Source organism: Ectothiorhodospira shaposhnikovii (assembly GCF_016584105.1).
GTDB classification, from domain to species: domain Bacteria; phylum Pseudomonadota; class Gammaproteobacteria; order Ectothiorhodospirales; family Ectothiorhodospiraceae; genus Ectothiorhodospira; species Ectothiorhodospira shaposhnikovii.
The window spans coordinates 1-57,671 of the sequence record NZ_NRSM01000013.1; the positions used below are offsets into that span (position 1 = coordinate 1).

53 protein-coding genes, 3 tRNA genes and 1 pseudogene (1 of these 57 running past the window's edge) are annotated in these 57,671 nt (G+C 61.4%); 10 read left to right on the forward strand and 47 right to left on the reverse strand.

Annotation, left to right across the window (positions count from 1 at the left end; translation table 11 throughout):
* From CKO35_RS08875 to queA, 10 genes and pseudogenes are all read right to left on the reverse strand, one after another.
* A partial coding sequence (locus tag CKO35_RS08875) for a helix-turn-helix domain-containing protein (RefSeq protein WP_200174874.1) occupies positions 1-295 on the reverse strand: 295 nt, incomplete at its 3' end.
* A gap of 72 nt (positions 296-367) precedes the next feature.
* Positions 368-907 carry a DUF6988 family protein gene (locus CKO35_RS08880; protein ID WP_200174880.1) on the reverse strand — a complete coding sequence of 180 codons (540 nt, stop codon included), beginning with the start codon at positions 905-907 and terminating at the stop codon, positions 368-370.
* Between the two features lie 154 nt (positions 908-1,061).
* Positions 1,062-1,241 (reverse strand): hypothetical protein, encoded by a 180-nt coding sequence (locus CKO35_RS08885; protein WP_200174882.1) that lies wholly within the window; start codon positions 1,239-1,241, stop codon positions 1,062-1,064.
* A gap of 530 nt (positions 1,242-1,771) precedes the next feature.
* Positions 1,772-2,017 (reverse strand): DUF2442 domain-containing protein, encoded by a 246-nt coding sequence (locus CKO35_RS08890; protein WP_200174884.1) that lies wholly within the window; start codon positions 2,015-2,017, stop codon positions 1,772-1,774.
* Between the two features lie 309 nt (positions 2,018-2,326).
* Positions 2,327-2,524, reverse strand: a pseudogene (locus tag CKO35_RS08900) (Txe/YoeB family addiction module toxin); the annotation flags it as partial.
* A 67-nt stretch (positions 2,525-2,591) separates the two neighbouring features.
* Positions 2,592-3,530 carry a protein translocase subunit SecF gene (gene secF / locus CKO35_RS08905; protein ID WP_200174888.1) on the reverse strand — a complete coding sequence of 313 codons (939 nt, stop codon included), beginning with the start codon at positions 3,528-3,530 and terminating at the stop codon, positions 2,592-2,594.
* 13 nt (positions 3,531-3,543) lie between these two features.
* A complete protein-coding gene (gene secD, locus CKO35_RS08910) occupies positions 3,544-5,406 on the reverse strand; it encodes a protein translocase subunit SecD (RefSeq protein ID WP_200174890.1) in 1,863 nt (620 codons plus the stop codon).
* Positions 5,407-5,443: 37 nt separating this feature from the next.
* The gene (gene yajC, locus CKO35_RS08915; RefSeq protein ID WP_200174892.1) at positions 5,444-5,773 is read right to left on the reverse strand and encodes a preprotein translocase subunit YajC; all 330 of its coding nucleotides are present in this window, start codon (positions 5,771-5,773) and stop codon (positions 5,444-5,446) included.
* Positions 5,774-5,834: 61 nt separating this feature from the next.
* Positions 5,835-6,950: a tRNA guanosine(34) transglycosylase Tgt gene (gene tgt / locus CKO35_RS08920; protein WP_200174898.1), complete on the reverse strand. Its 1,116-nt coding sequence runs from the start codon at positions 6,948-6,950 to the stop codon at positions 5,835-5,837.
* 3 nt (positions 6,951-6,953) lie between these two features.
* The gene (gene queA, locus CKO35_RS08925; RefSeq protein WP_200174900.1) at positions 6,954-7,997 is read right to left on the reverse strand and encodes a tRNA preQ1(34) S-adenosylmethionine ribosyltransferase-isomerase QueA; all 1,044 of its coding nucleotides are present in this window, start codon (positions 7,995-7,997) and stop codon (positions 6,954-6,956) included.
* A 125-nt stretch (positions 7,998-8,122) separates the two neighbouring features.
* On the opposite strand from queA, the gene CKO35_RS08930 reads away from it, so the two are divergent.
* The 3 genes from CKO35_RS08930 to CKO35_RS08940 all read left to right on the forward strand — a co-directional run bounded on the left by CKO35_RS08930 (position 8,123) and on the right by CKO35_RS08940 (position 10,591).
* A tRNA-Leu gene (locus CKO35_RS08930) sits at positions 8,123-8,209 on the forward strand.
* A 150-nt stretch (positions 8,210-8,359) separates the two neighbouring features.
* Positions 8,360-10,216 carry a DEAD/DEAH box helicase gene (locus CKO35_RS08935; protein WP_200174904.1) on the forward strand — a complete coding sequence of 619 codons (1,857 nt, stop codon included), beginning with the start codon at positions 8,360-8,362 and terminating at the stop codon, positions 10,214-10,216.
* A 183-nt stretch (positions 10,217-10,399) separates the two neighbouring features.
* Positions 10,400-10,591 (forward strand): PA3496 family putative envelope integrity protein, encoded by a 192-nt coding sequence (locus CKO35_RS08940; protein ID WP_200174905.1) that lies wholly within the window; start codon positions 10,400-10,402, stop codon positions 10,589-10,591.
* A 69-nt stretch (positions 10,592-10,660) separates the two neighbouring features.
* Here the strand turns inward: CKO35_RS08940 and CKO35_RS08945 are convergent, their stop codons facing one another.
* Genes CKO35_RS08945 through smc form a run of 5 tightly spaced genes read right to left on the reverse strand, consistent with a single transcriptional unit; the run spans position 10,661 to position 18,884 of the window.
* Positions 10,661-11,515: an OmpA family protein gene (locus tag CKO35_RS08945; protein WP_200174906.1), complete on the reverse strand. Its 855-nt coding sequence runs from the start codon at positions 11,513-11,515 to the stop codon at positions 10,661-10,663.
* Complete coding sequence (locus CKO35_RS08950) at positions 11,472-12,296, reverse strand: motility protein A (RefSeq protein WP_200174913.1); 825 nt, start codon at positions 12,294-12,296, stop codon at positions 11,472-11,474. The genes CKO35_RS08945 and CKO35_RS08950 overlap by 44 nt, the downstream gene beginning before the upstream one ends.
* Before the next feature lie 43 nt (positions 12,297-12,339).
* The gene (gene ligA / locus CKO35_RS08955; RefSeq protein WP_200174924.1) at positions 12,340-14,376 is read right to left on the reverse strand and encodes an NAD-dependent DNA ligase LigA; all 2,037 of its coding nucleotides are present in this window, start codon (positions 14,374-14,376) and stop codon (positions 12,340-12,342) included.
* Positions 14,377-14,391: 15 nt separating this feature from the next.
* Entirely contained in the window at positions 14,392-15,348 is a 957-nt protein-coding gene (gene zipA / locus CKO35_RS08960; RefSeq protein ID WP_200174926.1) for a cell division protein ZipA, read from the reverse strand.
* 26 nt (positions 15,349-15,374) lie between these two features.
* Positions 15,375-18,884 (reverse strand): chromosome segregation protein SMC, encoded by a 3,510-nt coding sequence (gene smc, locus CKO35_RS08965; RefSeq protein ID WP_200174934.1) that lies wholly within the window; start codon positions 18,882-18,884, stop codon positions 15,375-15,377.
* Between the two features lie 104 nt (positions 18,885-18,988).
* On the opposite strand from smc, the gene queF reads away from it, so the two are divergent.
* Positions 18,989-19,378 (forward strand): preQ(1) synthase, encoded by a 390-nt coding sequence (gene queF / locus CKO35_RS08970; protein WP_200174936.1) that lies wholly within the window; start codon positions 18,989-18,991, stop codon positions 19,376-19,378.
* A 257-nt stretch (positions 19,379-19,635) separates the two neighbouring features.
* Here the strand turns inward: queF and CKO35_RS08975 are convergent, their stop codons facing one another.
* Together CKO35_RS08975 and CKO35_RS08980 are read right to left on the reverse strand one after the other, a co-directional pair.
* Positions 19,636-19,923, reverse strand: coding sequence for a sll1863 family stress response protein (locus CKO35_RS08975; RefSeq protein WP_200174938.1), 288 nt, complete (start codon positions 19,921-19,923; stop codon positions 19,636-19,638).
* Between the two features lie 90 nt (positions 19,924-20,013).
* Positions 20,014-21,801 (reverse strand): ABC transporter transmembrane domain-containing protein, encoded by a 1,788-nt coding sequence (locus CKO35_RS08980; protein WP_200174939.1) that lies wholly within the window; start codon positions 21,799-21,801, stop codon positions 20,014-20,016.
* Between the two features lie 153 nt (positions 21,802-21,954).
* On the opposite strand from CKO35_RS08980, the gene pckA reads away from it, so the two are divergent.
* Positions 21,955-23,538: a phosphoenolpyruvate carboxykinase (ATP) gene (gene pckA / locus CKO35_RS08985; protein ID WP_200174941.1), complete on the forward strand. Its 1,584-nt coding sequence runs from the start codon at positions 21,955-21,957 to the stop codon at positions 23,536-23,538.
* Positions 23,539-23,586: 48 nt separating this feature from the next.
* Here pckA and CKO35_RS08990 read toward each other — a convergent pair whose 3' ends face one another.
* The 16 genes from CKO35_RS08990 to CKO35_RS09065 all read right to left on the reverse strand — a co-directional run bounded on the left by CKO35_RS08990 (position 23,587) and on the right by CKO35_RS09065 (position 40,198).
* Positions 23,587-24,753 (reverse strand): pyridoxal phosphate-dependent aminotransferase, encoded by a 1,167-nt coding sequence (locus CKO35_RS08990; protein ID WP_200174943.1) that lies wholly within the window; start codon positions 24,751-24,753, stop codon positions 23,587-23,589.
* Positions 24,754-24,760: 7 nt separating this feature from the next.
* Positions 24,761-26,257 carry a lysine--tRNA ligase gene (lysS, locus tag CKO35_RS08995; RefSeq protein ID WP_200174945.1) on the reverse strand — a complete coding sequence of 499 codons (1,497 nt, stop codon included), beginning with the start codon at positions 26,255-26,257 and terminating at the stop codon, positions 24,761-24,763.
* Positions 26,258-26,304: 47 nt separating this feature from the next.
* Positions 26,305-27,403 (reverse strand): peptide chain release factor 2 gene (gene prfB / locus CKO35_RS09000; RefSeq protein WP_200174946.1). Its coding sequence is split into 2 segments (ribosomal slippage): positions 26,305-27,327 and positions 27,329-27,403, totalling 1,098 coding nucleotides; the frame shifts between segments, so codons are not numbered across the junction.
* 149 nt (positions 27,404-27,552) lie between these two features.
* A complete protein-coding gene (flgL, locus tag CKO35_RS09005) occupies positions 27,553-28,794 on the reverse strand; it encodes a flagellar hook-associated protein FlgL (RefSeq protein ID WP_200174948.1) in 1,242 nt (413 codons plus the stop codon).
* A gap of 2 nt (positions 28,795-28,796) precedes the next feature.
* On the reverse strand, positions 28,797-30,686 hold the full coding sequence (gene flgK / locus CKO35_RS09010; protein WP_200174949.1) for a flagellar hook-associated protein FlgK: 1,890 nt from the start codon (positions 30,684-30,686) through the stop codon (positions 28,797-28,799).
* A gap of 69 nt (positions 30,687-30,755) precedes the next feature.
* Complete coding sequence (gene flgJ / locus CKO35_RS09015; protein WP_200174950.1) at positions 30,756-31,745, reverse strand: flagellar assembly peptidoglycan hydrolase FlgJ; 990 nt, start codon at positions 31,743-31,745, stop codon at positions 30,756-30,758.
* Between the two features lie 63 nt (positions 31,746-31,808).
* Entirely contained in the window at positions 31,809-32,939 is a 1,131-nt protein-coding gene (locus tag CKO35_RS09020; protein WP_200174951.1) for a flagellar basal body P-ring protein FlgI, read from the reverse strand.
* A 12-nt stretch (positions 32,940-32,951) separates the two neighbouring features.
* Positions 32,952-33,674: a flagellar basal body L-ring protein FlgH gene (gene flgH, locus CKO35_RS09025; protein ID WP_200174952.1), complete on the reverse strand. Its 723-nt coding sequence runs from the start codon at positions 33,672-33,674 to the stop codon at positions 32,952-32,954.
* Positions 33,675-33,710: 36 nt separating this feature from the next.
* The gene (gene flgG / locus CKO35_RS09030; RefSeq protein WP_200174953.1) at positions 33,711-34,499 is read right to left on the reverse strand and encodes a flagellar basal-body rod protein FlgG; all 789 of its coding nucleotides are present in this window, start codon (positions 34,497-34,499) and stop codon (positions 33,711-33,713) included.
* A 30-nt stretch (positions 34,500-34,529) separates the two neighbouring features.
* On the reverse strand, positions 34,530-35,270 hold the full coding sequence (flgF, locus tag CKO35_RS09035; RefSeq protein WP_200174954.1) for a flagellar basal-body rod protein FlgF: 741 nt from the start codon (positions 35,268-35,270) through the stop codon (positions 34,530-34,532).
* 15 nt (positions 35,271-35,285) lie between these two features.
* Positions 35,286-36,506, reverse strand: a complete 1,221-nt coding sequence (gene flgE / locus CKO35_RS09040; RefSeq protein ID WP_200174955.1) for a flagellar hook protein FlgE — start codon at positions 36,504-36,506, stop codon at positions 35,286-35,288.
* A gap of 42 nt (positions 36,507-36,548) precedes the next feature.
* Positions 36,549-37,220, reverse strand: a complete 672-nt coding sequence (locus CKO35_RS09045; protein WP_200174956.1) for a flagellar hook capping FlgD N-terminal domain-containing protein — start codon at positions 37,218-37,220, stop codon at positions 36,549-36,551.
* Between the two features lie 11 nt (positions 37,221-37,231).
* Positions 37,232-37,651 carry a flagellar basal body rod protein FlgC gene (flgC, locus tag CKO35_RS09050; protein WP_200174957.1) on the reverse strand — a complete coding sequence of 140 codons (420 nt, stop codon included), beginning with the start codon at positions 37,649-37,651 and terminating at the stop codon, positions 37,232-37,234.
* A 16-nt stretch (positions 37,652-37,667) separates the two neighbouring features.
* A complete protein-coding gene (gene flgB, locus CKO35_RS09055; protein WP_200174958.1) occupies positions 37,668-38,066 on the reverse strand; it encodes a flagellar basal body rod protein FlgB in 399 nt (132 codons plus the stop codon).
* 184 nt (positions 38,067-38,250) lie between these two features.
* Positions 38,251-39,081 (reverse strand): CheR family methyltransferase, encoded by an 831-nt coding sequence (locus CKO35_RS09060; RefSeq protein WP_200174960.1) that lies wholly within the window; start codon positions 39,079-39,081, stop codon positions 38,251-38,253.
* A gap of 172 nt (positions 39,082-39,253) precedes the next feature.
* Positions 39,254-40,198 carry a chemotaxis protein gene (locus CKO35_RS09065; RefSeq protein WP_200174962.1) on the reverse strand — a complete coding sequence of 315 codons (945 nt, stop codon included), beginning with the start codon at positions 40,196-40,198 and terminating at the stop codon, positions 39,254-39,256.
* Positions 40,199-40,405: 207 nt separating this feature from the next.
* Here CKO35_RS09065 and flgA point away from each other — a divergent pair, with 207 nt between their 5' ends.
* The 4 genes from flgA (at position 40,406) to CKO35_RS09085 (ending at position 42,971) form a co-directional block, all read left to right on the forward strand.
* On the forward strand, positions 40,406-41,152 hold the full coding sequence (flgA, locus tag CKO35_RS09070) for a flagellar basal body P-ring formation chaperone FlgA (protein WP_242467112.1): 747 nt from the start codon (positions 40,406-40,408) through the stop codon (positions 41,150-41,152).
* The gene (gene flgM, locus CKO35_RS09075) at positions 41,149-41,559 is read left to right on the forward strand and encodes a flagellar biosynthesis anti-sigma factor FlgM (protein WP_338031777.1); all 411 of its coding nucleotides are present in this window, start codon (positions 41,149-41,151) and stop codon (positions 41,557-41,559) included. The genes flgA and flgM overlap by 4 nt, the downstream gene beginning before the upstream one ends.
* Positions 41,560-41,561: 2 nt before the next feature.
* A complete protein-coding gene (locus CKO35_RS09080; RefSeq protein WP_200174964.1) occupies positions 41,562-42,047 on the forward strand; it encodes a flagella synthesis protein FlgN in 486 nt (161 codons plus the stop codon).
* Positions 42,048-42,182: 135 nt separating this feature from the next.
* A complete protein-coding gene (locus tag CKO35_RS09085) occupies positions 42,183-42,971 on the forward strand; it encodes a flagellar brake protein (protein ID WP_200174970.1) in 789 nt (262 codons plus the stop codon).
* 300 nt (positions 42,972-43,271) lie between these two features.
* Here CKO35_RS09085 and pufB (CKO35_RS09090) read toward each other — a convergent pair whose 3' ends face one another.
* The 7 genes from pufB (CKO35_RS09090) to CKO35_RS09120 form a co-directional block, all read right to left on the reverse strand.
* Positions 43,272-43,409 (reverse strand): light-harvesting antenna LH1, beta subunit, encoded by a 138-nt coding sequence (gene pufB / locus CKO35_RS09090; protein ID WP_008931729.1) that lies wholly within the window; start codon positions 43,407-43,409, stop codon positions 43,272-43,274.
* Between the two features lie 14 nt (positions 43,410-43,423).
* Positions 43,424-43,624, reverse strand: a complete 201-nt coding sequence (gene pufA, locus CKO35_RS09095) for a light-harvesting antenna LH1, alpha subunit (RefSeq protein ID WP_200174972.1) — start codon at positions 43,622-43,624, stop codon at positions 43,424-43,426.
* A gap of 725 nt (positions 43,625-44,349) precedes the next feature.
* Positions 44,350-44,556, reverse strand: a complete 207-nt coding sequence (pufA, locus tag CKO35_RS09100) for a light-harvesting antenna LH1, alpha subunit (RefSeq protein WP_200174974.1) — start codon at positions 44,554-44,556, stop codon at positions 44,350-44,352.
* Between the two features lie 77 nt (positions 44,557-44,633).
* Positions 44,634-44,783 carry a light-harvesting antenna LH1, beta subunit gene (gene pufB, locus CKO35_RS09105; protein ID WP_008931732.1) on the reverse strand — a complete coding sequence of 50 codons (150 nt, stop codon included), beginning with the start codon at positions 44,781-44,783 and terminating at the stop codon, positions 44,634-44,636.
* Positions 44,784-45,035: 252 nt separating this feature from the next.
* Positions 45,036-46,478 carry a BCD family MFS transporter gene (locus CKO35_RS09110; RefSeq protein WP_200174976.1) on the reverse strand — a complete coding sequence of 481 codons (1,443 nt, stop codon included), beginning with the start codon at positions 46,476-46,478 and terminating at the stop codon, positions 45,036-45,038.
* A 46-nt stretch (positions 46,479-46,524) separates the two neighbouring features.
* On the reverse strand, positions 46,525-47,391 hold the full coding sequence (gene bchL, locus CKO35_RS09115) for a ferredoxin:protochlorophyllide reductase (ATP-dependent) iron-sulfur ATP-binding protein (RefSeq protein WP_200175065.1): 867 nt from the start codon (positions 47,389-47,391) through the stop codon (positions 46,525-46,527).
* A 571-nt stretch (positions 47,392-47,962) separates the two neighbouring features.
* Positions 47,963-48,403 carry a zinc-ribbon domain-containing protein gene (locus CKO35_RS09120; RefSeq protein ID WP_200174978.1) on the reverse strand — a complete coding sequence of 147 codons (441 nt, stop codon included), beginning with the start codon at positions 48,401-48,403 and terminating at the stop codon, positions 47,963-47,965.
* 244 nt (positions 48,404-48,647) lie between these two features.
* Between CKO35_RS09120 and CKO35_RS09125 the strand changes: the two genes are divergently transcribed.
* Entirely contained in the window at positions 48,648-51,245 is a 2,598-nt protein-coding gene (locus CKO35_RS09125; protein WP_200174980.1) for a PEP/pyruvate-binding domain-containing protein, read from the forward strand.
* Positions 51,246-51,321: 76 nt separating this feature from the next.
* Here CKO35_RS09125 and gdhA read toward each other — a convergent pair whose 3' ends face one another.
* The 7 genes from gdhA to gltX all read right to left on the reverse strand — a co-directional run.
* The gene (gene gdhA, locus CKO35_RS09130; protein WP_200174982.1) at positions 51,322-52,671 is read right to left on the reverse strand and encodes an NADP-specific glutamate dehydrogenase; all 1,350 of its coding nucleotides are present in this window, start codon (positions 52,669-52,671) and stop codon (positions 51,322-51,324) included.
* Between the two features lie 127 nt (positions 52,672-52,798).
* Positions 52,799-53,212: a nucleoside diphosphate kinase regulator gene (gene rnk, locus CKO35_RS09135; RefSeq protein WP_200174984.1), complete on the reverse strand. Its 414-nt coding sequence runs from the start codon at positions 53,210-53,212 to the stop codon at positions 52,799-52,801.
* Positions 53,213-53,291: 79 nt separating this feature from the next.
* The gene (locus CKO35_RS09140) at positions 53,292-56,432 is read right to left on the reverse strand and encodes a sensor domain-containing diguanylate cyclase (RefSeq protein ID WP_200174992.1); all 3,141 of its coding nucleotides are present in this window, start codon (positions 56,430-56,432) and stop codon (positions 53,292-53,294) included.
* A gap of 218 nt (positions 56,433-56,650) precedes the next feature.
* Positions 56,651-56,726: transfer RNA gene (locus CKO35_RS09145), tRNA-Glu, on the reverse strand.
* A gap of 78 nt (positions 56,727-56,804) precedes the next feature.
* Complete coding sequence (locus tag CKO35_RS09150) at positions 56,805-56,984, reverse strand: hypothetical protein (protein WP_242467113.1); 180 nt, start codon at positions 56,982-56,984, stop codon at positions 56,805-56,807.
* A 59-nt stretch (positions 56,985-57,043) separates the two neighbouring features.
* A tRNA-Ala gene (locus tag CKO35_RS09155) sits at positions 57,044-57,119 on the reverse strand.
* Positions 57,120-57,214: 95 nt separating this feature from the next.
* Positions 57,215-57,671, reverse strand: the 3' portion of a protein-coding gene (gltX, locus tag CKO35_RS09160) for a glutamate--tRNA ligase (RefSeq protein WP_200174996.1). 950 nt of this gene lie beyond the right edge of the window; only the last 457 of its 1,407 coding nucleotides appear in the window; the start codon falls outside the window, past its right edge; the stop codon is at positions 57,215-57,217.

The window sequence follows — 57,671 nt, forward strand, 5'->3', positions numbered from 1 at the left end:
AGGGCATTTCCAGTTGATCAGGCGTGTGCTGCCTTAGCAGTTCTTGCAGATCGGCTTCTTCATCCGGTGCCAGCTGTCTACCAGAACCCAGACGGCGACCTCGTTGTTGGCGAAGCAACGACTCCACACCTCCTGCGCGATACTTTGCCAACCAGCGGCCTACCGTCTGATAATGAACGCCCAGCTGTTCTGCAATCTCGCGCTGACTCAAGCCGCTCTCGGAAAGACGAACCGCCGTCTTGCGCTTCTCTTCCTGCGCCGCAGGGTGTAGGGTTCTGGCATCATCTTTTTTCATGCATCAAATCATAGCACAATGTGGATCTATTTGATTGCCGGGTTAATAATGGGCGTCGCGTGCCTGCATTTGTTATGAGATTGGCGATTTTGTCTCGGGTAGACAGTCCGCGAATTCTCTTTGAATTTTTGGGATTTTGCCACGCTGCTCACCACCCCCATGCAGAATAACCAACAACATGCCTACCATTACGGATACACCGTTGGATATTCTGACCATCTGCTCTACCAAAGGAAGTGGGTAGCCTTTGCTGTGGCGATGAATTGCATGAATGCCACCGTGTACAAAAGAACTAAGTGGCTTCCAAGAATACTCCCTGAACTCCAATAGCATGTTTACCGGTTCCTGTGGGGCTTTACCCTGCAATTTCTCGAGCATTTCGCTGAGCATTGGAAGCTTATTCGCTCTATCAGCCGCTTCCTGTGTCAATTCACTGGTTAATTTTGACACTGCGGCGTCAGACGCGGCATAAAGTAGCCACATGGCCCTGACCAGAGCTTCATACTGAAGACGGACAAGTCCTGTAGCAGACGTTAGATTGCCACCAGAAATCAGCATCTTTGCACTCTCGGCATGCTCGAAAGCAACACTACACATTACCCTGCTGGCCATGATTCTCTCCGAATCATCGAACGGAGTTAGCGACAAAAACTCCAAAAGCTTGCTTTCGAGTTCCGCTGATCGCGATAAAAGACTGTTTATCAATGGCTTCCCTTCTCATATTAACCCGGCAATCAAATTAATTACTTTACTTCGTTTTTAATCTTCAAAAAATCATCAACTTACAACGGGCGATACAGATATGAATGATTGCAAGGTTAATAAAATATAAGCGTTTATCCGCTGTGCGCAGCATGGCGGATAAACGCCTGTTTGACCAAGCCATGTACCGCACATCTTTATAATGGGAATTGTTGTATTTTTGGCGGCGGGCCAGGCGGGCCATGAGCGGCCCTTTGGCAGGTGTGGATTACCTGTGCGGGTTCCTTCAGCCACTGTGGAGCCATGCTGGGGGGTCCTTGGCAAGTGTGTTTTGAATAAACATAGCCTGATTGTTGGCCCGGTTTCAATGTTTTGCCCGCACTCAGGCCCGGCCTTTCCGGAGGCCGTTGTCAGCCTGCTCCGTCACCCGCTATTTTTCAATCACTTAACATCGTCGTGCCTTGAGCGTGAGACATGGGACAGGACGCGATATTTCGGCAATGACATGCAAACGACCTTTCCGGCATCGGGGACAAGAATACTCGGACGCTTCCTTGGGCGGCGCGGCGGTGGCTGCCGGTGGACGCGCCATCGACAATGCCCTCCTGACCTGATCAAGCTTTTGACGGCGGCACCGATTGGCCAAAAAGCCGGCCGCGAAACCGTCTTGACAGGGCCTTGACGGGAAACAGGTAATTGCCTGGCAGAATTGCCATAGTAAAAAACGCTGTGCTCACCGGCTTGTCCGGTGCAGCGTTTGGTTAGCTGCCGCCGTCAATGCGCTCCAGCCAATAAACCTGCAACACTCAGGTCTTCATCAATATCTGGCCAATGGATTCCTTCTCCATCTCCTAGAAGCTCCCAGTTTTTCAACTGTTCTTCCGAAGCACTGGATAAGCGAGGAAACCAAACCAGTGGCACAGTGATTGTGCGGCCATCCACAAGCTCGACGACAAGTGCCACATCGGTGCATCTAACATTATGAGCTTGAGGGTGAAGCTCAACTGCCAAAGTACCCATTCCAGACCTCCAAAATAGTATCTCTGTTTTCAATAACCAATTGCTCGAGTTTCCTCAATTCCTTGGGTGAAAATCGGGTTGAGCCTGCAAGGGCAACTGGCTGTGCGGGTTCCTTCAGCCACTGTGGAGCCATGCAGGGGGGGGCCTTGGCAAGTGTCTTCTGAATGAACATAGCCTGATTGTTGGCCCTGTTTCAATGCTTTGCCCGCACTCAGACCCGGCCTTTCCGGAGGCCGTTGTCAGCGTGGTCCGTCACCCGCTATTTTTCAATCACTCAACATCGTCGTGCCTTGAGCGACTGATTATGCATTATTCGTAGTGGCTCCAGAGGCGGAGGACCTTTACCGCTTTCTCGTCTTCGAGCACTTGGTACGCCAGGCGATGCTGGATATTGAGGAGGCGTGAATAGGCACCAGCAAGGTCACCAATGAGCTTCGCAAACGGAGGCGGCTTGCGGAAGGGATCTTCTGCCATCAGTTCCAACAACGCCCGGGCCTTTGGCTTCACGGCAATGGTTCCGTGGGGATATGCCGGCTTTCAGAGGCATCCCCCACGGCAAACCCCGGCTATCGGCTCACGGCCGTTCGTCCAGTTCCGCCCCTTCCTTCTTCACCGGCAGCATGACGCTGCGATCCACGCCCATCACCAGGGCAACGGCCGCCGCCACATAAATGGATGAGTAGGTGCCCACCACGATGCCGATGATCAGGGCCAGGGCAAAGTTCTGGATCACGGCGCCGCCCAGCAGGTACAGCGCCAGCAACACCAGCAGGGTGGTCACGCCGGTGATGATGGTACGGGCCAGGGTCTCGTTCACGGAGAGGTTCATCACCTGCTCCGCCCCCTGCTTGCGCAGCTTGCGGAAGTTCTCGCGGATGCGGTCATAAACCACGATGGTGTCGTTGAGGGAATAACCGATCACCGCCAGCACCGCCGCCAGCACCGAGAGATCGAATTCCAGCCAGAACAGGGAGAAAATCCCCAGGGTGATGATGACGTCGTGGACCAGGGCGGCTACCGCCCCCACCGAGAAACGCCATTCAAAGCGCAGGGCCACATAGATGAGAATCCCGATGAGGGCGTAGATCATCGCCAGACCGCCCTGCTCCCGCAGTTCCTCTCCCACCTGGGGTCCGACGAACTCCACCCGGCGCAGTTCCACGCCCGCGGGACCGCCGCTGCGCAGCACGTCAAGCACTTCCTCGGACAGTTCCGCGGTGTTCTCGCCCTCGCGGGGCGCGAGCCGGATCAGAACGTCACGGGAGGTGCCGAAGTACTGCACCGTGGCCCGGCCGAAACCGCCCGCCTCCAGTTGATTGCGGACTTCCTCCAGTTCCACCCCTTCCGGATAGCCCACCTCGATGAGGGTACCGCCGGTGAAGTCGATGCCGAAGTTCAGGCCGCGGAATCCCAGCAGCAGCAGGGAAGCGACGATGAGCACCAGCGAGACCCCCAGGGCGATACGGCGCTGCCCCAGAAAATCGATATTGGCCTTGGCAAAGTTGAGCTTCATGGTCGTCCCCGGGTCAGATGGCCAGCGTCTTGAGGCGACGCTGACGTCCGTAGGTCAGGTTGATGATGGCCCGTGTCACCACGATGGCCGTGAACATGGACACCAGGATGCCGATGGAGAGGGTGACCGCGAAGCCCTTGATGGGACCGGTACCGAACATGAACAGCACCAGGGCCGCGATCAGGGTGGTGATGTTGGCATCGGCAATGGTGGAGAAGGCCCGGTCATAACCGGACTTGATCGCCGCCTGGGGTGAATTGCCGTTGCGCAACTCCTCCCGGATGCGTTCGAAGATGAGCACGTTGGCGTCCACCGCCATGCCCACCGTGAGCACGATGCCGGCAATCCCCGGCAAGGTGAGGGTGGCCTGGAGCATGGACAGGATGGCCACGATCAGGACCAGATTCAGGGTCAGGGCCGCATTGGCCACCAGGCCGAACACCCGGTAGTACAGGGCCATGAAGATCAGCACCAGGACAAAGCCGATGGCCACCGAGGCAAAACCCCGCTCGATGTTGTCGCGTCCCAGGCTCGGGCCGACGGTGCGTTCCTCGACGATGCTCATGGGCGCGGCCAGGGCACCGGCACGTAGCAACAGGGCCAGGTTGCGGGCCTCGCGGGTGCTTTCAAGCCCGGTGATCTGGAAACGGCGGCCCAGCTGTTCCTGGATGCGGGCCACGTTGATGACCTCTTCCGTGCGGGTGGTGCGCCGGATCAGTTCACCGTCCTCTTCCACCGTCTCGGTGCTGGTCTCAATGAAGACCACGCCCATCAGACGGCCCACGTTCTCGCCGGTGACGCGGCTGAAGATGCGGGCCCCCTGGGCGTCCAGGTTGATGAACACCGCCGGGCTGCCGCTGTCCTGGGCGATACCGGAGGAGGCGTCATTGATAAAGTCGCCGGTGAGCATCACCTGGCGCTGCAACAGCACCGGGGTGCCGTCACGTTCGAAGTAGAGTCGGGAATTGGCCGGGGAGCGTCCGGTTTCAGCCGCGGTGAAGGGGTCGTTGCTTTCGTCCACCAGACGGAATTCCAGGGTGGCGGTGGCCCCCAGGATTTCCTTGGCCCGGGCGGTGTCCTGAACGCCGGGCAACTGGACCACGATGCGGTCCTCGCCCTGCTGCTGGATCACCGGTTCCGCCACGCCCAGTTCATCCACCCGGTTGCGCAGGGTGGTGATGTTCTGTTGCAGCGCCAGACGACGCTGGGCCGACAGATAGTCGGAGGTCACCGTGCCGCTGAGACGGAACACTTCGCCGGACTGGGTGGTACGGAAATCCAGGTCCCCCCGGTATTCCCGACGCAGCACCCGCAGGGCCTCGTCACGGCTGCCGGCATCGGCAAAACGCGCATGCACGCCGTCGGCGTCACGCTCCACGCTCAGATAACGAATGCTTGCATCCCGCAACTGGGTACGGAATTCACTGGTATAGCGCTCATAGATGTTGTCGGCCACGGCATCCATGTCCACTTCCATCAGGAAATGGACTCCACCCCGCAGGTCCAGGCCCAGGGACATGGGACGGGCATTGATGGCACGCAGCCAGCCGGGGGTGGCGGGGGCAAGGTTCAGCCCCACCACATGGTTCCCCGGCAGGGCCGTGCGCAGGATGTCCGCCGCCAGCAACTGGTCATCGGCGCTGTTGAAGCGCAGCATGAACTGGGCCCCGTCGAACTCCGCGGACTTCACCTCCACGCCCCGTCCTTCCAGTACGGCCTGGATCTGCAGGCGGGTGTCTGCATCCACCACGTCCGTGGCGGAGTTGGCCACCTGCACCACCGGATCCTCCGGATACAGGTTGGGGAGCGAGTAGATCACGCCCACCAGCATGACGACCACGATCAGGAGATACTTCCAGTAGGGGTATTGGTTCATGACGGGACCAGATGTGGACTAAAAGTGAAAGGCCGGATCAGATGTCCTTGATCGAACCCTTGGGCATTACGGTGGCCACGGCCTGGCGCTGGACGTTGACCACGACGCCTTCGGAGACTTCCACCTTGATGAAGTTTTCGGTCACCTGGGTGATCTTGCCCACCAGGCCGCCGTTGGTGACGATCTCGTCGCCCTTGTTCAGGCCGTCCACCATGGACTTGTGTTCCTTGGCGCGCTTGCTCTGGGGGCGGATGATGAGGAAGTACATGATCGCAAAGAAGATCACGATCATGATCAGGAATTCGATGAAACCACCGCCGGCGGGCTGCCCGGTCTGGGCGTAGGCATCGGAAATGAAGAAGTTCATGGCCGGGACTCCTTGAATTGAATGGATAATCAGTACGGTTCAGGATTCTTGAAGGGCGCCATTATGTCACAGACCGTGGGGTTTGCGCGCGCCGCTCATGGAAGGCACGGGCCCACGTCTCCAGGGTGCCGGCGGCGATGGCCTGGCGCATCTCCCGCATCAGGGTCTGGTAGTAGTGCAGGTTGTGGAGGGTAGCCAGACGACTGGCCAGGATCTCGTTGCACTTGTCCAGATGCTTCAGATAGGCCCGGGAATAGTGGCGACAGGTATAGCAGTCGCATTCCGGATCGATGGGCAGGGTATCATCCCGGAACCGGGCATTGCGAATCCGCATCACCCCGTCATGGGTATAGAGAAAACCATTGCGGGCATTGCGGGTGGGGATGACGCAGTCGAACATGTCCACCCCCCGGCGCACCGCCTCGACGATATCTTCCGGCTTGCCCACCCCCATCAGATAGCGGGGCCGATCCACCGGCATCAGCGGGGTGAGCCCGTCCAGCACCCGGTTGCGCTCCGCCTCCGGCTCACCCACCGACAGCCCGCCAATGGCGTAGCCGTCAAAGCCGATCTGCATCAATCCCTCCAGGGATCGGTGCCGCAGGTGGGCATACATGCCACCCTGGACGATGCCGAACAGGGCCGATGGATTGTCGCCGTGGGCCGTCCGGGAACGGGCCGCCCAGCGCAGGGACAGCTCCATGGAGTGACGGGCCTGATCCTCGGTGGCGGGATAGGGCGTGCACTCGTCGAAGATCATGACGATGTCCGAACCCAGCGCCCGCTGGACTTCCATGGAGCGCTCGGGGGTGAGCAGGATCTTCGAGCCGTCCACAGGCGAGGCAAAACGCACCCCCTCCTCCGTGATCTTGCGCAGCTGGGCCAGGGAAAATACCTGGAAGCCACCGGAATCCGTCAGGATCGGTCGCTCCCAGTGCATGAAATCATGCAGATCCCCATGGGCCCGGATCACTTCGGTGCCGGGCCGGAGCATGAGATGGAAGGTGTTGCCCAGGACGATCTGGGCACCCAGACCCTCCAGCTCCTCCGGGGTCATGGCCTTGACCGTGCCGTAGGTGCCCACGGGCATGAAGGCCGGTGTATCCACCACGCCACGGTCGAAGATCAGGCGCCCGCGGCGCGCGGCCCCGTCCCGGGCCATCAATTCAAACTGCATGTATCAGAGTTCCGTTGGTTCAAGGGGCCGGCGGGTCATGAACATGGCATCGCCGTAACTGAAAAACCGGTAACGCTCGCGCACCGCGTGCCGGTAGGCCGCAAGCACCTGATCCCGGCCGGCAAAGGCACTCACCAGCATCAGCAGGGTGGATTCGGGCAGATGGAAATTGGTCACCAGGGCGTCCACCACCCGATAATCGTAACCGGGCACGATGAACAAACGGGTATCACCCTCGAACGGCGCCAGCGCGCCGCCCCGGGCGGCGCTTTCCAGGCTGCGCACACTGGTGGTGCCCACCGCCACCACCCTGCCGCCCCGGGCCTTGCAGGCCGCCACCTGGTCACAGGTCCGTGCCGATACCTGTACCCATTCGGCGTGCATCACATGTTCCCGGATGTCCTGCACCCGTACCGGCTGGAAGGTGCCCGCCCCCACGTGCAGGGTCACGGAAGCGGTTTCGACCCCTCGGGCGCGAATCCGTTCCAGCAGGGCTTCATCGAAATGCAGACCGGCCGTGGGCGCGGCCACGGCCCCGGGGGCGCGGGCAAACACGGTCTGGTAGCGCCGGCGGTCGTCCCGGGTATCGGGACGATCAATATAAGGTGGCAAGGGCATGTGACCATGCCGCTCCAGCACCTCCAGCACCGGATCGGTGAAGCGTAGCCGGAACAGGTCACCCTCCCGGCCCAGCACCTGGGCCTCGGCCGCCTCTTCCAGCCACAGCCAGACCCCGGCACCGGGGGATTTGCTGGCGCGCAGATGGGCCAGCACCTGATGCCGGTCCTCCAGGCGTTCCACCAGCACTTCCACCCGACCGCCGGAGTCCCGCTTGCGGCCATGCAGGCGCGCGGGGATGACGCGGGTGTCATTGAACACCAGCAGGTCGCCCGGCTGCAGCAGGTCCGGCAGATCCCGGACCTGCCGGTCGACCAGCGCGCCGGAGGCGCCATCCAGATGCAGCAACCGGGAAGCGCTGCGCTCGGGCAATGGTGCCTGGGCGATCAGCTCGGGGGGGAGATCAAAGGTAAAGTCACTGACTTGCATGGCGCGCGATGGTAGCAGGAACCGTGGAGAGGGGCCATCGACACAACCGGGGATACCGGCAGTCCATGCCAAAATATGCTTGGCACAAGCCATGCAAGGCCGCTATAATCCGCAATCCCCACCTTGCCGGGATGGCGGAACTGGTAGACGCGCCGGACTCAAAATCCGGTTCTGGAAACAGAGTGCGAGTTCGATTCTCGCTCCCGGCACCATGAAAAACCCAAAAGGTCTGCGTGGCTGCACGGTGCCTTGAACAGGACACCCATGCCACCTCCGGCCTTTCAAGCGGCCACCGCCACGAGGAGCGCGGATGTCCGCTTCATCACGACATCCATCCCCATCCGCTTTTCGCAGGTACACTCTTGAACCAAGTACAGACCAATACGGCCGATTTCCGCGCCCTGGGCCTCATTGAGCCCGTCCTGACCGCCCTGAACGAGGCCGGTTACGAAGTCCCCACCCCCATTCAGGCCCAGAGCATTCCGCCGTTGCTCGCCGGGCAGGACCTGCTGGGTCAGGCCCAGACCGGTACCGGCAAGACCGCGGCATTTGCCCTGCCCCTGCTCTCGCGCCTGGACCTGAGCCGCAAGGACACGCAGATCCTGGTGCTGGCCCCCACCCGCGAGCTGGCCATCCAGGTGGCAGAAGCCTTCCAGACCTATGCCCGGCATCTGCCCGACTTCCACGTCATGCCCATCTATGGCGGCCAGTCCTACACTGTGCAGCTGCGCCAGTTGCGCCGGGGCGCCCAGGTGGTGGTGGGCACCCCCGGCCGGGTCATGGACCACATGCGCCGGGGCACCCTGAACCTGGAGGGCCTGACCGCCCTGGTGCTGGACGAAGCCGACGAGATGCTGCGCATGGGCTTCATCGACGATGTGGAATGGGTGCTGGAACAGACCCCCCAGAGCTGCCAGCTGGCCCTGTTCTCCGCCACCATGCCCGATGTGATCCGCCGCGTGGCGCGCAAGCACCTGAAATCGCCCCATGAAGTGCGCATCGCCGCCACCACCACCACCGCCAATACCATTCGCCAGCGCTACTGGCGGGTCAGCGGTCTGCACAAGCTGGATGCCCTCACCCGCCTGCTGGAGCATGAGGACTTCGAGGCCATGATGGTATTCGTGCGGACCAAGACCGAGACGGTGGAGATCGCTGAAAAGCTCACCGCCCGTGGTTACGCCGCCGAGGCCCTGAACGGTGACATCCCCCAGAAGCTGCGGGAGCGTACCGTGGACCGGCTCAAGCGGGCCCAGCTGGATATCGTGGTGGCCACCGACGTGGCCGCCCGCGGCCTGGATGTGGAACGCATCAGCCATGTGGTCAATTACGACATCCCCCACGATACCGAGTCCTATGTCCACCGCATCGGCCGAACCGGCCGCGCCGGTCGCAAGGGCGAGGCCATCCTGTTCGTGGCTCCCCGGGAGCAGCGCATGCTGCAGGCCATCGAACGGGCCACCCGCCAGCCCATCGAACCCATGCACATGCCCTCCGCCCGGGATGTGAACGAGCGCCGTATCGAGCGTTTCAAGCAGACCATCACCGACACCCTGGTGGGCGAGGATCTGTCCTTCTTCCAGAATCTGGTGGCGGAATACGTCCAGGAACATGACGCCGACCCCCAGGAAGTGGCCTCCGCCCTGGCCCACATGGCCCAGGGGGACTCCCCCCTCCTGCTGGATGAACGCTCAAACCCCGCCCCCCGCGCCATGGAGCAGGAGCGGGAGCGTGGCCCCATGACGCGGGAACGCGCCCCCCGGGAACGGGATGCCGGCCCGCGTCGCGCCCCCAGGGGCGCCGGACGCGGCGGGGAAGATACCGGCATGCAGAGCTACCGGGTCAACGTGGGCCATGTCCATGGCCTCAAGCCCGGCAACCTGGTGGGTGCCATCGCCAACGAGGCGGGACTGGACAACCAGCACATCGGCCGCATCAACATCGGCCCGGAGTCTTCCACCGTGGACCTGCCGGCCGACCTGCCCCGGGAGGTGCTGCAACACCTGAAGCAGGTCTGGGTGTGCGGACAGCGCCTGAACCTGGCACCGGCCGACGGCCACGAAGAGACCGGTGGTTTTGGCGGCGGTTTCCGTGACCGTCGCGGTCCCGGTGGTCCCGGCGGCAAGCCGCCCCGCGGCGCAGGCCCGAGAAAGCCGGGGGGCAAACCGGGCAAGCCCGGTATGGACCGGCCTGGAAAACCACGCCGTCGCGGCATGTAAGGACCGTGTCCGGCCCTCGCCGGACCGACCAAAGCCCGGTTCCGCCTGATCAGCGGGCCGGGCTTTTTTATTGCCCTGCCCCATCTATTGCCTCAGATCCCCTGATAAAAAAAATCTTGTTGCAGTTTTCTGCACAAGGTTTATAAGGCGTCGTAAATCACAACAATGTGGAGACACGACAGCATGGCAAGGGCCCCCGATTCCCTTCTGGCGGATGATGAAGACGACAGCGTTGACTGGAAGGAATCCGATAGCTCCGCGCGTCTTTCGGCGCGCCGTTCCCTGGAACTGCTCCTGGAGCGCAAGGCCCTGAAGCGTCAGCTGGAGGATGCCTTCGACGAAAACGATCCGGGTCTGAACGACCTGGACTGGTGATCGCGGTTCACGACAGGGCGCCTGGAGGGCGCTCCGGATCCGGCTGATCCGGCCGCCTCACCACGCCGGTCATTGCGGATCGGGAAGCCCGTCAGGCGCCATTTGCAGGACCAGGGACACGCGGCGGTTCTGCGCCCTGCCCTGGGGGGTGTCGTTGTCCGCCACCGGCTGCGTGTCGGCAAACCCCGCCGCCTGCAGGCGCTCGGGCGCCACCCCCTCACTGATCAGGTGGCGCACCACCACCGTGGCCCGGGCCACGGATAGCTCCCAGTTGGAGGGGAAACGCTCGGTGGCGATGGGTACATTGTCCGTATGTCCCTCCACGCTCACCCGCGCCACCTCGGGCCCGAAGATGGGGGCCAGACGACTGAGCAGCGCCACCCCCTCCCCCAGCAATTCCGCCCGGCCACTGGCAAACAGGATGCCTTCACGCATTCTCAGTTCCACCTGTCCCGGCGTGGTCAGCACATCCACGTCCTCCAGACCACCGCTCTCGGCCAGGGATTCGGTCAGATCCTGGGCCAGACGCTCCGCCTTGCCGGGGGAAGGGGCTGGAGGGATGGCCTCCACAATGGGGGGCACGATGGTTTCCTGACGGGGATATCCCAGTTCCACCGCCAGGGAATCCACCAGCTTGAGATGGCTTTCCGCATCCACGGTGGTATAGGCCAGGAGGATCACGAACAGCACCAGGACCAGGGTCAGCAGATCCACATAGATCAGCAGCCATGACTGATCATCATCCCGGGCAGAGGATGGTTCCGTGTCGGCATCCTGTGACCAGGGTGGGGGAAAGTGCGGGGCCGCCTCCAGTTCATCCTGAAGCAACTGCCTCTGCAGGTCCTGACCCTCGCTGCCGTCCTTATTATCCGTAACCGCATCAGCGGGGGCGGGCTGTGCCGGCCTTTGGAGAGGCTGGGTCACGACGTTCCTCCTTCATCCTCAGATCGTCCTGATGATGGGCCATGAAGGACTTGAGTGTTTCCCGGATATAGGCCGGTGAACGCCCCTTGCGCATCAGCGTGACCCCTTCCAGCACCATGTTCATCAGGATCATGCGCTCTTCCGTGCGCCGCTCCAGCTTGATGGCAATGGGCTTGAAGACCAGGTTGGCCAGGATCAGTCCGTAGAAGGTGGTGATGAGGGCCACCCCCAGGTTCACCGCGATCACCGCAAAGTCATTGGTGTCAGTGGCCAGCAACATGTTGATCAGGCCAATCAGGGTGCCCAGCATGCCGAAGGCGGGGGCATACATGGCCATGGTGCGGAAGATCTGGGCCTCGGCATGCTCCCGCCTGCGCAGCTGGCTCATGCGCCATTGCAGCAGGTCGTTGATGTCCTCCATGGGGGTGCCGTCGATGACCAGCTGCACTCCGGTACGCAGGAACGGGTTGCGAATCCCGTCGAGCCGGCTGTCCACCGCCGCCAGCTTGCCGCTGAACCAGAGCCTGGACACCTCGACGATCTCTTCCATGTCCTCCCGGAAGAAATAGCGCTCATTGCGCAGCACCAGCAGAAACACCCGGAATACCCGCACCACTTCATGGAGGGGATAGCTGAGCAGGGTGGCGGCGATGGTGCCACCCACCACGATGCCCAGACCGGGCAGATTGAGGAATACGCCCAGGTCCTGGGAGGTAAAGGCGATCACGCTGGCCAGCAGCACCACACCGCCGACCATGCCCAGCAAGGTGGAAGGGTTCATGGTGCCCAGTGTAATGCGAGGGGCCGGTGAAAGACCAGAAGCATCATGAGGCACGCTCCAGCAGCGCCACGAGTCCGGCCTCGTCCAGGACTTCAACCCCGAGTTCCCGCGCCTTTTCCAGCTTGGAGCCGGCGGCCTCGCCCGCAATCACGGCGGTGGTCTTGCGGGAGACACTGCCGGACACCCTGGCGCCCAGCGCCCGCAGGCGATCGGCCGCCTCCTCCCGGGTAAAGGCGCTCAGGGTGCCGGTCAGTACATAGGTGTGGCCCACCAGGGGCTGGTGGTCGGCATTGCGGGGGGTGTGTTCCTCCCAGCGTACTCCGGCCTCCCGCAATTGCCGGATCACTTCCCGGTTATGGGGCTGACGGAAGAAAGTGGCCACATGGGCCGCCACCTTGGGACCCACGTCCGGCACCACCATCAGGGCCGCCTCGTCCGCCTGCATCAGGGCATCCAGACCGCCGAAGTGGGCGGCCAGGGCCCGTGCCGTGGCTTCGCCGACCTCGCGGATACCCAGGGCGAAGATGAAGCGATCCAGACTGGTGTGCCGGCTGCGTTCCAGGGCCTGGACGAGATTGGCCGCGGACTTCTCCCCCATGCGTTCCAGGGCTGCCAGGGCGGGTGCCTGCAGGCGGTAAAGATCATCCACATGCTCCACCAGTTCCCGTTCCACCAGCTGCTCGATGAGCCTGTCACCCAGCCCCTCGATGTCCATGGCCCTGCGGGAAGCAAAATGGCGGATGGCTTCCCGTCGCTGGGCGGCGCAGTACAGCCCCCCGGAGCAGCGGGACACCGCCTCTCCCTCGGGACGCTCGATGGCCGAGCCGCAGACCGGGCATTGCTCGGGCATGACGATGGGGCAGGCATCCGCCGGCCGGTCCGCCGCCACCACGGCCACCACCTCGGGGATCACGTCACCGGCCCGGCGGACGATGACCCGGTCACCGATGTGTACATCCTTGCGCCGGATCTCGTCCATGTTGTGCAGGGTGGCATTGCTGACGGTGACGCCGCCCACGAACACCGGCTCCAGACGGGCCACCGGCGTGATGGCGCCGGTGCGCCCTACCTGGAATTCCACTTCCCGCAGCCAGGTCATCTGTTCCTGGGCGGGATACTTGTGGGCAATGGCCCAGCGCGGAGCGCGGGAGACAAACCCCAGGGCCCGCTGCAGGTAAAACCGGTTCACCTTGTACACCACGCCGTCGATCTCGTAGGGGAGATTGTCCCGCAACCCGCCGATGCGCCGGTAATAGGCCAGACAGCCCTCCCCGCCCGTGACCACATCCCGCTCGGGACAGACCCGCAACCCCCAGTCCGCCAGGCGATCCAGGGTGGCCCCGTGGTTGTCAGGCATCTCACCGCCCTCCACATGCCCGGCGCCGTAGGCAAAGAAACTCAGGGGACGCCGGGCGGTGATCTCGGGGTCCAGCTGGCGCAGGCTGCCGGCGGCGGCATTGCGGGGGTTGACGAAGACCTTTTCCCCCCGCTCCCGGGCCAGGGCGTTGAGGGCCTCGAAGCGGGCCTTTTCCATGTAGACCTCCCCGCGGACTTCCAGAAGCCGGGGATGACCGCCGCCCCGCAGGCGCAGGGGAATGGCGCGCAGGGTGCGGATATTGGAGGTGACATCCTCGCCGGTGGTGCCGTCGCCCCGGGTCGCGCCCCGCACCAGCAGGCCATCCTCATAGATCAGGCTGACCGCCAGACCGTCCAGTTTGGGTTCGACGGCATATTCCACCGGGGCCTCCCCTTCCAGTTCCAGCCGTTCCCGCACGCGGCGATCAAAGGCCAGCACATCGGCCTCCTCGAAGGCATTGTCCAGGGACAGCATGGGCAGCAGATGGACCGCTTCGGGAAAGGCCTCCAGGCGGCTCCCGCCCACCCGCTGGGTGGGCGAGTCGGGCGTGACAAGCGCCGGATACTCGGCCTCCAGGGCGCGCAGTTCCTGCATCAGCGCATCATAGGCCGCATCCGGGATCTCGGGAGCATCCAGGACGTAATAGTGGTGATCATGATGGGCAATCAGGGCACGCAGGCCCTGCGCCCTGTCGCGGACGGTATCGGGAATGGAAGCAGACATGGGCAGGAAAGTCCGTTATCGCCCCGCCGATCCCAGGCCCGCGCGCAGCTGCCAGCGGCGGATATCCTCGCGGATATGCTCGCTGCCCTGGCGGGTCAGGGCACTGCGGGAGGCGTCCAGCACCTGCCCCTTGAGACGCTCCGCCAGACCTTCGGCACAGTGGTACATGGCATCGAAGCTCTCCACCCCATCGCAGGGTCCCGGCAGCTGCAGGAACAGGGTCACCCCCGGAGTGGTGAATTCATCCATGAACTGGGGATCGAACGTGCCCGGATTGAGCATGTTGGCCAGACTGAAGACCGGCAACTGGCGCCGGCCGGCCGTCACCAGATAGTGATAGATGTTCATGTCGCCGAACTCCATCCCCTCCGCGGTCAGGGCGGTGGCCAGGTCCACGCCGAGGAAACGGTCGTCCTCGCCGGCCACCACGTGCAGCACCACCAGCTTTTCCTGCGGCACATCCGGTGTCCCGGGACGCTCGACCGGCTCCGGTGAAGCCGGCGCCGGAGGCTCCATTGCCTCGATGGATTCCGCGGGTTCGACCGAAACGGTCGCCGGCCCTGCCTTCGTGCGCTCCCTGGCCGGTGGATGGGCGTCCGTCACCCCGCCCAGCCCGGGGATCTTCGGCAGCCGCCCCAGCAGACCGGCGCCGGAGGTCTTGCCGGTGGACAGGGCCGTCTTTTCCTCCCGGGCCTGCATGGAGGGCGCGGCCTTCTTCACGGTCATGGCCACGGGCCGGTCACGGACCTCTTCCACCACCAGATCCCTCAGCTCTTCCAGTTCATCTCCACCGCGGGGCGGGTCCTGGAAGCCATCATCGGCGCGGATGTGCACATGCTCCAGCTCATCCGGCTCCAGCTTTTCCCGGGGCGGCTCCCGCCGTCGCCTGGGCGCCCGCATGCGGCCGGCCAGATAGATGCCGACAAGAATCATGATTCCCAGTATCAACAGAATCCAGCGCAACGTATCCATCTCCCGGGTCCTTCTTTGGTTGTGTCTCAGGCAGTGGCCATCTGGGCGGCTTCTTCCACGTCCACGGTCACCAGACGGGAGACCCCCGGTTCCCGCATGGTCACGCCCACCAGTTGATCGGCCAGCTCCATGGTTGTCTTGTTGTGGGTGATGAAGATGAACTGTACCCGTTCCGACATCTCCCGCACCAATGCACAGAAGCGCCCCACGTTGGCTTCATCCAGGGGGGCGTCCACCTCGTCCAGCATACAGAACGGCGCCGGGTTCAGCTCGAAGATGGCAAACACCAGGGCCACGGCCGTGAGCGCCTTTTCGCCACCGGACATGAGGTGAATGGTGGACAGACGCTTGCCCGGCGGACGGGCCATCACCGCGATCCCGGTGGACAGCAGATCATCCCCGGTCATCTCCAGGTGGGCCTGCCCGCCGCCGAACAGCCGGGGGAACATCTCCCCCAGCCGTCCGTTCACCCGTTCAAAGGTATCGCGAAAACGGCTCCGGGTCTCCCGGTCGATGCGCTGAATGGCATTTTCCAGGGTCTCCAGGGCCTGCGTCAGGTCATTGAACTGGGCATCCAGATAGGTCTTTCGCTCGATCTGGGTCTTGTATTCATCAATGGCCGCCAGATTGATGGGCCCCAGACGCGCAATGCGCTGCCCCAGCTCATCCACCTGACGCTGACGGTCCGCCACCGTGGCCTCCGGGTCCAGTTCCGGGAGCAGCGCGGCCAGGGTGAAGCCGGTCTCCTGCAACTGTTCCAGGACCGTCTGTCTGCGCACCTTAATCTCCTGCCAAGCCATGCGCAATTCATCAAGACGGCCGCGCAGGGCTTCCGTCTCCCGCTCGGCCTCCAGGCGATGCCGGTCCTTGTCCCGCATCTCTGCCTCCAGGGACTGGACCCCGGCACGGGCCTCGCCCAGGGCGTGTTCCACGTCCATGCGGTCTTCCACCAGGGTGGCCAGGGTGTCTTCCAGCTCGCCGATGGGGGCCTCGGCATCGTCCAGGGCGGTCTGCAGGTCTTCCAGACGGGCCTGCAGCTGGCCGGACTGTCCCTGCAGGCGCTCCAGGGCCTGACGGGTGGCATCCCGGGCGGCCCGCAGGGTCTGCAGCTTCAGGGCCATGCGATGCACCGCCTCCCGGCGGGCCTGGGCCTCGGTCCTGATCATGTCCAGGTCACGGCGCAGGCCATCCCGGTCCCGTTCCAGGGACTCCCGTTCCCGGGCCAGTACCTCCATCTGCGTGACGGCCTCGTTGCGGCGACGGGTGGCCTGCTGCAGGGCTTCCTGCTCCTGCAGGCGCTGGGCACGCACCTCGGTGATCTCGCCTTCCACCCGCTGCATGCGGGTCTCCACCTGTTCCAGGCGGGTGCGGCGGTTGCTGAGCTGGGCATCCAGCTCACTGGCGGTCCGGTGGGCCTGGTTCAGTTCCACCTGGGCCTGGTCACGCCCGGCCTCCAGCTCGCGCAGGCCTTCACGCCCCTCTTCCAGATCCTGCTGGCGGGTCTCCAGTGTCTCCTGCAGGGCCTGCATCTCTTCCTTAAGTTGCCGCAGTTCCCGGTCCCTGCCGATCAGGCCCGCATGTTCGTCCCGGTCCCGGGCCACTCTGAGCCAGCGCCGCCCCATCCAGATCCCCTCCGGGGTGATCACGGATTCCCCGGGACCCAAGCGAGGGCGCAGGGCCAGGGCGGTCGCAAGGTCCGTGGCGACATGCACATCCGCCAGCAGGTCGAGCAGCGGGACGGGGCCGCGCACCCGGTCCGCCAGCCGGTCCGGGGTCGGGGCATCGCCGGCGCCGGTGATATCGCCGGTTTCCCAGGCCAGCAGATCCCCCTGTTCCAGGGAGCCGCAGACCTGGGCCACCGGATCCAGGGCCGGCACGCAGATCGCCTCCAGGAACTGGCCCAGCACCGTCTCCACGGCCTTTTCCCAGCCGGGCGTCACGTCCAGCCCTTCTCCCAGACGGGGGGCATCCGCCAGTCCCTGCCTCTTGAGCCAGCCCATCACCGAGGCGGTCTGCTTGCCCAGGGCCGCCTGCTGCAGGGCCTCCAGGGAGGCCAGACGACCGCCCAGGGACTGGATGCGGCGGCGCAGTTCATCCACCTGGCCCTGATGCAGACGGGTCTGTTCCCGGTTGTCATGAATCCGGTCGCGAGCCGACTGCAGGGCCTCGTCCAGGGTTTCCACCCGGGCATGGGCCAGCACGGACTGGTCCTCCAGTGTCCGGATCTCGGCACGCAGGGCATCCGTGGACAGGGTTTCCCGCTCCTGGGTGAGACGGGACAGACGCTCATCCAGGGCGTGGATCTGGCGTTCCAGTTGTTCCATGCGGGTCCGCTCCACCTGGGCCGCCTGGCTGGGCTCGGCCGCCCGCCGGTTGAAGGCTTCCCAGCGGCCCTGCCAGGCCACCATGGCCTGCTCCGCCTGCAACAGCCGTTCACCGATCTCTTCCAGGGCCTCGCTGCCCACGGCATGCTCCGGCTCCAGGGATTCCAGTTCGGTCAGCACCTCCACCAGGCGGGCTTCGTCATCCTGGATGTGGCTCCGGGTCTGGGCCAGGCCGTCCCGCACCTGCTCAAGCTCCCGGGACTGCCGTTCCCGCAGTTCCCGGTGATGCTGGATGGACTGTTCGGTGCGGGAGATTTCGCTGCCCAGGCGGTAGTAGCGTCCCTGGACTTCATTGAAGGTCTCGTTGGCATCCACCAGGGCCTCCCGGTCCTGCTCCAGCCCGGCTTCCAGCTGCCGCTGCCGGGCCACCGTGGCCTCCAGGCGGGTTTCCTGCGCCCGCAGTTCCTGCTCCCGGTGCCCGGACTCCGTCTCCAGATCCCTGAAGCGCAGGGCCATCAGCTCCGCCTTGAGACGGCGTTCTTCATCCCGCCAGGCCTTGTAGCGCTCAGCCACGTCCGCCTGGCGCTGCAGGTGGCGCAGCTGCTTGTCCACCTCGTCGCGCAGATCCTGCAGGCGTTCGAGGTTCTCGCGGGTATGGCGGATGCGGGTTTCGGTTTCCCGTCGCCGTTCCTTGTACTTCGAGATGCCCGCGGCCTCTTCCAGGTAGACCCGCAACTCTTCCGGCCGGGCCTCGATGATGCGGGAGATCATCCCCTGCTCGATGATGGCGTAACTGCGGGGCCCCAGTCCGGTGCCCAGGAAAATGTCGGTGATGTCCCGCCGCCGGCAGCGGGTGCCGTTGAGAAAATACTGGGACTGGCCGTCCCGGGAGACGCGGCGTCTGATGGAGATCTCGGCGTACTGGGCGTACTGCCCCCCCAGCACCCCCTGACTGTTGTCGAATACCAGTTCGATGGAGGCCTGACCGACGGGTTGACGGGTGGAGGAGCCATTGAAAATGACGTCTTCCATGGAGTCGCCGCGCAGATAGCGGGCGGAGGACTCCCCCATCACCCAGCGCACGGCATCGATGGTATTGGACTTGCCGCAGCCATTCGGTCCCACGACGCCCACCCGGTTGCTGGGCAGCAGGATGGTGGTGGGATCGACGAAGGATTTGAAGCCGGCCAGTTTGATCTTGCTCAGTCGCATCGAGAGGCGATTATTCCCAGTACGGTAGACGGGTTCCGGCACATTGGTGCAAGGGCGTAGAATATCAGGCTGTACCAACCACTGATGATCGGATATCGAACAGCATGTCGAGCCAGCCCAGCAAGACCCTGGAAACCTTTGAAAATCCACAAAAGGATCGGGATTATACCATTCGCATCCGGGTGCCGGAGTTCACCTGCCTCTGCCCCAAGACCGGCCAGCCGGACTTTGCCGAACTGCGACTTGAATATGTGCCTGACGAACGGTGCGTGGAACTCAAGTCTCTGAAGATGTATGTGTGGTCATTCAGGGATGAAGGTGCCTTTCACGAGGCGGTGACCAACCTCATCCTCGGCGATCTGGTGGCGGCCACGGCGCCCCGCTTCATGCGTCTGACGGCGGAATTCAACGTACGTGGTGGTGTGTATACCACCGTGACGGCCGAGCACCGTGCCCCCGACTGGCAGCCGCCGCTGGAAGTGAAGCTGCCCTGACCGCCGGATGCCCCGGCTGACCCGAGTCTGTCATTCCCGCATCAGCGGGAATCCAGTGCCTGTAGAACCCCCTGGACTCCCGCTTTCGCGGGAGTGACGGCAGGGTGAGGGGCGAAAGAGAGTGGGTGTGACGACAGAGAGGGACGGGCGTGAGGACAGAAGGGTGGGAATGACGACAGAGGCATGGGAGTGCCTGCGAGAAGCTTCGTCGGAACTTCACTGCCGTCGGAACTTACCCTATCGGATCGGAGCGTCCCCTACCGGAAACGATTCACGGCGTCCTTGAAGGCCTTCGACATGCTTTCCCAGGCCGACTCCATGCCTTCACGCATGTGTTCCCAGGCATCCTCGCTGGCATCCTGCAGCTCGTGCATTCTCTCGCGGGCCTTGTCCCGCTGCTCCCGCATGGCCGCGAGCTGTTCCTCGTACTGGATCTTCATGTCCGCCTGGGCAGCCTGGGCCTTGGCTTCCAGCTTGTGGATCTCCGCATTCCATTCATCCAGTCTGGCCTTGAGCTTTTCGATGTGAGCTTCGCGTTGACTCATGGTCACCTCCTTATTCACTGGGATCGACGGCACAGGCGTTGCCTGACCGTTCCATGAGTCTAGACCATCGACAGGGTACCCGGTTCGGACCTATTTCACGGATTGCCGCAACTGGCTCTGCCAGAGTCCGGCATAGACCCCCTGCCGGGCCAGGAGGACATCATGGGTGCCCTGCTCCACCACCTGCCCCTGGTCCAGCACGATGATGTGATCCGCATCCTGAATGGTAGAGAGCCGATGGGCAATGGCCAGGGTGGTACGCTCCCGGGCAATCTCCTTCAATGCACCCATAATGGCCTGCTCCGAATGGGAGTCCAGGGATGAGGTGGCCTCGTCAAGGATCAGAATGGGCGGGTCCTTGAGGATCACCCGGGCAATGGCGATGCGCTGTTTCTCGCCGCCGGAGAGTTTGAGTCCCCGCTCCCCCACCACGGTGTCGTACCCCTGGGGCAGACGGGCAATGAAGTCTTCCAGGTGGGCCAGATGGGCGGCCCGCCGCACGGCGGCCTCCGTGGCACCGGGACACCCGTAGGCAATGTTGTAACGGATGCTGTCGTTGAACAGCACCGTATCCTGGGGCACCACGCCGATGGCCGCCCGCAGGCTGTCCTGGGTCACGTCCCGGATATCCTGCCCATGGATGCAGATACTGCCCCGGTCCACGTCGTAGAACCGGAACAGCAGACGGGCCAGGGTGGACTTGCCGGCACCGCTGGCGCCGACGATGGCCACCTTGTGCCCGGCGGGTACATGAAAGCTCACCCGGTCCAGAATCCGCCGATCCGGGCCGTAGCCGAAACAGACGTCCGTGAACCGGATCTCTCCGCCATCGGCCACCAGCGCGCCCGCCCCGGGGCGATCCACCACCCTGGGCGACTGATCCATGAGGCCGAACAGGCGCTCGATGTTGATCAGGGATTCGCGGATCTCCCGGTACACAAAGCCCAGGAAGTTCAGCGGGATGAACAGCTGGATCATGTAGGCGTTGACCATCACCAGATCCCCCACCGTCATCTCTCCGGCAGCCACCCGGGAGGACGCCATGATCATCATGACCGTGATGCCACCGGCAATGATCAGGGCCTGGCCGGAGTTGAGCGCCGCCAGGGACAGGCGATTCTTCATCCGCGCCGATTCCCAGGATTCCAGATCCGCGTCATAGCGCCGGGCCTCGAAGGCCTCGTTGCCGAAGTATTTCACCGTTTCATAGTTGAGCAGACTGTCCACGGCACGGGTGTTGGAGCGGTTGTCCATCTGGTTGGCCTCGCGCACGAAGCGGTTGCGCCACTCGGTCACGAAGATGGAAAAGATCACGTAGATGCCCACCGACAACACCATGGTCACGGCAAAACCCGGACTCAGGATGAGCATCAGGATCACCGCCACCATGGCGATCTCCAGCAGGGTGGGGATGATGTTGAAGACGGTGAAGCGCAGCAGGAAGCTGATACCGGTGGTGCCCCGTTCGATGTCCCGGGTCAGGCCGCCGGTGCGCCGGGACAGGTGAAACCCCAGGTCCATCCGGTGCAGATGCTCGAACACCCGCAGGGAAACCCGCCGCATGGCCCGCTCCGCCACCCGGGCGAAGACGGCATCCCGCAGCTCGCCGAAGAACACCGAGCCGAACCGCAACAGACCATAGGCCAGCAATAACCCCAGGGGAATGGCCACCAGGGCCGCTTCCGCCGAGGGATCGAAGTGGTCCACGATGTACTTGAGGGCCACCGGCACTGCCACGTTGGCCAGCTTGGCCAGGGTAAGAAAGAGCACGGCCAAGGCCACCCGCCCCCGGAACTCCATCAGATAGGGCAGCAGGCTGGCAAGGATGCGCCAGTTGATGGGCTGGTCGGAATAGGCGTAATCGGAGCGGTGTCTCACATCATTTCCGGCAATGGACGGAATCGTCCGTTATACCCAATGAGATCAATCAAGGAAATATTCCAAAATTCCCGGACTGCTGTTGTTTTGCGCATTACAACTGAATAATCTCTTGTAGTTCAGCTCTCTCCTCCCCACAGGAACACCCGCAACATGACTTTCAGCCTTCAGCAACATGGCATCAACGTGGCAAAGGTGCTGCGCAACCCCTCCCCGGCAGTCCTTTATGAAGGGGCCCTGGCCCACGAGCACGGCTCCGCCATCTCCTCCACCGGTGCCCTCATCGCCAAGTCCGGCGCAAAAACCGGCCGTAGCCCCAAGGACAAGCGTGTGGTCCAGCATGATCACATCAACGACGATGTCTGGTGGGGCTCCGTCAACGTAGGCCTGGAACCCGGCAGTTTCGACAGCCTGCGCACCCAGGCGGTGGACCATCTCAATACCTGCAGCCGCCTGTATGTCATCGACGGCTTTGCCGGCTGGGACCCCCGCTATCGCATCCGCATCCGGGTGATCTGCGAGCGGGCCTACCACGCCCTGTTCATGCAGAACATGCTGATCCGCCCCACCGCGGAAGAACTGGAAAACTACGGCGAGCCGGACTACGTGATCTACAACGCCGGCCGCGCCGCCGCCGACACCGGCATCCCCGGCGTGAAGAACAGCACCAGCGTGAGCCTGTGCTTTGATCGCCGCGAGTTCGTGATCCTGGGCACCGAATACGCTGGCGAAATGAAGAAGGGCGTGTTCACCATCATGAACTACATCATGCCCAAGCAGAACGTGCTCTCCATGCACTGTTCCGCCAACGAGGGCAAGGACGGTGACGTTTCCATCTTCTTCGGCCTGTCCGGCACCGGCAAGACCACCCTTTCGGCCGATCCCGAGCGCGCCCTGATCGGTGACGACGAGCACTGCTGGAGTGACGAGGGGGTTTTCAACATCGAAGGCGGCTGCTACGCCAAGGCCATCAGCCTGGACCCGAAAGCGGAGCCGGAAATCTTCAATGCCATCCGTTTCGGTGCCGTGCTGGAAAACGTGGTCTACGACCAGGATACCCGGGAAGTGAACTACGAGGACGGCAGCATCACCGAAAACACCCGCTGCTCCTACCCGGTGGAATTCATCCCCAATGCCAAGATCCCCTGCACCGGGGGACACCCGAGCAACGTGATCTTCCTCACCTGTGACGCCTTCAGCGTGCTGCCGCCGGTCAGTCGCCTGACCCCGGCCCAGGCCATGTACCACTTCATCAGTGGCTACACCGCCAAGGTGGCGGGCACTGAAGTGGGCGTGACCGAGCCGGAGGCCACCTTCTCCGCCTGCTTCGGCGCTCCCTTCCTGGTCTGGCACCCGACCCGCTATGCGGAACTGCTGGCGGAACGCATCCGCAAGCATGACGTGGGCGTGTGGATGGTGAACACCGGCTGGAGCGGCGGTCCCTACGGGGTCGGCAAGCGCATGAGCATCGCCCACACCCGGGCCATCATCGACGCCATCCATGACGGCTCCCTGGACCAGGTGGAGACGGTACCGGACCCCATCTTCGGGGTGCATATTCCGGTTTCCTGCCCCAACGTACCGGACGAGGTGCTGGTGCCTTCCAACACCTGGCAGGACCAGCAGGCCTATCAGGAGACGGCCCGCAAGCTGGCCCGCCTGTTCCACGAGAATTTCAAAATCTACGCGGACCAGGCCAGCCCGGAACTGCTGGAAGCGGCACCGCGGGTGGAGTGAGCCTTTTCCTCCCCTCACCCCAGCCCCTCTCCCGCAAGGGGAGAGGGGCTACTGCAGGAAAACCCGCAACCGCTCCACCGCCTGCTCCAGCACCGGCAGATCCCGGGTGTAGGCAAACCGCACATGGGAGCGGGCCAGATGGTCGCCAAAATCCAGGCCGGGGGTGATGGCCACCCCCGCCTCTTCCAGACAACGCTCCGCCAGGGCAAAGCTGTCCTCGCCGAAGGCGGTGCTGTCCCCGTAGAGGTAGAAGGCCCCACGGGGCGTCACCGGCACCTTCAGGCCCAGTTCCCGCAGGGCCGGCAGCAGGAAATCCCGCCGGGTGCGAAAGGCCTCCCGGCGGGCCTCCAGAATGTCCATGCAGGCCGGGGTGAAGGCGGCCAGGGCCGCGTGCTGGGCCGGCGTGGAAGCCGCCAGGAACAGGTTCTGGGCCAGTTTGTCCAGCTCCCGCACGCAGTCCCGGGGCGCCACCACCCAGCCCAGACGCCACCCGGTCATGCCGAAAAACTTGGAGAAGCTGTTGATGACGAACAGGTCTTCGGACAGGGCCGCCGCGGTGCCGTTCTCCCCTTCATACACCAGCCCCTGATAGATCTCGTCCACGATCAGGGCGCCCCCACGATCCCGGGTGAAGTCCAGCAGTCCGGACAGCAAGGCGCGGTCCGCCAGGGTGCCGGTGGGGTTGGACGGGGTGGCCACCATGGCCGCCACGGTCCGCTCCGACCAGTGCCGGGCCAGGAGGGACGCCGTAAGCTGGTAATCCGTCTCCGCCCCCACCGGCACCGACACCGCCTCCCCCTCGAAGGTACGCACGAAATGCCGGTTGCACGGGTAACCGGGATCAGTCATCAGCACCTGATCACCGGGATTGAGCAAAATGCCCATCACCAGCAGCAGAGCGCCCGACGCCCCGGGGGTGATCACGATGCGCTCGGGGGCCACGTCCGCCCCCAGGACATCCTGGTAGTAGCGGGCGATGGCCTCCCGCAGGGCGGGCAGGCCGGTGGCCGGGGTGTAATGGGTGTGTCCCGCCTGCAGGGCGCGGATACCGGCCTCCACGATGGGGGCCGGGGTCTGAAAATCCGGTTCGCCGATCTCCAGATGGACGATATCCCGTCCCTGGGCTTCCAGACACCGGGCGCGGGCCAGCAGGTCCATGACATGAAAGGGCTGGATGTGAGCCATCCGCCGGGCGATGGGGCGTGCGGGCGACATGGTGATGTCAGGACACCTCGGGCCGCATGTGGGGGAACAACAACACGTCCCGGATGGAGGGTGAGTCGGTGAACAGCATCACCAGCCGGTCGATGCCGATCCCCTCCCCCGCCGTCGGCGGCAGGCCGTGTTCCAGGGCCCGCAGGTAATCGGCATCAAAGTGCATGGCCTCGTCGTCACCGGCCTCCTTCTCCGCCACCTGGCGCCGGAAGCGCTCCGCCTGGTCCTCGTAGTCGTTGAGCTCGGAGAAGCCGTTGGCGATCTCCCGGCCACCGACGAAGAATTCGAAACGGTCGGTGACGAAGGGGTCGTCGTCGTTGCGCCGCGCCAGGGGTGACACCTCGGTGGGATAGGCGGTGATGAAGGTGGGGTCCTTGAGACGGGATTCCACCGTCTTCTCGAAGATCTCGATCCACACCTTGCCCAGACCGTAGCTGTCCTTGAGGGGGATGCCCAGTTGCCGGGCCACCTCGCGGGCACGGGCCTCGTCCTCCAGGTCGGCGGCCGAGAGCGACGGATTGAAATGCAGGATGGACTCCTTGACGGTCATGCGGGCAAAGGGTCGGCCGAAGTCATAGGTATCGCCCTGGTAGTTCACCAACGTGGTGCCCAGCACGTCCCGGGCCAGGGTGCGCAGCAGGTCTTCCGTCAAGTCCATGAGCTCATGGTAGGTGACGTAGGCCTCGTAGAACTCCAGCATGGTGAATTCGGGGTTATGCCGGGTGGACAGGCCCTCGTTGCGGAAGTTGCGGTTGATCTCGTAGACCTTTTCGAAACCGCCCACCACCAGGCGCTTCAGGTACAGCTCCGGGGCAATGCGCAGGAACAGCTGCATGTCCAGGGCATTGTGGTGGGTGGCAAAGGGCCGGGCGGTGGCACCGCCGGGGATGGCCTGCATCATGGGGGTTTCCACTTCCAGGAACCCACGACGGTTCAGGTAATCACGGATCGCCTGGATGATGCGGGTACGGACCCGGAAGGTCTCCCGCACCGGTTCGTTCATGATCAGATCCACGTAACGCTGGCGGTAACGGGTTTCCATGTCCGACAGGCCGTGGAACTTCTCCGGCAGGGGCCGCAGGGACTTGGTCAGCAGACGCAGGCTGTCCACCTGTACCGACAGCTCACCGGTCTTGGTCTTGAAGAGGGTCCCTTCGGCACCCAGGATGTCCCCCAGGTCCCAGGACTTGAAGTCCTGGTACACCCCTTCCGGCAGGGCATCCCGCTGCACGAAGAGCTGGATACGCCCGGACATGTCCTGCACCTGGGCAAAGCTGGCCTTGCCCATGACCCGTTTGGCCATCATGCGACCGGCCACGGATACCCGCACCGGGGCTTGCTCGAAGAAGGCATCGTCCCGCTCGTCGTATTCGGCGTGGAGTTCACCGGCCATGACGTTGCGACGGAAGTCGTTGGGGAAGGCGATGCCGCCTTCACGCAGACGGCCCAGCTTCTCCCGGCGCTGGGCAATCAGCTTGTTTTCGTCCTGGGTCTGGTCGTTCATTGGCTTGATCGGGGTCCTGATGGGAATGCAGTGCGTGAAACGGCGGCTCAAAGCCCGCTCTTGAGGCTGGCTTCGATGAAGGGGTCCAGATCACCGTCCAGCACGGCCTGGGTGTTGCCCACTTCCACGCCGGTGCGCAGGTCCTTGATGCGGGACTGGTCCAGCACATAGGAACGGATCTGGCTGCCCCAGCCGATGTCGGCCTTGTTGTCTTCCATGGCCTGCTTCTCGGCGTTGCGCTTTTGCAGCTCCAGCTCATAGAGCTTGGCCTTGAGCTGCTTCATGGCCGTGTCCTTGTTCTTGTGCTGGGAACGGTCGTTCTGGCAGGCCGCCACCACGCCGGTGGGCACGTGGGTGATACGCACGGCGGACTCGGTCCGGTTCACGTGCTGACCGCCGGCGCCGCTGGCACGGTAGACGTCGATACGCAGGTCCGCCGGATTGATCTCGATATCGATGTCGTCATCCACTTCCGGGGACACGAACACCGAGGTAAAGGAGGTATGACGGCGGTTGCCGGAGTCAAAGGGGGACTTTCGCACCAGACGGTGGACGCCGGTTTCGGTGCGCAGCCAGCCGAAGGCATAGGGGCCGTCAAAGCGGATGGTGGCACTCTTGATGCCCGCCACGTCCCCTTCGGAGACTTCCATCAGTTCGGTCTTGAAGCCGCGACGCTCACCCCAGCGCAGGTACATGCGCAGCAGCATCTCCGCCCAGTCCTGGGCCTCGGTGCCGCCGGAGCCCGCCTGGATGTCGAGGAAGGCGGCGCAGCCGTCCATCTCGCCGGCGAACATGCGCTGGAACTCCAGCTCGCCCACCTGCTGTTCGAACCGCTCCAAATCGGCCTCGACAGCCTGGGCGGTGTCCCCGTCGTTCTCTTCCTGGGCCAGTTCCAGCAGCTCGCGGGTCTCGCTCAGGCTGTCGGTGAGGGTGGCCAGGTTACCGACCACATGGTCCAGCTGGGCACGCTCGCGCCCCAGGGACTGGGCCTTTTCGGGGTCGTTCCAGATATTGGGGTCTTCCAGTTCCCGACTGACTTCTTCCAGGCGCTCGCGCTTGGCATCGAAGTCAAAGATACCCCCTCAGGGCTTCCACACGCCCTTGCAGATCCTTGATTTGGGAAAACAGCGGGTTGAGTTCCAGCATCGCTCGGCCTTTCAACGCGAATATGAATGGGGAAAAGCCGGGTATTGTAGCAGGTGGTTCGCGGGGATAGCACCTCGCCGCCAGCCCGCGACCGGACACTTCAAGGACCGGGCGGGAACACCACGCGCATGCTCCCACCCGGCAAGACATCAGAAGTAGTCGAACAGGGACAGCCTCTGCACCTGCATGTAGGACAACTGGGCCGCCTGCAGACTCACCTGCTGGAGGCTGAACCGGCTGATGGCCTCGGCGTAGTCGAGATCCCGGATCTCGGACAGCGTGGTTTTCATCTGCAGGATCTGGTCGGCGTTCATGTTCTCCTGGGATTCCAGCACGTTCAGGCGGGCACCCATGGTGGCCCGGGTGTCCAGGACATGGCCCATGAGATTATCCAGTTCCGTCAACCCCCGGTTGATGGCATTGTTGACTGGCGCGGTACTGGAACCCACACCGGTGTTCAGGGCATCAATCATGTCCTGGATGCTGGCAAACATGCTCTGGGCCTCGGAGGCCCGTACCGCAAAGGTGTCTCCGTCATTGGGACTGCCCTGGACTTCCACCTGAATACCGAGGAACTGGATCGACGAGCCGCTGACATAGGGCACGGGGTCGGTGGTGGGCGTCCCGTCTTCCCCGATCACCGGGACAAAATTACCGCCGGAATCCACCACCTGGTAGGTGGTGTCTTCACCGACCTGGGTGAAGCGGATCTCGAACGGCCCGTCGGCGGCATTGGTGTTCCAGGCGGCCAGATCCACCACCTGACCGCTGTCGATCACCCCCGAACCGGTGTTATTACCCACCAAGGTACGGAAGATGCCGTTGCCGTCCAGGATCCCTTCAAACACCGCGTTGCCCGGATCGCTCACTGTCACCTTGCGCACCGGGCTGATATCCACCTGGCGGCTCTGGGAATCCCCCTGATAAATCACGGTGCCGGCGGCATCCACGACAAAGGGCTTGGTCTGGGACTGATAGCCGGCAAACAGGTATTCACCATTGGCATCCCGGGTATTGGCCAGATCCACCAGACCATCAAGGATTTCCTGCATTTCCAGAGCGATATAGCGCCGGGTTTCATCGGTTTCCGTGGCATTGTTGGCCCGCACCGCCAGTTCACGGATACGTTGCAGATCGTTGCTGACGGCACCCAGGGTCACTTCACTGAACCTGACACGCTGCTCCGCCAGATCCAGATTGCGCTGGTACTGGTTGGTCTGGGAAATGCGGCTCTCGAATTGCAGGGCCTGTACACTGCCGCTGGGGTCGTCGGAGGGCGAAAGGATGCGGCGCCCGGTACTGAGCTGGTTCTGGGTGCGCGCCAGCGCCGCCTGCTGGCGGATCATGGTGTCAACACCGTTCTGAAATATCTGGTTCGTGGATATACGCATGACTAACGCCTCACAACCCCGATCAGGGTGTCAAACAGAGTATTGGTCACGGCGATGATCTGAGCCGAAGCCTGGTAGGCCTGCTGGAAACGCAACAGATTGGCGGCCTCTTCATCCAGATTCACACCTGAGATGCTTTCCCGCTGCGCCCAGGCATCGGCCAGCAACTGTGCCTGGGCCTTGGCGGCCACTTCTGCCTGGCGGGTCATGGTGCCCACCTGACCGATCAGGCTGTTATAGGCGCCCTCAATGGAGGTTCGTCCGCTGTCCAGGTAATTGGTGCTCTGCACCAGGGACAGGGCCAGGGCGTTGCGGTTGTCGCCAACACCGAAATTGTCGTTCTTGCTGACGGTAAAGGTATCACCCGCCTGGGGCTCCCCGGACAGGATCATCTCCAGTCCGTCCCTTTCGGCACGCCAGACGCCGGTGGAGATCTCCTGGAAATCACCGGCATCAAATTCAAACACCAGGTCGCCACTGGCACCATTGAACCAGGCGGAAAACGCGGAAGCATCCACCGCGGACAGGGACTGAACCTGCGCATTGCCGGTATTGCCCGCATCCGGTGTGGTGATGATCGCGGTGGCGGCGGCCAACTTTTCCGGCTGAGTGATGGCCACGTTAATCCCCTGGGCCGCGCCCCGGGTGGGACGGATCAGGAAATTGTCTCCTTCCACCGCAGTGGGGGGAGCAACCGGCAACTGGATCTTCAGGCCATCCACACGGGTCCAGCCGTCGGCATCCGGTGTCGGCAAGTTCACCGACGCGCCGCCGGGCTGGCGGCTGAGCTGCCAGGCCGTACCATCAAAAGTCAGCCGATAGTCGTTGGCGGTCAGACCGGCAAGACCCGCCTGATCAAACTGCACCAACGGCTTGTCGGACACGGTCCCACTGCCCACCAGGACCTCCGGGTCTGCAATGGTGAAGAAATCCCCACCCAAATCACCATTCAGGTCCAGGCCCAGCCTGTGCTGGTTATTGAAGGCGATGGCCATGGTGACCGCCACCCGGCCCAGTTCATTCTGGGTCTCGTCCAGTACGGTGCGCACGTCCAGTAACGCCCCCAGGGTCCCTCCGGACATCTGACGGGTAATATCCACACTGCCACTGCCCGTGCCGTAACGGATCTCCAGCGGCATGCCCGGCACGGAGGAAACGGCATCAAGCGCAGTGGAGCGGTTGCCCAGCACCACCGCCTGCCCTTTGCCGATGAACACACTCATGGAACCATCGTCCTGCATGACCGTGCTCACATCCACGAACCTGGAAAGCTCCAGCACCAGTTGATCCCGCTGGTCCAGAAGGTCATTGGGGGGTTGTCCCCGCCCCTGGGCATTGACGATCTGCATATTCAGATCGGCGATGGAGGCCGTGAGGCTGTTGATCTCGCTGACCACGGTACCGATCTGTCCATCCACGATGGCCTGCTGATCCCTGAGATTCTGGTTCAGAAACTTGAACCGGTCCACCAGAGACTCGGCTTCGGAGATGAGCACCGTGCGGTTGGCGCTGGAGGTGGGGTCGTTACCAAATTGCTGAACCGACGCAAAAAAATTCTGCAACCCCGGTGACAGGCCCGCGGATGGATCGGCCAGCAGGTTGTCCACCCGGCTGAAAAAACCATGGGCAGTACTGAAGTAATTGCTGGTGGTGGTGGTGGTGCGCAGCTGACCCTGGATGAACTCGTCATACATGCGTTCGATGGTGGTCACCCTGGCACCATTGCCGACGTAGCCCGACCCGGAATACTGGGCGGGCAGCGTGGCGAACTGGGCCCGCTGGCGGCTGTAGCCATCCGTGTTGATGTTGGCGATATTATGCCCCGTGGTAGCCAGGGCGCGCTGAGCCGCATTAAGCCCGGAGGTGCCGATACCCAATAACCCGCTACTCATGATGACGGCCTCCCGGCGCACGGCGCGCCACGAACTTCAAGATATGCATGGACATGATGTTTCCCTCCGTCAGGTTGTCGGCGGCACGGCGCTGGAGTTTAGCGAAGAAAGCACATCGCTCAGCGTACCCCGTTCCAGTATGTTGAGAATCTTGTCGGCGTAGGCCGGGTCCGTGGCATAACCAGCGGCCTGCAGGGCCCGGACGTAGCCTTCGGTATCACCGGCGGCCTGCAGGGCCTGCCGGTAACGGGGATTGGTCTTGATGAAATTCACGTAATCTTCAAAGCTGTCCGCAAGACTGCCATAGGAGCGGAAGGCGGCCCGCTGCAACTCCGGGACATCCTGGACGTACTCCAGGGTCTGCACGTGGACACGCTCTCCCTCCCAGCGCCGATCAGCCTTGATCCCAAACAGGTTGTGGCTGCTCCGCCCGTCCCCATGGGTGATGACATGACGCCCCCAGCCGGTCTCCAGGGCGGACTGCGCCACCAGCACTTCGGGAGCCACGCCCAGAGCCCGCGCCGCCCGTCGGGCATGGGGCCACAAGTCACGGATGAAGGCCTGGGGACTCTCCGGCGACCAGGACGCCTCGCTGCTCCCCCTACCCGCGGCGGCGGCACTGCGCCGGCCTGTTGCCGTCCCCGGCCGGACTTCTTCCCGGGCAGACGCCGCCACCGAGGCCTCGATGGCGGCCCGCATGGCAGGGATGCGGTGGCTGGGCATGCGCAATTCCCCACCCGGAACCCCGGCGGTCGACTGCCCTCCGGCCAGTTCCCTGGCCACCTGCTCCCGCAGTCCGATACCCTCGCCCCGGGCCATGTCCAGGGCAATCTGCTGGTCGAACATGCCCTGGAAGAAGCGGGTATGCTCCCCTGTCAGCCCTCCGTCCGTGGGCATGGCGGCCCGCATGCTCTTGAGCATCTGCTGGATGAACAGGGCCTCGAACTGCCGGGCCACCTCGTCCGATGCTCCGGCGGCATCGCCCTGGGTCCGGGCACGCAACTCCGCCAGCCCGCTCATGTCGGTGTAGTGAAAGCTGTCGGCGATGTGGCTGGTCATGTTTTTCCGTCCACGGCTGGTGGCTGTTCCAACGACTTGCAACCGGGTATTGGCACCCGGTCCCTAAATGACGATCAATTCCGCCCGCAGGGCACCGGCTTCCCGCAGGGCCTCCAGGATGGACACCAGATCGCCGGGGGCCGCACCCACCTGATTCACGGCACGAACGATCTCGTCCAGGGTGACACCGGGACTGAACAGGAACATGCGGCCGTCCCCTTCCGTCACCTCAATGTCCGTCTGCGGCGTCACCACGGTTTCTCCCGCGGCCAGGGGGGCCGGCTGGGAGACCTGGGCACGTTCGGTAATGGTCACTGTCATGCTGCCGTGGGACACCGCCGCCGGCATCACCCGTACATTGCTGCCGATCACCACCGTGCCGGTACGGGAATTCACGATCACCTTGGCCGGCGGCTCGCCGGGCTGAACCCGCAGGTTTTCCAGCAGGGAGATGAAGGACACCCGCTGGCCCGGATCCCGGGGAGCGCTGACCCGCACCGAGGAGCCGTCCAGCGGCCGGGCGGTCCCGGGCCCCAGGGCATCATTGATGGCGTCACTCAGGCGATTGGCCGAGGTGAAGTCATGGCGATGCAGATTCAGGGTCACGTAATCCCCCTGGGCGAAGGCCGAAGGGACTTCACGCTCCACGGTGGCGCCGTTGGGAATGCGGCCCACGCTGGGGACATTGACGCTGACCCGGGAGCCATCGGCCCCGGCCACACCGAAACCGCCCACGATCAAATTGCCCTGGGCAATGGCGTAGGTCTGGCCGTCCGCCCCCTTGAGCGGGGTCATGAGCAGGGTGCCGCCCCGCAGGCTGCCGGCGTTGCCGATGGAAGATACCGTGACATCGATGGTCTGGCCCTGCTTGGCAAAGGGCGGCAGGTCGGCGTGAATCATCACCGCCGCCACGTTGCGCAGCTGGGGATTGACGTTGGACGGCACGGTGACGCCCAGCTGACCCAGCATGTTCTTGAGGCTCTGCACCGTGAACGGTGCCTGGGTGGTCTGGTCGCCGGTGCCGTCCAGGCCCACGACAAGGCCGTAACCCACCAGCTGGTTGCTCCGGACACCGGCCACCGAGGCCATGTCCTTGACACGCTCCGCCGCGCCCGTGCCGGAGGGAAGGACCAGGGACAGCACCAGCACTGCCAAGGCCCAGACGATCAGAACTGTACGTATGTTTTTAGACATGGCGCGGCACTCCTAGAAAGGCCACACAGGGCTGTTGAAGAATCGGCTCAACCAGCCCTGGCGGTTGCTGTCGGCCAGGGCACCCCGCCCCCCATAGGCCACCTGGGCGGAGGCCACCTGGGTGGAGAGGATGGTGTTGTCGGTACGGATGTCCACGGGTCGTACGATCCCCCGCAGCCGGATGTACTCCTCACCCTGGTTGATCTTCAGCCACTTCTCTCCCTGGACCACCAGATTGCCGTTGGGCAGCACTTCCGACACCATCACGGTGATGGAGCCGTCCAGCTGGTTGCTCTGGGAGGCACTGCCCTGGCCATCGAAATCCCGGCTGCCGCTGATCTCGGTATTGAGCAGGGGACGGCCATCACGGGTGACAGGGCGTCCCAGGATGGTGGGATTGGCCATGTTCACGTTGGCTTCCTTGCTGGTGGAGGTACTGGCGGACTTGCTGGCCTGGGTCCGTTCCGCCAGTAGCACCGTGAGTACATCCCCCACCTGGCGGGCCTTGTAGTCGGCAAACAGGCCCTGCACCGCGGTGGGCTGGAAGATGGCGCCGTTATTGTGTTCCGGCGGGATGGGCATGGGCGGCATCACGGTGGCGAAGTTGGGATCGTCGCCCCGCTCCACCGAACTCAGCGTGGCACAGCCGCTGGAAAATACCATCAGGCACGCCAGGGACAGGCCCAGGAGGGCAACCGGCGGAGGTGCTGCGGGTCTTGGAGTCCGGGTATTCATGGCTTGCCTACCTTCCGTCTTGAATCACGGCTTGAACTACAGGTTGTTATTCACGTACTGCATCATCTGATCCGCGGTGGAGATAGCCTTGGAATTGACCTCGTAGGCCCGCTGGGTCTCGATCATGTTCACCAGCTCTTCGGCGATGTTCACGTTGGAGCTCTCCAGGGACCCTTGCATCAGACGGCCCAGGCCGTCCTGTCCGGGGTTACCCTGCTGAGGCGCCCCGCTGGCGGCCGTCTCGATGTACAGATTCTGTCCGATGGGCTGCAGTCCGGCGGGATTGACGAAGTCTGCCAACTGGATGTTGCCCACTTCCACCGGGGCATTTTCCTGGCCCGCCAGCGTGACGCTGACGATGCCGTCCTGGCTGACGGTGATGCTGGTGGCGCCCTCGGGGATGAAGATCCCGGGTTGCAGCTCAAAGCCGTTGGACATGACCATCTGACCATCGGCATTGAGCTGGAAACTGCCGTCCCGGGTATAGGCGATATTGCCCTCGGGGGTCAGGATCTCGAAGAACCCCCGCCCCTGGATGGAGACGTCCAGGGCATTGTCGGTCTGGATGTGGTTCCCCTGACTGAAGATCTTGTCGGTGGCCACGGTGCGCACCCCTACTCCGGTCATCAGGCCGGTGGGCAGCTCATTGTTCTGCGCCGCCTGGGCACCCGGCTGGCGCACGGTCTGGTAAATCAGGTCCTCGAACGAGGCACGCCCCTTCTTGAAGGCGTTGGTATTCACGTTGGCCAGGTTGTTGGATACCACAGACATGCGCGTCTGCTGGGCATCCAGCCCGGTCTTGGCAATCCAGAGTGCTTGGTTCATGGTCTAGTCTCCTTTGGGAGGATGGGCTGATCAGGAGATACGCAACAATTGAGAACTACTGCGATCCAGATCCTCGGCGGTCTTCATGAGCTTGACATGGGTCTCGAAGTTGCGCGCCAACTCGATCATGTTCACCATGGCCTCGATGGTGTTCACATTGCTGCCCTCCAGCATCCCCGAGGCCAGGGATACGTTGACATCGGCCGGCTCCACCGCGCCATCGGCACGCCGGAAAAGGCCGTCCTCTCCCCGAGCCAGTTCCTGGAGATCCGGATTCACCAGCTTCACCCGCCCCACCTCGGCCAGCACGTTGGCCTCCTGCCCCAGGGGGCGGATGCTGAGGGTGCCGTCAGCTCCGATCTCGATGCTCTCGAAGGGAGGAATGGCCAGGGGGCCGTCCTCGCCCAGCACGGGCAGTCCATCGCCCGTTGTGAGCAGACCCACGCTGTTCACCTGGAAGTTGCCGGCCCGGGTATAGGCCTCGCCCCCGTCCGGGGCCTGGACCGCGATCCAGCCATCGCCCTGCACCGCCACGTCCAGATCCCGGCCGGTGGCAATCTGGGGACCCGACGTGAAGTCCGCCTTGACTGCCTGCAGCTGGGCGTAGTCCCGGCTGTCGTACACCGGCCCCCGCAAGGGGTGGTTGGTGAATGCTTCCAGGCTCTTGCGAAAACCCGTGGTGTTGGCATTGGCCAGATTGTGGGTATTGACCTGCTGGGAGTGCGCGGCCTCCCGGGCACCGGTCATGGCGATGTAGAGCATGCGGTCCATCGGTCACCTCCTCCGTCAGCGGATGTTGATGATGGTCTGCGTCAGGGTGTCGGCGGTACTGATCACCTGGGCATTGGCCTGGAAGTTGCGCTGGGCGGTGATGAGCTTCACCAGCTGCTCGGAGATATTGACGTTGGAATTTTCGAATGCCCCCCCCTGGATCAGGCCGAAACTGGAATCTCCCGCCTGCCCCAGAAGCCGTTCGCCAGACTCGAAGGTCTCCACCCAGTTGGTGCCGCCCACCGGCCGCAGACCCTGGGGATTGTCGAAATTGGCCAGGGCCACCTGCCCCAGCGGACGGTTGGTGCCATTGGAGAAGCGGGCAAACACGGTGCCGTCCGCCTCCACATCCAGGCTGATGAGCCCCCCCGAGGCATAGCCGTCCTGCTTCAGCGAATTGACGGTAAAGCGCTCGCCGTACTGGGTGGTATTGCTGAAATCAATCTCGAATTCCAGGTTTTCGGGGCCATTCGGGCCGGTAACCGTATGGGTGATGTTGAAAGGCCCGCCGGTCCCCAGGGTGCCATCGGGATTGAATTCGAGCGTTTCGGGGCCAGCGATCAGATCACCTTCCAGAGAACTGTAGAACGTCCACTCGTTAGTAGTTCCCGGCTCCTTGCGGAAATACAGGGTCATCGTCCGTGGCAACCCCTGGGAGTCATAGACGGAAAGGGCCGTGGAATGGTTATAGCCGTCCGGATCCGCCACCCCTTCGGCGGCATCCCAAGCCCAAGGCTGATCGGGCTCCTCGGCGGTGGCGGGCAGGTTCATCAGCGCCGTGATTTCGGTGGTGGCCCTGGGGGTGGCCAGACCGGTGGTCAGACGGATGTCCTGCAAGGGACCGCCCAGACCGGGGGTGGCATACCCCTGCAGACGCTGGCCGGCGGAATTGACCACATATCCGTCCTTATCCAGCTGGAACTGACCGGCCCGGGTGTATTCCACCACGCCATCCCGTTCCAGGATGAAAAAGCCCTGGCCATTGATGGCCAGATCCAGATTGTTGTCAGTGAACTCCAGGTCACCCTGGGTGAACTGCTGGCTGACGGCGGCCAGCCGGGTACCGCTACCGGTGGCGGTTTTGGAGATCCCCGTATAGGACATGGCGAACACATCGGCAAATTCTGCCCGCGATCCCTTGAAACCCGCGGTAGAGGCATTGGCGATGTTGTGCCCCGTCACCTGCAAATCCGTGGAGGCTGCGTTGAGCCCCGTCAATCCGATATTGAATGGCATAATCTGTTCCTCGTTACCGTTAGGTGTATCTTGGGACCCACATCAACTGATCTGCCTGACCTTGGACAGATCAACCTCCCCGAAACCATCGATGAGCAGCGTGACCGTGCCGCTGCCCTGACTGGTCCGCACACTGCTGACATAGGCATTCAGCAAGACTTCGGGCTGGCTGGTCTTGCCATCGAGCCGGGCATCCGCCCGAAACTCGTAGATGCCTTCCGGCGCACGCTCCCCGTTGCTGTCCAGACCATTCCAGTAGAAGGACTTCAATCCCGAGGCCTGGGCGCCCAGCTGCACCTGGTTGACCAGTTCACCGGCCTCGTTATAGATGCCGATGTTGAGCGAATCGACCGACGTCTCCAGATCCACGCCGCCGCGGACCCATCCTTCCTCACCCAGATAGGCCAGCTCCGCGGGAATCAGTACCTCCCTGCCAACCATGGAAGCGGCTTGCAGGGCCTGATTGGCCTTCATGGTATTGGCGATGGAATCAAAGGATTGCTGAAGCTCGGCGATACCATTCACCGTGGCAAACTGGGCCAGCTGGCCAAGGAACTCGCCACTGTCGGCGGGATCGAGCGGGTCCTGGTACTGCAGCTGGGTAATCATCAATTTGAAGAATTCCGCCTGCCCCAGCTCATCCCGCCGGGTTTCAGAGCGGGATGAGCCCGACAAACCCAGGCTGTCTATGGTTGACTGATCAATCACGGTCACGACAGGTCCTCCTATGACTGGCCAAGCTGCAGGGTGCGCAACAGCAGTTGCTTGGTGGTGTTCATGACCTCCACATTGTTCTCGTAGCTGCGCGACGCGGAGATCATGTTGGCCATCTCGTCCACCAGATTGACGTTGGGCATGTAGACATACCCCTGCTCATTGGCCAGCGGATGATGGGGCTCATATTTCACGAAGGGCTCGGCCTGGCTCTCGACGATACCGGCCACCCGGACCGGAGAAGTGGATGCGCTCTTGCCGAACTGGTCCATCACCGTCTGGAACACCGGCTGCTTGGAGCGATAGGCCTGCTCGGGGGTGGTGCTGGCCACCTGGGCATTGGCCATGTTACTGGCGACGGTATTCAGACGGACCGATTGGGCGCTCAACGCAGAACCAGAGACGTCAAAAATCCTGAACATGTTGCTCATGCTTTAATCTCCCGGCCTATTCGCCTTTAAGGGCCGTGCGCAGGCCACTGAATTTCTTGCCCAGAAAATCCAGACTGGCCTGATACTGCACGGTGTTTTCGGCAAATGCCGCCTGCTCCAGCTGAGGATCCACCGTATTGCCGTCCAGAGAGGGTTGGGAAGGCACCCGGTAGAGGGGGTCGCCCATGCCCTGCTTCGAGGCATCATCCGGAATGTGGGCGGCGTGGGTGAGGCGCAGGCCCAGGGCATCGGGCTGATGCGCACGACTGAGCACCTGGCGGAAATCCAGGTCACGCGCCTTGTAATTGGGGGTATCGGAATTGGCGATATTGGAGGCGAGCAACTCCAGGCGCTTCGAGCGCACCTGCAGCGCATCGCCATGGATACCGATGGCCCTGTCTATGGAAAGTGGCATGGACTCGACCTCAAGAAATGTTCCTAAAGGTCGATAAGCAATCGGCGTGCCAGAATAAAAAAGGAAGGATTTTCCGTGAGTTAGATAGAAATCTCTGTTGACGGGAGAGGCCAGACGGCAATTTGCCGCCGTTCCGGCGGACCCGCCCACAGTCGGCGGGTCAGATTATTGGCATCCGACACGATCAGCGGAGACGGTAAACCACCCCGGGATTACACCGGACCATCTCAAAGGCGTCGGAATAATTGGCCATGGACTCGGAAGCGCCCAGAAAGAGATAGCCACCCGGGTTGAGGGCCTGGGATATCTTCTTCAGGATCAATTTCTTGGAGTCGACTGAAAAATAAATCAGGACATTGCGGCAGAAGACGATATCAAAGCGCCCCAGCAGCGTGTAACTGTCCATGAGATTGAATTCCCGGAAACTCGCCCTTGCCTTGACATCGGGCCGGATATTCCAGCGCTCGCCATTCTGCACAAAGAATCGGCTGCGTCGCTCCAGGGAAAGGCCGCGGGCAACGGCCAGAGAATCATAGCTGGCCTCACGGGCCTCTTTCAGCACGGCACCCGATATGTCCGTACCCAGAATCTGGACATCCCGCAAACTCCCCGGTCGGGATTGCTGATATTCACTGAACCCCATGCTGATGGAATAGGGTTCCTGCCCGGAAGAACAGGCGGCACACCAGATGCGCGGCGCATAACCGGCCCCTTTCTGCTTGGCCAGCTCCGGATAGATCTGGTTCTTGAGGATCTCGAAGGGGAAGACATCACGAAACCAGTAGGTTTCGTTGGTGGTCATGGCCTCGATCACCCTCTCCCGAAGACCTGGATGACGCCCCAGCTTCAGCTGCCTGAGCAGCTCACTCACGGAAGAGACCGAGAACTCGCCCATGAGCCTCGAAAGACGGCTGTTCACCAGATAATGCTTGTTTTCCCCGAGGATCAATCCACAGGACTTCTCCAGAAAAATCCTGAAATCCTCGTAATCCTGAGATTCGATAGGGCCTGACAAGGTGGATTCCTGTTTTGAGTCAATCTTGCGTTATGGAACGTTAAGCCACCGAACCACTCGGTTGACGGCTCCACCAGTATAACTTTCACGATGCCCAGCGGGGCCTCATGAATGGTGCCTGCCTTGACGAACAGAGGAATACCATGTCCGCCAGACGGCAGAAAAATGCCGGTCAAGGGGGGCTGGAGGCCTGTTGCTCCGCCTGCAAGTGCCCAAGCACAACCTCCGCCAGTTCGTCGGGACTGAACTTGGGCAGGAAACGGTCCGCACCCGCCCTGCGTACCAGGCTCTCGTTAAACGTCCCGCTAAGCGAAGAATGCAGGACAACATACAGACGTGAAAGCGCCGGCTCCTTCCTGATGGCTGATGTCAGGGTATAACCATCCATCTCGGGCATTTCAATATCGGATATCACCATCCCGATCTGCTGATCAATGGGGCCTTGACTGGCGAGTTCAAGGAGCTTGTCCAGCGCCTGCCTGCCATCATTCACCACAATCGATTCAACCCCGATCTGGGTCAGGGCGCGCACCATCTGGCGGCGCGCCACGGCAGAGTCATCAGCCACCAGCGCGCATCGAATACGCCCGCCACCATGGATATTGGACATTACCGCATCGCTGACATCCCCAGAAGGGCCGGTGACCATCTCCAGCACCTTTTCAACATCAATGATCTCCACCAGGCGATCCTCCACCTGAGTCACAGCCGTCAAAAAACTGTCTTTATGCGTTCCACGCGGTGGAGGATGAATCTGGTCCCAGTTGAGATTGATGATGCGGTCAACCGATGCCACCAGGAGGCCCTGCACAGAGCGATTGAACTCCGTGAGAATGACGAATGCCGCCCCGCCCTCGCGGGAAGGAACCGGCGCCATGCCCAGTGCCTGCGCCAGATCCACCACGGAAACGGTCTTTCCCCGCAAGGTGGCCACCCCACGGATAATCGGGTGCGTACTTGGAAGACGGTTCAAGGGGGGGCAGGTGATCACCTCCCGCACCTTGAAGACATTGATGGCAAAGAGCTGCCGACCACCGAGGGTAAACAGCAATAGCTCCAGGCGATTCTGGCCCACCATCTGGGTGCGACGATCGACATCATCCAGCAAGCTGCTCATCGGCCTCTCCCGCAGGTATCACGAAGGATCATGCCCTTCATACTCTAGTATGATCGGCACGGGCAACGATTTCTTGAAAATTTTCTGGCCTGCATTTTGCTTCATGATCTCTCAGAGGGATTCCCGGGCGGATTTTCCGGCGTTCGCAATCTCCATCGGAAAATCTATCGAAGGTGGATCCGAAGTAACTTAAGAGGTGGCAGCGCCATGTTTTTAAAAGCGTTTTTTGTTTTCCGGAAACGCCATGCCTCGCCGTGGCCCGCCATGGCAACAAGCCTGTTGCTGTCTATCAGCCCTCAGGTCATGGCCGTAAACACACAAACCCACGACAGCATTTTGGCGGCCGCCGGCAACTACCTGAGCAGCCAGGCTCAAGCCCATCACGCAGAGCATCTGGACGTGCGCGTCATTCGCGGCTCGCTGGACCCGCGCCTGAGATTGCGAGCCTGCGATACCGCCCTCGAAACCTTCCTGCCCCCGGGCGCCAGATTGACCGGCAATGTTACCGTCGGGGTTCGCTGCCCGTCTCCATCACCCTGGAGTCTTTTTGTACCCATGCAGGTTGTGGTCCGAGGCGAGGTTATCGTGCTGGAGCGCGCCCTTCCCCGGGGTACAATGCTCTCCCAGAGCGATTTCAGGCTTGAACTTCGCGATCTTGGCAGCATGCACGGAGGGTATCTCACCGATCCCGCAGAGGTGACAAACATGGTGCTCAGACGGGCACTACCCGCCGGCACCGCGCTTTCACCACAGATGGTCGAACCCCCGCGGCTGGTTCAAAGGGGACAAAACGTCACGCTGGTGGCGCAGAATGCGGGAATAGCAGTACGCATGGAAGGGCAAGCCCTCGCAGACGGTGCCTACGGCGACAGAATACAGGTTCGCAACCTGTCATCTCGACGCGTTGTCGAAGGTCGAGTGCTGTCTCCAGGTGTAGTCGGTGTTAATATGTGAGCCAAGTCGCACTGAATGCCCCTAAAGATACCGTCGGAACGGCCGATAAATTCTTCAAGAAGTGGCCGTTCAGTGCACGCGAGGAACGCAATATGTCCATCGATATCAAAAGTTTGACCCAGAGCCAGACACGTGGCGCCGGTGACAGCCGGGGCGCTTCCGATGTGTCCAGACCTGGCAGCAACAGCAGCGCCTCGAAGACCACGGCGCCCGAAGGTGACAAGGTCACCCTGACGGAAACCGCCCGTCGCCTGACCAACTTTGAGCAGAATGCCAAGGCACAGCCTACGGTCGACCAGGAAAAAGTGGCGGCCATCAGACAGGCCATCCAGGAAGGACGCTATCAGGTCAATGCCGACTCCGTTGCCGGCAACATCATGAAGAACGAAGCGCTTTACCCGCTCTAACCATGGACAACGGATCCTTCCCAGAGCAGTTGGAGCAGATACTGACCCATTCGGTCAGGGAAGCCATGTCGCTGGAACATGCCCTGCAGCTTGAAAGCCAGGCGCTGGGCTCCAGGGATCTTGACAGCCTGAACCTGGCCGTTGCCGACAAGCAGCAGCGCGTTCAGCAGCTGGAAATGCTCACCCGCCAGCAGGGCGCCCTTCTCAAACGGGAAAATTATGCAAATACCGCCCATGGGATGGCCTGCTGCCTGCGTGACTGGGATGCGGAAGGTGTCCTGACGCCGGTCTGGGAGCGTCTGGTCGAGATCATGGAAAGATGCCGCCTGCTCAACCTCACCAACGGCGGCGTGGTGGAGACCAAAAGACGGCAGGTGAATCAGGCACTCCACATATTGCGCGGAGAAGATTCCCGAACGGAACTCTATGGCCCGCAGGGACAGGCTACATCGTCTGCCACAAACTCCCGCCCCATCACCAAAGCCTGACCTAGACCCGCCCGTATCACGAATTTCCCTGCCTGAGCCTTATTCAGGCTGATTCTTTTCCAGACTGTGCTAGCCTCACTATAGGCTCCGGAATATTCGCCGTCTGGAGATCATTGAGCTCGGAGAACCCGGCCCATGAATCAGCCCCTCAATCACCCGCACCAGACCGTCTCCAGCACGCCCTTCCCGGGACAGCATGGTGGCCCAGATCACTCACGGGAACGCGTTATCGCCCTGCTCAGGGATCTGGAAGCACGACGCGCTTCCCTCAGCGTTCGATTTGAGCACGATCAGGAGTTTTACCAGAGCACCCTCAATCGAATGGATCCATCAAGGGGCTGGCTGTTCATCAGCGAGCTGACCCCCTATCAGGGGAATCTGCGCATGGCGGCCGGACAACAGGTTCACCTTTACGCGGTACTAAAGGAATCCTGCCTGCATTTCCGTACCGTATTACTCCACTCAGGAGAACATGACGGCGAAGCATTTTATGTACTCTCGGTGCCTTCAGAACTGGACAGGGAGCAAAAACGGACCCATTTTCGCGCGCCAGTGGATGATGCATCCGGCACCCCCATCACCCTCATCAACAGGGATGGGCGTCCTTTCACGGGGCATCTCATGGATATTTCGCTGGGCGGACTGAAGGCTGTTTTCCCACTCAAAACTCCCATTCATGCGCGAGACCTGCTGACCCTGACCAAACTGAATCTGCCGGGCACCGAGTCAGTGGAGTGTGGCGTACAGGTCCGATTCGTTTCCGACTCCAGGGAAACCGGTCAGCGATTGGTTGGAGGGCGCTTTTTTGGCCTGAGTCCGGAAGACGAGCAGAGGTTGCTCAGAGGGCTGCTTCTGATGGAAAGGGAGCGCTTGCACCCACTGGAACCTGATCGGAAAGCACGCCTGACGCCGCCAGAAAAGTAGTTTCTACGGGCATCCTGCCCAATGACAGCATGGCTCGGGCAGGCCCCTGGAGACACTCTCAATCACCGTTTCCAGAAATCGAAAGTCCGGTCACAACCGGACAATCCGGACTGCCGATTGCGCGGGCATGGCTGCAGCAAGGGGTGGGCAAAATCGAAATGAGTTCAAGGAGGAAGGTGGAGGAGACTGAAATCGGCGCAATACCGGCCTCTGCAAAGTCACGGTAATGCACATCTGAAACCTTTCAAGCCACCTCCACCCGCACTGCTAACTGCTAATACCGCAACTGCGGTGACCTTCTTAGTAGAAGGGTCTCCACAGGAATACCAGGAAGTGGGCAGCAGCAGCAATCACCATGAACACGGTGAAGGTGGTCTTGAACTGCTCGTGGAATTCCTTGGCTTGTTCTTCGCTCAGGCCGGAGATGCTGTCATTCATGATTTATTCCCTCGTTACTCGGAAGCTTCAACGGCGCTGGCGTCATAGCTCAGCGGGTTGTAGTTGTCATTGCTGTACACAAACGCGTGAACGGCAAGAGCCACGACGAGAACTGCCATCAGAATCGGCATCAACCAGGTACCGGGATTGACCACCAGCCACAGCTTCCAGTCGTCTTTCGGGTTGCTCGGCTTGCTCGGTCTGTATTCGCTCATTGACATTACCCTCTTGGTTTATAACCTTGGCCACTTGCACTGGCCAAGAGACTACTAGCGGCAACCACGAAGAAACGAATCTGCCGGGTTGCATCTGATTGCTCTTAAGTCATTCAGCCCATTCATTGCCATGACATTCATGACCACCGAACATGACTGAAAGGCTCCCTGATCGGGTTATTATTTACTGCACCAGCGCTCAACACACATGCTGCATCCATCAAGCACCAATACAGCATGGATGTAAGTCTACGTTGACAGCACTAAATGTCAAGGTAACCAGACTGCCCGCAACCCCGAAAAAAAATTAAAATATATTATTAATAATCAATAACTTAAATAAAAAACCAAAGACTGTTTCAGCACAAACATCGCCACCAGGCAGTCCATTTACTGACTCAGGTCACTTTCTGTTACAAGATCTGATCCCATGAACATCACCTGCTTCGTTTCAAGAATCGACCCTGACTTGAAATAGCGGGTCCTTCAGGGAAATTCCGGGCTAAAGCCCCCACCTTTGTGGAAAGAATGTGAAACCAGAGAAGGTTTTTCTGGCACAAAGTAAAGCATGCAATAGATGAACATGGATTAGGAATATAAATATAATTCCCGGAATTGGACAATCATCACCATGGAGGGAAGGGCAAAAAAAAGAGCGGTTGACGCATGTGCGCCAACCGCTCTCGAAGCAATAACAAAGTCGCTTAATAAACTACAACAGCAACTTATGCCACTTCCTCAGCCTGCACAGTGGTCACATCGCTGCGCAGGGGATTGTAGTCGTCATTGGCATACACGAAAGCGTGCACAGCCAGAGCCACCACCAGAACGGCCATCAGGATCGGAATCAGCCAGGTGCCGGGGTTCACCACCAGCCACAGCTTCCAGTCGTCGGAAGGATTGCTCGGCCGCTTTGCTCTGTATTCGCTCATTGGAATCACCCTGTCAATTATTTTCGAACTGAAATTCAGTCAATGCCACACGGACCCGCCGTGTGGTAGGGCCGTTCTTAGTAGAACGGTCTCCACACATAGACGAGGAAGTGAGCAGCGGCGGCAAGTGCCATGAACACGGTGAAGGTGGTCTTGAACTGCTCGTGGAATTCCTTGGCCTGCTCTTCGGTAAGACCGGAAATGCTCTGCACGTATTCGTCGGACATTCAAAGACCCTCCATAGGGTTGCAGTAACTACTCGAATTCATCGACTCCAGCAGCACCAACGGGGCATGCCTTTGGCATTGGCCCATCAATACCCTGTCTTGAGTCTGGTTGTAAGTCTACGCTGACACATTTTCGTGTCAACGGGAGAAAACATCATTCCGAGGTGCATGAATCACAAGCGTTGACCAGGGTCAAGTTTTCGATGGCAATCCATCTGCTTCTACCGGGCAAAGGCGCCTGTGCACAGCGCATCACGCAGTCGGGAAATCGGTCATGCCGAACTTTCCGGGTGGACCGGCACTGGGCGGCTCTTCCCTTGCACGCAACAGCGGAAGCATCACAACCAGCACGGCCAGCAGGAGAACAATCTCCAGATAGTAAACGGCAAGATAGCCGGTGGCCGGCGCGGCCAGGGTCTCACCCAGCCATCCGGTGCCGGTGATCCACCCCACCAGGTCACGAATGGCTCCACCCAGGAAGATGGCTCCACCCGCGGCAGTGGCCTGAATTGCACCCCATGCACCCACTGCCATGCCGCTTTGCTCATTACGCGCAAAACCCATCATGGCCAGCAACGTAGACACCGCAAACAGACCGCCACCAAAACCGATAAGGAAGGCACCGCAACGAAACACAATGGTGGAGTCCATCGGTACCGCGATCACCACCACGATGAAGGCCAGAACCCCGACAGCGGCCCCCACGGTGGCAATTCTGTAGCAATTTGCGCCCCGGGTGAGCAACCGCGCCGCCAGTGCAAAGGCAATCAGCATGCCGGTAGCCCAGGTGGCAGTGAGCGTGGTGGTGGCCGCCACCGACATGCCCAGGATTTCCCCCCCATAAGGCTCCAGCAGGATGTCCTGCATGTTGAAACCGGCGGTTCCCAGGGCAATCACCACAAGAAGACGGCGAATATGTCCAATGCCACTGAATGATCGCCAGGCCTCCATGAAGGGAACGACAGGCTCATGACGGGCCTTGGCGCGTCGCTGATCGATCGCCTCCTGCTTCCACAATGCCGCCAGGTTCAGCAGGATGGTCAGCAGAGCCACGCCCTGCAGCACTTCGATCAGACGCCCCGGCGTGTAGTCGGTCAGCAGAAAGCCGAAGATGGACGACGCCAGCACCATTCCCAGCAGCAGCACCACGTACAACAGGGCCACAACGCGGGGACGCTGCTCGGGAGCGGCCAGATCCGTGGCCAGGGCCAGACCGGCGGTCTGGGTCATGTGCATGCCCGCCCCCACCAGCAGGAAGGCGATGGCGGCCGACAGCGGGCCCAGGAAGACCGGCCCACTGCCATCAGCCAGCACCAGCAGGGCAAACGGCATGATGGCCAGGCCGCTGAACTGCAGTAACGTCCCCATCCACAGATAGGGCACCCGCCGCCAACCGAAGGCGGAACGATGATTATCCGATCGATGCCCCATCAACGCCCGCAGGGGAGCAAACAGCAAAGGCAACGAGACCATCAGGGCCACGATCCAGGCCGAAACCCCCTGCTCCACCACCATCACCCGGTTCAGGGTGCCGGTGAGCAGCACCATGGACATGGCCACGGCGACCTGGAACAGAGCCAGGCGCAGCAAACGAGGCAGCGGCAACTCTTTGGTAGCAGCATCGGCAAACGGAAGGATCTTGGTCCCAAACCTGCCCAGAAGCCCCATGAATGCACCGGAAACACCCTTGTTCATCGCTCGGTCTCCCTGGCACCGGTTTTAATGGATATGTTGGATGTCATCAATCGAATCCCAGGAAATCGAAGATATCGCGGTCTTTCATCGGTTTTGCCCGCTGGGGCTCCACCCCTGCCAGCAGCGATTCAGCCAGGCGCATGTATTCATCCTGGGCGATCTTGAGTTCTTCTTCCTCGGGCATTTCAAACACGGTGGATTTCTTCAGGCGACTGCGCCGGATCACGTCCAGAAGCGGGAAATGCGCCAGGCGCTGGAGTCCCACCGCATCGTTGAAACGATCGATCTCATCGGTGTTCACGCTGCGGTTCGCGATGACGCCGCCAATGCGGACCTGATAGTTCTTGGCCTTGGCTTCAATGGCGGCGGCTATGCGGTTCAGGGCGAAGATGGAGTCAAAATCATTGGCCGTCACGATGAGGGCCTGGTGAGCGTGCTGCAGTGGCGCAGCAAAACCGCCACAAACCACATCGCCGAGAACGTCGAACACCACCACGTCGGTGTCTTCCAGAAGGTGGTGCTGCTTCAGCAGCTTCACTGTCTGGCCTACCACGTAGCCACCGCACCCGGTACCCGCGGGCGGGCCACCCGCCTCCACACACATGACGCCGTTGTACCCTTCAAAGACGAAGTCCTCGGGGCATAATTCCTCTTCGTGGAAGTTCACCGACTCCAGCACGTCAATCACCGTGGGGACCATGCGCTTGGTGAGCGTGAAGGTGGAATCGTGCTTGGGATCACAGCCAATTTGCAGCACCCGCTTGCCAAGCCGTGAAAAGGCGGCCGACAAATTGGATGACGTCGTACTTTTGCCGATGCCGCCCTTGCCATAGATGGCAAACACACGGGCCGAACCGATATTCAGGTTCGGATCCATGGCGACCTGAACACTACCCTCGCCATCGGGGGGCATGGGGCAGTCATTATTGCAAGTGGAATTCACGCATTGGCCTCCTCGGTAATGCCTTCGAGACAATCTTGATAATTCATTGTCGGCACGACACAGGGCCACAGGGCTCTCGTCGTCCGTTGCTCAGGAACTTATTCACAGGCCTCCGGCTGCCGGGCGCCAGATTGACGGAGGTGGTGGGTTGGAGGGCAACCATCGGTCCCCATGGACTTGTCCGGCGCATCGATCCGGGTGAGGTGTTCATGGGCCATGGGAACCCACCCGAGGGTAAGGACAGGGCATCCCGGGGGATCGAAGCATGGTCCACCGTAGCGACCCCCTTTGCCATGGCAGCCGGATGCTGATCGGCATGCCGTCCATTCTCCGGCATGCCGCCCGGAAGCCTTGATGTTTCACCGCCCTGACGCCACGACCATGCGCAGGACTGCGGCGTTGAACACAGGTATAGGCCAGCACATCGGCATTGTCACAGGTACCGCCGTCAATGGACAGGTTGACATTGCAGCCATGAGTCCCGTCCGTGATGACAATGTCTCCCCGGACGATATCCTCACGTTCAACCACCCTGACGGGCTCAACCACCCAGCTTGCGGTGATACCAGAGGTTTCTGGCTTCGTTGTAAAACAGCCAGATGATACCGGAATACACCATGATATCCGCCACATAGAAGATCAGGGCGCGTCCTTCTTCAGCGCCGGCACCCATGAAGCTCTTCATGCCCATGCCAAGGCTCAGGCCACCGAAGAACAGCAGCACCGACATGATGCGATGGCGCTGCACGCGATCAGTGAAGGCCAGATATTCCTGTTCACCCCTGAGCCATTCCTCATCCACCTCCGGATCCTGCTCCGAAGGCAACGGCTCCCGGAACTGAGCCTGGGTCAGTTCCTCTGAATCGCCCTGCCAGGATCCGGGCTGGGCGGACTCGTGTGCAATGGGTACACCGCAACCCGGACAGGCCGGTGCTTTATCCGAAACCTGGCGCCCGCATTCAGGACAGTCAATCAATGCCATTTCTGATCCCCTGTAGAATTGGTTGCCATGTGTTCGGACCCGCGTAAAATCCTGACACGCATGCAGGTCCGAACTGATTGGCGTAGCCAGCCATGATACTAGGCGATCTGCCAAGGGTGAATAGGCGCAAAGGGGCAAGTTGGCTTTACCGGAGTGACACAGGTCATTGGTAGGGCAATCAACGGAAAGGCATGTCAGGATTGGATCAGGCCCGGCAAGTCATGATGGAGTCACGGATAACCAGATGAATCAGGAAAACAGGGTTTCCACCGGTCTTGACGGTCTTGACACTGTCATTGACAGCCTTCGCATCGGCGACAACGTGGTCTGGCGCGTGGACCACATGGATGACTACCGGCGCTTCATCGCTCCCTTTCTGGCCGCGGCCCGCGAACGGCAACGTGCCATCATCTACCTGCGCTTCGGCCGTCATGCACCACTGGTGGAGGCCGGTCCCGATGTCCACATCGTGCAACTGGATGCCCTGTGCGGCTTCGAAGCCTTTACCTGCCACGTCTACCAGCTGATCACCGACCATGGCAGGGGCGCCTTCTATGTCTTTGACTGCCTCTCCGACCTGCTCTCCGCCTGGGCCACGGACCTGATGGTGGGCAACTTCTTCCAGGTGGTCTGCCCCTATCTGTATGAGCTGGACACGGTGGCCTACTTCGGTCTTCTGCGCCATCGCCACTCCCATCACACCGTGGCCCGCATCCGGCAGACAACCCAGGTCCTGATTGATGTTCGCCGCACCCGCGAGGAATGTCATGTCCAGCCGGTCAAGGTCTGGAAACGCCACTCGCCCACCATGTTCCTGCCCCATCGCTGGCAGGACGACCGATTCTCCCCCGTGATCGACAGCAGCGACGCCACCCGGGTACAGACCGCCCTGGAGCGGGATCATGTGCAGGAACCCCAGCGCCACCTGGACTACTGGAATGCCCTGTTTCTGGAGGCGGCGGCGCAGTTGCAAAACCCCGATGACGGGGCCGGACGGGCCACCCAGGTGGAACGGCTGTGCCACGTGATGCTGGGTCGGGACGAACGCATCCTTGACATGGCCCACCGGTATTTCAGCCTGGAGGATCTCATGGCCATCCGCGCCCGCATGATCGGCAGCGGTCATATCGGCGGCAAGTCGGTGGGGATGCTCCTGGCCCGGCAGATCCTGCGGCGGGAAGCCCCTGAAACCTGGGAACGATGCCTGGAACCCCATGACTCCTTCTTTCTGGGCACCGATGTCTATTACTCCTTTCTGGTGCACAACGGCTGGTGGCCCAGGATCATGCGCCAACGTACGCCGGACGGCTACTACAGCGAAGGCCAGGCCCTCCATGAGCGCATGCTCCATGGTCGCCTGCCCGATGAAATCCGCGAGGAACTGGCCAGGATGCTGGACTACTTCGGCCAGTATCCCATCCTGGTGCGCTCCAGCAGCCTGCTGGAGGACGGTTTCGGCAATGCCTTTGCCGGCAAATACGACAGTGTCTTCTGCGTCAACCAAGGCACCCCGGAAGAAAGGCTGGAGGCACTGGAACAGGCCATCTGCCAGGTCTTTGCCAGTGCCATGAGTGAAGATGCCCTGGTCTACCGCAGTCAGCGGGGCCTAGCCGACCTGGAAGAACCCATGGCCTTGCTGCTGCAACGGGTCAATGGCCGTTATCATGGCCGTCATTACCTGCCGGATGCCGCCGGCGTCGGCGTCTCCCGCAACATCTTTGCCTGGGACCGGGACATGGACCCGGCCGCGGGCATGGTACGGCTGGTGATGGGACTGGGCACGCGGGCGGTGGATCGCAACGATGGCGACCATGCCTGCATCGTTGCCCTGGATCACCCGCTCAAACGCCCCTTTGCCCATGCCGACGACGGTCGCTTCTGCCAGCACAAGGTGGACATCCTGGATGTGCTGGACAATGAACTGCTCAGCCGCCCCTTGCGGGATCTGGTCGAGGCGGACATGGATCATGTCCTGCGTTGGTGCGGGGAACCGGATCGGGAAGCCAGCGAGCGCTCCAAAGCCCTGGGTGGACCCGCGATGTGGCGGCTGACTTTCAGACCCCTGCTGGAAAAAACGCCCTTCGTGTCCATGATTCAGGGGCTTTTGCAGACACTGGAGTCGGTGTACGCCTATCCGGTGGATGTGGAATTCACCGTTCATCTGGGTGCTGACGGTACCCCCTCATTCAATCTGGTGCAGTGCCGCCCCCTGCAGACCCAGGGCGGCAACCGGCAGGTCCGGATCCCTGAGGCCGTCGACGATGAGGCCCTCCTGTTCCGCAGCCAGGGGCACTTCATGGGCGGTAGCCTGGATCAACCCATCGCCCGCATCATCCGCGTGGACGGTGAGCGTTACAGCGCCCTGAACCTGCAACAGAAATACACCGTGGCCCGCCTGGTGGGGCAACTCAACCGGCGCATGTCGGACCGGAATGACCAGCCTACCCTGCTGATCGGCCCGGGGCGCTGGGGCACCAGCACCCCGGAACTGGGTGTGCCGATCCGTTTCGCCGATATCAGCCGCATGGCGGTCCTGATCGAGGTGGCCGAACTGGGTGGCGGGGTGATCCCGGATCTGTCCTATGGCTCACACTTCTTCCAGGATCTGGTGGAATCCGGCATTGCCTATGTCGCCCTCCGTCCCGGGGAAGCCCATACGGACTACCGACCGGATTGGCTCCACCAGGCCGCACGGGAAGCGATTGATCCCAATCTGGTGGAAGGACTGGACGAGACCATACTCGCGGCAGTGGACATCCACGATGTACGCGCCCTGGACATGAAACTGCTGGCGGACGTCATCAGCCAGCAGGTCCTGTGCTGTGCATTCAGACGCATCTGAGCGCCGCACATAAAAAAAGCCCCGGGTTCCCGCACTGGAAACCCGGGGCCCTGCGGCCCGGATCAAAACGAACGGATCAGATCACGCCCATGGCCACCATGGCGCCGGCCACCTTCACGAAGCCGGCGATGTTGGCACCCACCACGTAGTTACCGGGAGCGCCGAACTCTTCGGAGGTCTGGTGGCAGTTGCGGTGGATGTCCACCATGATCTCACGCAGACGCTCTTCGGTGTGCTCGAAGGTCCAGGAATCGCGGCTGGCGTTCTGCTGCATTTCCAGGGCGCTGGTGGCCACACCGCCCGCATTGGCGGCCTTGCCGGGACCGAAAGCAACACCGGCCTCGGTGAAGAAGCGGATGGCCTCCGGGGTGGAAGGCATGTTGGCACCTTCCGCCACGGCGATGACCCCGTTCTTGATCAGGGTCTTGGCATCGGTACCGTTGAGTTCGTTCTGGGTGGCGCAGGGCAGTGCCACCTGGCAGGGCACGCTCCAGATATTGCCGTTTTCCAGGTACTTGGCACTCTTCTTCTCTTCGGCATAGGCACTGATGCGGCGACGCTCCACTTCCTTGATCTGCTTGACCAGATCCAGGTCGATGCCGTCCTTGTCCACGATCACGCCATTGGAGTCGGAGCAGGCGATGACCTTGGCACCCAGGGACATGGCCTTCTCGATGGCGTAGATGGCCACGTTGCCGGAACCGGACACCACGCAGGTCTTGCCGTCGAAGGAATCGGAACGGACCTTGAGCATTTCCTCGGTGAAGAAGACGGTGCCGTAGCCGGTGGCTTCCTTACGGGCACGGCTGCCGCCCCAGTTCAACCCCTTGCCGGTGAACACGCCGGACTCATAGCGGTTGGTGATGCGCTTGTACTGACCGAACAGGTAGCCGATCTCGCGCTGTCCCACGCCGATGTCGCCGGCCGGCACGTCAGTGTATTCGCCCAGATGGCGGTACAGTTCGGTCATCATGCTCTGGCAGAAGCGCATGATCTCGCCGTCGGAACGCCCCTTGGGATCGAAGTCACTGCCGCCCTTGCCGCCGCCGATGGGCATGCCGGTGAGGGCATTCTTGAAGATCTGCTCAAAGCCCAGGAACTTGATGATGCCCAGGTAGACGGAAGGGTGGAAGCGAATGCCGCCCTTGTAGGGCCCCAGGGCACTGTTGAACTGCACCCGGAAGGCACGGTTGATCTGGGTAACGCCCTTGTCGTCCTGCCACGGCACCCGGAAGATGATCTGCCGCTCAGGCTCACAGATCAGCTGGATGATCTTGCGATCAGCAAATTCCGGATACTTCACCAGCACCGGACCAAGGGATTCCAGCACTTCACGAACCGCCTGATGGAACTCCGTCTCCCCCGGATTTCTGCGCAAGACTTCCTGATAAATCGGTTCCAGCTTTTCGTCGAGACCTGCCGCCATATTTCATTTCTCCAGCACAGCCATGCGCGACCAGGGGACGAAACATGGAGTGCGGTTGGTGTTTGATTGAGAAGGATCGCGTGCGCCCGCAACAGCGGGCGCAACACGGGACCAGAAAATCAGAGCTTCAGCGATGGAAGTCCCCGGCACTTTCAGGCTGATAGAGGATTTCATCGATACTCACCTTGATGACCCCTCCACCGGGCCGTGGCCACTCTATCTGATCCCCCACGGACAACCCCAGCAGTGCACTGCCCACCGGGGCCAGAATGGACACCTTGTCAGGTTGCCCGGTGCTGTCCTTGGGATAGACCAGCGTCATGCAGAAGCTCTCGCCGGTGCCGTCCATGACAAAACGCACGGTGGAATTCATGGTCACCACCGTCGGGGGAATCTGCGCCGGATCAACCACCTCGGCACGATCCAGTTCGGCCTGCAAGGCCGCCTTACCCGGAAAGGTACTTTCTGAAATCGACGCCAGCAGGCTGTCCAGCCTGTCGTAATCCTGTGAAGACAGGACGATGTTGGGTTTGCTATTCACGCTGATGAACTCTGAACATCCTTAGATTAGAGGACGGGGCATTCTATCCCGAAATCTCGTAATTTTCGCCCCCCCGGCCTCAGGATCCCTTGGGCAAAGGGGACAGGGCCTTCATTTCCACGCGATTGCGGCCGGCATTCTTGGCCCGGTACAAGGCCTCATCGGCACGCTGCAGGACATGGTCCGGCAAAATATCCCGCCCTGACAGGCTGGTAATGCCGATGCTCACCGTGATCGGGATTTCCAGCTCACCACTCCGCACGGGAATTCTGGCAATGCGCTTTCTGAGGCGTTCAGCCAGGGCGCCCGCAGCCTGCAGATCAGTATCCGGCAACAGCACCGCAAACTCCTCTCCCCCCATGCGCCCGGCAAAATCACTCTTGCGCAGACAATAGCGAACCAGAGACGCAAAGTGCCGGAGTACCGTGTCGCCGGTGGAATGGCCATGGGTATCATTCACAAGTTTGAAATGATCCAGATCCAGCATCATCACCGCAGCCTGATGATCAGGGTTACGATCCATGCGCAGGATCTCCTCCCGCATCCGTTCGAGGAAATGACGCCGATTGGCAAGCCCTGTGAGGTGATCAGTGGTGGCCATCTCCCTGAGTTCCTGCTCCATGCGCTTGCGATCCGTAATATCGGAAATGGTCCCGACCATGCGCAGGGGGCGCCCATTCGGATCACGCCGCACCACCAGACCACGGGCCAGGATCCAAAACCAACCACCGTCCTTGCCTAACACCCGATGCTCACTTTCGTAGTGAGCCGACTTGTCATCCAGATGTCGCTGCAGACATTCCCGCACATGATGAAGATCATCCGGATGCACCTGCCGGAACCAGTCCCTTGCCCGGCAACAGTCAAATTCATGCTCCGCGTACCCCAACATCTCCCCGCAGCGACGGGACTGGATCAGGACATCGGACTGAACGTTCCAGTCAAAGACACCATCGCCTGCCGCCTCCAGGGCAAACCGCCAGCGCTCGGCATTTTCCTTCAGCTTCTGAAGATTTCCAGTGCGTTCAATCGCAATGGCAGCAAGATTGGCAAATTCCCGGATCGAGCGGATTTCACTTTCGGACGGGCTGTGGACACGACGGTGAAACAGACTCACACTGCCCAGCAACTCCCCCTGTGATGACAGGACAGGAACCATCCAGCATGACGCAAGCCCGCGCTCCCTTGCCAACACCCGGAGATTGATCCATCGGGGATCCGAGTGAATGTCGGTCAGGATGAGGATCTGTCCCCTGCTTGTCGACCCGGAAACCGCTCCGGCAATCCCCTTTCCGAGATGATCTGAAACCGCCTGCTGAAAATCCGCATCAAGGCTGGGGGCCGCACCGGGCATCATGCAGTGACGCTCAACATCCACCAGGGTGATGAGACACAGAACATCCGGATCCTCAAGCTCCACACTTCCTGCCAGAGAGTCCAGTATCACCGGCAGTTCGGCGCCACCGGCCAGCAGGGAAAGCACCCGGTTCCGGCCCGCCTCGCGCTGCTCATGTCGCTTGCGCTCTGTGATATCCGTCAACACCCCCTCAAAGCGGATCACATTGCCTCGGGCATCATATTCGACCCCGCTATGCTCCTCGACCCACAAGACCTTGCCCGCATTTGTGACAATGCGATATTGCTGACGAAACTGCCTGCGCCCGTGGCGTGTATAACGATCCACCTCGGTGACCAGGCGTTCCCGATCATCGGGGTGGACCAGATGAATGAAAAGCTTCTCACCCGACATCATCTCTGCCGCAGAGTATCCCCAACGGGACACCGTGGCGGAAATGAATTCCACCGGCCATCCGGGCTTTGCCAGCCAGCGGCAGAGTATCACCGCGCTGGACTCCACCACCCTGTTGGCTGCCTTGAGCGATTCCATGGCCTGCAGACGTTCCAGCGCCACCGAAAGATCCTGCGCCATCTCCTGTACCAAAGAAACCGTCCTGCTGGAGAAAACCTGAGACATGGTACTGAACAGATTCAGGGTTCCGCTCACTTTTCCCGAGGGAGTCACGGCAAACCTGGCCAGCGAGTGCATCCCCGCTGCCTGGGCTTCCCCGGCTTCATGCAACACGGCATTTTCGGCATTGAGGGGATCGACCACAATATAGGATGAACTACCCTGCACATCATCACCTTCGCAACCCGATAGCCATCCCATGGAACATTGGCGGGGCTCGATATCGCCCACATCGTCACCAGCACGGGCAAACAGGCACAATTTCCGGGCATCCCCCGCCTCCCAAAGCCCGATCCATGCCGCGCTGAAACCACCCCGGCTCACCAGAATCTCGCATACCGCATTGATCAGAGCCTTGCGATCATGGTTGCGGACTATGGCCTGATTCACACGAATCATCATGTCCTGTAATTGCCCAAGCCGCTGCTGGGCAAACAGGCCCTCTTTCTCTTGCCCGATAGCCCGCAGAACGACGAAATATGCGCTGGGATCACCGTTGTCCTGCCGCACGGCGCGCACGGACACAGATGCCAGAATGACCTTGCCGTCGGCACGTACGAAGGCCTTGTTGCGCTCGAATCGATCGACGTGCCCCGATACCAGGCGGGAAAATTCGAAGGCCTCGTCTTCAAGGTCCTGCTTGAGAGAGACGGCTTGCCAGGTCATTCCCAGCATCTGATCCCGGGAATGGCCCAGCATATCGACCAAGCGCTGGTTCATGGCGCTCCAGCGGTAATCCTTTGGGGAGAACGTGCCCAGGGCGACAAAGTGCAGACTGTAAAAATAGTCCATCAACGGACCGTCGACCAATGCATGGACGTGCTGCGCGGGCCGCTCTGCCAGGGTGACGGCAAAGCATGTGGAGATACCGGGGATCTTGCAGCCATTTGCCGCCACATGAACATCGGCATGGAACACACGTCCTTGACTGTTTCTGAACAGCAGGTCCTCTTCCAGCACACTGCCGACGTCAACAGCCCGGGCAATAAGGGCGGCGATTGCAATACGGCCTTTTCGGGACAACTGAAAATCCGCCAGAGTCAGTGCCGGTACCAACCGGTCCCTGGCAGCTTCCCCCCATAGCAAGTCCAGGGCCGCAGCATTGGCCTGCAGGATCAGTCCATTGCCGTCCACCAGCAGCTCGGCAATGGAAGATTCAAACTGCGAGCCCTCGGCTGCTCTGCCAATGATGAAAGAAGCGGCGGACGCAGACGCCCGAGGCAGGGTAAGCCAGTCTGTCGGCAAGGACATACAAGGGTCCTCGGCACCAGGGCCACACAGGAAAAGCACGGTTGCTTACCAAAACTGTAGCAGAAACCCCGGGGTCCACGGATGCTGCTCGAAGAATGGAGAAGGAACGGCAGTATTTTTCAGACGCACAGACGCAAAAAGACCCCTTTGAAGGGGTCTTTTTGCTTGACTGCCTTGGCAAGATCAACATTCGTAAAGAATGAAACCCTGCCTTTGTATGGCGTCCCCACGGGGATTCGAACCCCGGTCGCCGCCGTGAAAGGGCGGTGTCCTAGGCCTCTAGACGATGGGGACTAGGAAAACAACATTATAGCAGATCAGTTAAAAATAAAAAGCTTTTATTTTACTCTGACTGCCTTACAGCTAAACTTATCACTGGCGCTTTTTGTGTCTCTGCTCTGTCAGAACCACCGTTACCAACCCGGTGAACACCACCAGAACACCCAAAGGCACCAGAGACAGAAAATACTTTGCAATCTCATCGGTTCCGTAAAACAATGCGTCGAAACCGACGATCATGCCTGCCAACGTAAGCAGTGCCCCAACAACCATCGAGTACTTACCTATTCGATGCATGCCGAACCACTACCCGGCCCGCCGAAGCGGAAATTTGGTGGAGCCAGGCGGGATCGAACCGCCGACCTCTTGCATGCCATGCAAGCGCTCTCCCAGCTGAGCTATGGCCCCGAAAGCTTCATGACCATTTCGTTGTTGCCGTATTGGTCATGTCCCTCAGAAGCTGCGTACTATACGGATCCTTCAGGATGCTGTCAACAGTTTTTTTAAACTTTTTTCGACGCGATCCATTCGGCAGCTTTCTGAATCCTCGACAGGGTCCGCTCCCGTCCGATCAGCATCAGGGTCTGATCAATGGACGGCGAAACCGAGCCGCCGGTCACCGCCACACGAAGCGGCTGGGCGACCTTGCCCAATTTTACTTGTAACCTTTCTGAAACACCAGTCACGGATTCGTGGATCTGCTCCGCGGTCCACTCCCCCAGGGCATCCAGCGCGGCATGCAGGGCCTGCAGCACCGGCAGGGCATCCGGGGTCAGGTTCTTCTGCGCTGCCTTTTCATCGTACTCATCGAACTCCTTGAAGAAGTACACACTCTGGTCGGCCATCTCCACCAGGGTCTTGGCACGGTCACGCAGAATCTCCACCACGTCACGCAGGGGCGGCGGCGTGGACGGATCCACGTCCCGCTGACCCATGTGCCAGGACAGCTGCCGGGCCACA

Coding starts and splice junctions, on each gene's coding strand:
- CKO35_RS08880 (WP_200174880.1), bottom strand. CDS start 907: ATGGCCAGCAGGGTAATGTGTAGTGTTGCTTTCGAGCATGCCGAGAGT.
- CKO35_RS08885 (WP_200174882.1), bottom strand. CDS start 1,241: ATGGCCCGCCTGGCCCGCCGCCAAAAATACAACAATTCCCATTATAAA.
- CKO35_RS08890 (WP_200174884.1), bottom strand. CDS start 2,017: ATGGGTACTTTGGCAGTTGAGCTTCACCCTCAAGCTCATAATGTTAGA.
- secF (WP_200174888.1), bottom strand. CDS start 3,530: ATGAAGCTCAACTTTGCCAAGGCCAATATCGATTTTCTGGGGCAGCGC.
- secD (WP_200174890.1), bottom strand. CDS start 5,406: ATGAACCAATACCCCTACTGGAAGTATCTCCTGATCGTGGTCGTCATG.
- yajC (WP_200174892.1), bottom strand. CDS start 5,773: ATGAACTTCTTCATTTCCGATGCCTACGCCCAGACCGGGCAGCCCGCC.
- tgt (WP_200174898.1), bottom strand. CDS start 6,950: ATGCAGTTTGAATTGATGGCCCGGGACGGGGCCGCGCGCCGCGGGCGC.
- queA (WP_200174900.1), bottom strand. CDS start 7,997: ATGCAAGTCAGTGACTTTACCTTTGATCTCCCCCCCGAGCTGATCGCC.
- CKO35_RS08940 (WP_200174905.1), top strand. CDS start 10,400: ATGGCAAGGGCCCCCGATTCCCTTCTGGCGGATGATGAAGACGACAGC.
- CKO35_RS08950 (WP_200174913.1), bottom strand. CDS start 12,296: ATGAACCCTTCCACCTTGCTGGGCATGGTCGGCGGTGTGGTGCTGCTG.
- ligA (WP_200174924.1), bottom strand. CDS start 14,376: ATGTCTGCTTCCATTCCCGATACCGTCCGCGACAGGGCGCAGGGCCTG.
- zipA (WP_200174926.1), bottom strand. CDS start 15,348: ATGGATACGTTGCGCTGGATTCTGTTGATACTGGGAATCATGATTCTT.
- smc (WP_200174934.1), bottom strand. CDS start 18,884: ATGCGACTGAGCAAGATCAAACTGGCCGGCTTCAAATCCTTCGTCGAT.
- queF (WP_200174936.1), top strand. CDS start 18,989: ATGTCGAGCCAGCCCAGCAAGACCCTGGAAACCTTTGAAAATCCACAA.
- CKO35_RS08975 (WP_200174938.1), bottom strand. CDS start 19,923: ATGAGTCAACGCGAAGCTCACATCGAAAAGCTCAAGGCCAGACTGGAT.
- pckA (WP_200174941.1), top strand. CDS start 21,955: ATGACTTTCAGCCTTCAGCAACATGGCATCAACGTGGCAAAGGTGCTG.
- CKO35_RS08990 (WP_200174943.1), bottom strand. CDS start 24,753: ATGTCGCCCGCACGCCCCATCGCCCGGCGGATGGCTCACATCCAGCCC.
- lysS (WP_200174945.1), bottom strand. CDS start 26,257: ATGAACGACCAGACCCAGGACGAAAACAAGCTGATTGCCCAGCGCCGG.
- flgL (WP_200174948.1), bottom strand. CDS start 28,794: ATGCGTATATCCACGAACCAGATATTTCAGAACGGTGTTGACACCATG.
- flgK (WP_200174949.1), bottom strand. CDS start 30,686: ATGAGTAGCGGGTTATTGGGTATCGGCACCTCCGGGCTTAATGCGGCT.
- flgJ (WP_200174950.1), bottom strand. CDS start 31,745: ATGACCAGCCACATCGCCGACAGCTTTCACTACACCGACATGAGCGGG.
- CKO35_RS09020 (WP_200174951.1), bottom strand. CDS start 32,939: ATGTCTAAAAACATACGTACAGTTCTGATCGTCTGGGCCTTGGCAGTG.
- flgH (WP_200174952.1), bottom strand. CDS start 33,674: ATGAATACCCGGACTCCAAGACCCGCAGCACCTCCGCCGGTTGCCCTC.
- flgG (WP_200174953.1), bottom strand. CDS start 34,499: ATGAACCAAGCACTCTGGATTGCCAAGACCGGGCTGGATGCCCAGCAG.
- flgF (WP_200174954.1), bottom strand. CDS start 35,270: ATGGACCGCATGCTCTACATCGCCATGACCGGTGCCCGGGAGGCCGCG.
- flgE (WP_200174955.1), bottom strand. CDS start 36,506: ATGCCATTCAATATCGGATTGACGGGGCTCAACGCAGCCTCCACGGAT.
- flgC (WP_200174957.1), bottom strand. CDS start 37,651: ATGAGCAACATGTTCAGGATTTTTGACGTCTCTGGTTCTGCGTTGAGC.
- flgB (WP_200174958.1), bottom strand. CDS start 38,066: ATGCCACTTTCCATAGACAGGGCCATCGGTATCCATGGCGATGCGCTG.
- CKO35_RS09065 (WP_200174962.1), bottom strand. CDS start 40,198: ATGAGCAGCTTGCTGGATGATGTCGATCGTCGCACCCAGATGGTGGGC.
- flgA (WP_242467112.1), top strand. CDS start 40,406: ATGTTTTTAAAAGCGTTTTTTGTTTTCCGGAAACGCCATGCCTCGCCG.
- CKO35_RS09080 (WP_200174964.1), top strand. CDS start 41,562: ATGGACAACGGATCCTTCCCAGAGCAGTTGGAGCAGATACTGACCCAT.
- CKO35_RS09085 (WP_200174970.1), top strand. CDS start 42,183: ATGAATCAGCCCCTCAATCACCCGCACCAGACCGTCTCCAGCACGCCC.
- pufB (WP_008931729.1), bottom strand. CDS start 43,409: ATGAATGACAGCATCTCCGGCCTGAGCGAAGAACAAGCCAAGGAATTC.
- pufA (WP_200174972.1), bottom strand. CDS start 43,624: ATGAGCGAATACAGACCGAGCAAGCCGAGCAACCCGAAAGACGACTGG.
- pufA (WP_200174974.1), bottom strand. CDS start 44,556: ATGAGCGAATACAGAGCAAAGCGGCCGAGCAATCCTTCCGACGACTGG.
- pufB (WP_008931732.1), bottom strand. CDS start 44,783: ATGTCCGACGAATACGTGCAGAGCATTTCCGGTCTTACCGAAGAGCAG.
- CKO35_RS09110 (WP_200174976.1), bottom strand. CDS start 46,478: ATGAACAAGGGTGTTTCCGGTGCATTCATGGGGCTTCTGGGCAGGTTT.
- bchL (WP_200175065.1), bottom strand. CDS start 47,391: ATGCCCCCCGATGGCGAGGGTAGTGTTCAGGTCGCCATGGATCCGAAC.
- CKO35_RS09120 (WP_200174978.1), bottom strand. CDS start 48,403: ATGGCATTGATTGACTGTCCTGAATGCGGGCGCCAGGTTTCGGATAAA.
- CKO35_RS09125 (WP_200174980.1), top strand. CDS start 48,648: ATGAATCAGGAAAACAGGGTTTCCACCGGTCTTGACGGTCTTGACACT.
- gdhA (WP_200174982.1), bottom strand. CDS start 52,671: ATGGCGGCAGGTCTCGACGAAAAGCTGGAACCGATTTATCAGGAAGTC.
- CKO35_RS09140 (WP_200174992.1), bottom strand. CDS start 56,432: ATGTCCTTGCCGACAGACTGGCTTACCCTGCCTCGGGCGTCTGCGTCC.
- CKO35_RS09150 (WP_242467113.1), bottom strand. CDS start 56,984: ATGGTTGTTGGGGCACTGCTTACGTTGGCAGGCATGATCGTCGGTTTC.